Below are 57,671 nucleotides of genomic sequence, written 5' to 3'. Positions count from 1 at the left end.
TATTTTTCGGTGTCGCTGCGCGGCGCGACAAACGCAACGCTGAGGTTCGGTCGCTCTTTGCCCGGCTCCGGCAGCGCTTTCCGGTCGATTTTGCCGTTGGTAGTTAGCGGGAATTCGTCGATTTTCACGAACGCGGCGGGAATCATGTAATCCGGCAGCGATTGCCCCAAAAATGTGCGGATTTCTGAAATGTTCATCGCGGCTTTCGCGACAAAATAGCCCACCAACCGCTGTTCGCCGCTGTGCGGATGTTTGTTGGCAATCACCAGCGATTGGCTGATCGCCGGATGTTTGACCATCGCCGCCTCAATTTCGCCGAGCTCGATGCGGAATCCGCGGATTTTCACCTGAAAATCCATTCGCCCGAGATAATCGAGATCCCCGTCCGGCAGCCGTTTCGCCAGATCGCCGGAGCGATAAAGTTTTTCGCCGCTCCCCGGTTTTTGCGGATGCGGAATGAATCGCTCGTTAGTGAGCTGTTCGCGTTTCCAGTATCCACGCGCCACACCGCCGCCGCCAACGCAAATTTCGCCGGTTTCGCCATCCGGCACGGGCTGAAGATGTTCGTCGAGGAGCACGATTTCCAGATCGGGAATCGGCACGCCGATGAGGCTGGCTGCGTTGCTGCGCAAATCAGCTGCGCTAACCGGTCGATAGGTCACGTGCACGGTCGTTTCGGTGATGCCATACATGTTTATCAATTGCGGTTTGGCATCGCCGTAACGATCGAACCACGGTTTGAGCATCTGGAAATTGAGTGCTTCGCCGCCGAAAATGACGTATCGCAGCGCGAAATTTGCAGGTTTTGCGGATTGCAGATCCGCTGCAATCAACTGCTGGAACGCCGATGGCGTTTGGTTCAGCACGGTCACTTTTTCATCGACGAGCAATTTATGGAACGCCTCCGGCGAACGGGAAACCATATACGGCACGACGACAACGCAGCCGCCATAGAGCAGCGCGCCCCACATTTCCCAAACGGAAAAATCGAAAGCGTACGAGTGAAACATCGTCCAGACATCGGTTTCGTCAAAATGGAACCAGTGATCGGTGGCGGTGAACAGCCGCAAAACGTTGCGATGGGTGATCATTGCGCCTTTCGGCTGACCGGTGGAGCCGGAGGTGTAGAGCACGTAAACGAGCTGATTTTCGGTAATTTCAATTCCGGGATTGTCGCGGCGGTGATTGGCGATGGGCGAATCCGGCGCATCAACGATAACCGTTTGCAGCGCATCACCCGAAGGCACCTGCCCGATCAGCGATTGCTGGGTGATCAGCAACTGCACATCCGCATCGTTGAGCATAAACTCAATGCGATCTTTGGGATACGCCAAATCGAGTGGCACAAACGCGCAGCCGGCTTTCAGCACGCCCAAAATTGCGACGATCACTTCCGGCGTGCGTTCGAGGCAAATACCGATGAGTTGTTCCGGCACCACATTCTGCGCCAGCAGATGATGCGCCAGTTGATTGGCGCGTTCGTTCAGCTCCCGATAGGTGAGTTGCTGCCGCTCATATCGTACTGCGATGTTCTCCGGCGTACGTTCAACTTGCGCTTCAAACCGTTCGATGAGCTGTTTAAATTTACCGGAAAATTGTTGTAAGTCTTTCATTTACTAACCCTTATTCGTCGCCGCCTGAATCCAATTACATTCACTTATTTTCGGATGTGCTGCCCCAAACAATAGTGAAAGCGTGTGATTTCGCGATATAATTTTTGGGGAAATTTGAAAATCGATTGATGATTACCTGCTTTTGTGACATGTTAATTCGAGAAGTTTTTCCGAAGGATTTCACTGTCGCATGTGTTTCGCGGCAAAACTTATGCTATCGATTGGCGCTGTGCCTGCAGTTAATTTGTTGTCTGGAAAAATTGAATACTTTTGCTAATTCGTTGAAAATAATCGGTTTAAAGTTTTGCAGTGATGCGAAAGAACATGTTAGCTGTTGAACGGAAAGCATTAGACGAAGGTTGTTGTTCACCCGTTAATTGTTAACCCAAATCAGGCTCGAATTATAACACATTTTTGGCGAAAAATCACCTGCCGGAAATAGAATAGCAGAAATGCTACATTATAAACGCATTTATTTGCATCAATCTAACGGCTTGCTAAAACACCCGTCCAAATCATAGAAAACCGCATTCCCGCAACCATTTGCAGATATTTGCGTTTTGTCGGATATTACGAAAACAGTGCATTTAATTTCGAGGCGATGAATGAGCAATTCTGCGACGATTACCCCAAAACAAGAACCTGCAGTTGCCAACCAAAACACCTGGCTATTGATTGCCGGGCTTGCAGCCTTCAAGCTGCTGTTGCATTTGCTGACCAACACCAATTACGAATTTCATCGCGATGAGCTGCTATATTGGGCGCTCTCCAACCACCTCGATTGGGGCTATTTTTCCGTCCCGCCGGCGATTGCCGGATGGCTTGCGGCGCTGCGACCGCTGATCGGCGATTCGGTTTTTGCGGTGCGATTGTTACCCGCGCTGTTCGGTGCAGCGTCGGTTGTGATCATCGGTTTGCTGGTTCGCGAATTTGGCGGCAAAGCCTGGGCGATTGTGCTGGCGAGTGCTGCGTTTATTGTTTCTCCCGCATTTTTACGCACAAACACGATGTATCAGCCGGTGTTTTTCAACCAGTTGTACTGGTTGCTGAGCATGTTCCTTATGGTGAAATTGCTTAATTCCCGATCGCCGAAGTATCTGATTTTTATTGGGTTACTGTGGGGATGGGCATTCCTGAACAAATACTCAATCGTTTTTCTGGCGGCGGGATTGCTGGCAGGATTACTGCTCACACCGCAGCGCAATTTGCTCCGGCATCGCAACAGTATTTTTGCAGCAATTGCCGGACTTTTAATGATCTCGCCAAATATATTCTGGCAACATGCCAACGGTTGGCCGGTGTTCGCCCATTTCCAGATGTTGCAGGAGAGCCAGTTCGCGAATGTGCAAATCAGCGAATTTTTCCTGATGCAACTGTTGATGAACGCGCACGCGCTGCTGCTGTGGCTGGCAGGATTGGGTTTTCTGCTGTTCGCCAAATCCGGGAAAAAGTATCGCGCGATTGGTTTTGGCATCGTTGCGCTGTTTGCCATTTTGATCGCGATAAAAGGGAAAGCGTATTACACACTCGGCATTTATCCGGCACTTTTCGCGGCCGGTGGCGCTGCCGTTGAGCAATTTGCAACCCAAAAATGGCGGTGGGTGAATCCGTTGCTACTCGGTTTGATGCTGTTATCCGCACTCCCGTTGGTCCCGTTTGGGTTGCCGGTATTGGGACAAAACGCAATGATCAAACATGCCAAATGGAGCCAATTTATGGGCACCGCAGAGGCACTTCGCTGGGAAGATGGCAAAATGCACGATTTACCGCAGGATTATGCAGACATGATCGGTTGGCGGGAAATCGGCAATCTCGGCATCGCAGCGTGGCAAAAACTCACGCCCGCCGAACGCGATTCTGCTATCATTTATACCGAAAATTACGGGCAAGCCGGTGCGATCTGGTATTACGGTCGCCCTGAAAATTTGCCCCAACCCATCAGCTTCAGCGATAATTATTTGTTCTGGGTGCCGGAAAAAATTCAGTTCAATACTTTCATTTATGTGAATGACGAGCTTGGCGAAGATATTCAGCAAATGTTTGGAAATATTGAACTTGCCGGATCGCTCGACAATCCGCTGGCACGGGAAAACGGTGTGCAGGTTTACATCTGCCGCGATCCCAAACCGGAATTTCTGGAATATGCTGCAGGAATTGCCAAACGGATAAAACAATCGCTGCACCATTGATTGTTGATCGGGTTTTGGGGAAACCCGCGAAAATGTGTATATTTCATCCGCAAAAATGAATACAGTGTAAATCGAAACCGGTCAATCACTTTGACCGGTAAAATTTCACGGATGAACACGGACGAAACCGCCATTGAAATCACCGCAACAGTTTATCGATAACCTGCTGAAATTCAACGATTTCGGCGAAACAGAAAACGGGCAGATTGCCGTTGGCGACAGCAGCTATCCGCAGTTTGTCAACGAATTCTGGACATCGCGCCAGCGGCAGGCAAACGCGCTCCACGAAGTGGCCTATCGCGCCTGCTTTAAAGGGCAGTTGCCGCGATTTTTTATCGAACGGCTGACACAGGCCGGCGATGTGGTGTACGATCCGTTCAGCGGACGTGGCACAACCGCCATCGAAGCGGCGTTGCTCAATCGCAATGTGATCGCCAATGACATCAATCCGCTGAGTGCGTTGCTGGCTGAACCGCGATTATCGCCGCCGGAGTTGCCAGCATTGCTGCAGCGATTGGCGGAAATTCCCGTCGATTCGTCCGCAAAGTCAGATATCGATTTGTCGATGTTTTTTCACTCGCAAACCGAAGCGGAAATTGTTTCGCTGCGAAATTATCTGATCGTCCGCCGGGAAAACGGCAGCGAAGATGCGACGGATCGCTGGATAAAAATGGTGGCAACCAACCGCCTCACCGGGCATTCGCCGGGATTTTTTTCGGTGTACACGCTGCCACCCAATCAGGCGGTGACACCGGAAAGCCAGATCAAAATCAATCGAAAGCGCAATCAGTCGCCGGAATATCGCGATGTGAAACAACTGATTCTGCGCAAATCGAAAGCGCTGTGCAAAGATTTGTCGCCGGAATTACGGCTGCAACTGGCAAAAATCGCCGATTCAGCCAAATTTTTGACCGGTGACGCCCGCCAAACCCGCCAAATTCCCGACGAAACCGTGCAACTGACCGTCACCTCGCCGCCGTTTCTGGATGTGGTGCAATACGGCGCGGACAATTGGCTGCGCTGCTGGTTCAATGCGATCGACATTGCAGCAGTCGAGCAAAAAATGACCGTGACAAAATCGTTGCCGGAATGGGAAACTGTGATGGGCGCGGTATTTCGTGAGTTGCACCGCATCACCCGTCCGGGCGGATGGGTGGCGTTCGAGGTCGGAGAGGTACGCAACGGGCGCATCAAACTGGATGAAATCGTCGCTCCGCTCGGCGAAGCCGCCGGTTTTCGCTGTGCGGGCATCGTTATCAATCGCCAGCAGTTCACCAAAACCGCCAATATTTGGGGCGTGAAAAACAACGCGAAAGGCACGAATACCAACCGGATTGTGGTGTTCAATAAATAATGAAATTAGCAATGCACCCTAAGATTACAATCACCCCGGAAATGCTCGAAGAAGCCCAACGACTGATTCCCCAAACGCGGGTGAACCGCACCGTCGCATCGCCGGTGGATACACTAGCGGGACATTTGGGCGAGTTCGCATTTGCGGCATATTTTTTCGACGATTGGCGACGGCACAACGTCGGGCAAAACAAAGGAGATACGGATTTCGGCGATGTGGAGATCAAAACGTCGGCGTATCCGTTTACCGAAAAACTGCATTTGCTGGTGCGGGAAGATTACGCCAAAAAGCGCAAACCTGCCGCATATGTGCAGGTGATTATCGATTTGCCATCGCCTCAGGCGGCTGAAATTTTACCGGGAACGACGGCCATTTTGTGTGGTTTCGCCGATGCCGCAGCCGTGGACGCCGCGCCGAAAAAAGATTTCGGCTCCAAATTCGGCAGCGACGGCGGCTATTTGTGTCACTTCATCCGCATCGATCAACTACGACCGATGGCAGAATTAGCTGCTTTTCTCAAAACTTATCATTTGCAATCAACGCATAAATCAACAATCCAGCGCATCCGCAATGCGTTTCCCGCCAACCATCGCTAAAAAAACTCAAAAAAATTTGCAAGTTTGCGCAACCGCTGCTGTCCAACGCACAGCGTCCGGCAAAAAAATCGATCAATGTCACTCCGCTTCAGGCGCTCATTTCATGAAATGCGAGTTCGCGAAATACCCCAAACTGTTCAAAGGAGACTGTGGATATGAATGTCAAAAATGCAGATAATCGTATGATTTTATTAATATTAGCACTGCTTACGACAGCAGCGTTTTGTCAATCAGCCGGTGTTATCGATTTAAACAATCTCGAAAATTATGCCAATCAACCGGTCCCGAATTACATCAACAAAGACAACACGCCGCCAAATAATCAAATTAGTGATGCCGAAGCAACGCTAGGTCGCGTGCTGTTTTACGATAAAAAAATATCGGTGAACAACACTATTGCCTGCGCCAGTTGCCATCAACAGGCGTTTGCTTTTAGCGATACCGCAATGGCCAGCACGGGCGTGAACGGCACCACTGGACGCCACTCGATGCGGCTGATCAACGCGCGTTTTGCCAACGAAGCCAAGTTCTTTTGGGACGAACGCGCCGCATCGCTGGAAGCGCAAACCACCATGCCCATCCAGGATCACGCGGAAATGGGTTTTAGCGGCGAAAACGGCGATCCCGTGCTCGATTCGCTGCTCACCAAATTGATGAACATCGATTATTACAACGATCTGTTCACTTTTGCATACGGCGACAGTATCGTTACCGAGGCGCGGATGCAGCGGGCGATTGCCCAATTTATCCGCAGCATCCAGTCGTTCGATTCGAAATACGATGCCGGACGTTCGCAGGTGCCCAACGATCCAGCACCGTTCCCGAATTTCACGCTGCAGGAAAATCAGGGGAAACAATTGTTTCTCGCTCCGCCGGTGTTCGATCCGAACGGCAATCGGATTGCCGGTGGTGCCGGTTGCGCCGGTTGCCACGCTCCGCCGGAATTTGACATCGATCCGAATACCCGAAATAATGGGGAAGTCGCGAAAATCGGTGGTGGCACGGATTTCACCAATACCCGCACGCCCTCGCTGCGCGATATGGCCGACGAAAATGGCAGCGTCAACGGCGGGATGATGCACAACGCATCCAAAAATTCGCTGCTGGCGGTGGTGAATCATTACAATCAGATCCAGATTGTTGCGGGAAATAATTTGATCGATCCGCGATTGACACCGAACGGCAATCCGCAAAACCTCAACCTCTCCGAACAGGAAAAGCAGCAGCTCGTCGCGTTTATGCGAACGTTGACCGGCAGCGATGTTTACAGCAATCCCAAATGGTCGAACCCGTTTGATAGCGATGGCAATTTGACTGTCATTCTGCCGAACATCACCGCGATTGATCCTGTGAGCGACCAACTGCCTTCGCAAATAGAATTGGCGCAAAATTACCCCAATCCGTTCAATCCGACGACAACGATTCGATACGCGATTCCCGAATCTGCACCGGTGAAATTAACGGTTTTTGATGTGCGCGGAAAAATAGTCGCCGAATTGGTGAATGCATTCCAAAATGCGGGCGAATACGAAACCGTCTTCGATGCCGATTTTTTGGCGAGCGGCATTTATTTTTACCGGATTCAGGCGGGTAGCAGCGTTTCGACGGTCAAAAAAATGATGCTGGTGAAGTAGGGTTTTTATTATGCGCGATGAACACAAATGGTCATTCCTGCGAAGGCAGTAATCCCCAAATTCAACCAAACTCGCAGGTTTGCAATTGTTTTAACCGATGACAATGGCAAACCTGCAAGGTTTTTTCCCGCCGATTGATTATATTTCCGCTCAAAATGAAACTGAAATCACGACAGCCCAACTGGCGAATGTGGGCAATTTTGGGCGGTTTGCTGGTGCTGCAACCGCTGTTCGGGCAATCGCAGTGGTACGATTATTACGGCAACGCCCGGGAATCGATTGCGGATGCCAATTGGGCGGAAGCCGTCGCCCAACTCGATCGCGCCATCGAACTTCGGGACAGCCCGAAGCTGGAAGTGGAAACGTATTCGCTGCGATTCATCGATTACCTGCCCTATTTTTGGCGCGGCGTGGCGCAGTTTAATCTGGGAAATATTGCGGCGGCGCAAACCGATTTCGCCCGTTCGGAAGATTGGGGCGTGGTCAACAACAGCAGCTATCGCGACAGCTTTTTGCGATACCGCCAATTGATTCGGCAGGAAATCAGCCGGACAGATTCGCTGGCAACGTTGGTTCGCGATGTGCAAAACCGGCAATCGCAACTGGAAAATAATCTCGCCCAAAATCAATATTTACAGCAATTAAGTGATGCCCTTAGCCAGCAGCAACCCGCCGCAGCGCTGACGATTCTTGCGGACCTCGTTCGCGAAAATCCCGGCGAAACCCGTTTTGCAGAATGGCAGCAGCGCATTCGCCGCTGGCAAAATGAATCCGGCGATGCGGCAACCGAAGCGCAATTGTCCATCCAATTTGACGAGGCGCTGCAACAATATCTCGCCGGAAATTTCGCAGCCGCGCTTGCCATGTTTGCCCAAATCGAGCAGCAGCAACCGGGATTCCGGCAGGCAAATGATTGGCTCCGCAAAACGCGTTCGGAAATGACCCGTCTCGGGCAGAAACCGGACACACTGCTGCGAACGGTCATCGAACGCGACACGCTCGGTGTTGCGCCGGTGGTGGCTTTTCCGGCGGAATTTGTGGAAACGCGCGATGCGCAAATTCGCATCACCGGCGTCGTTCGCGATGATCAGGGGATTTCCCATTTGTCGGTTTCGCTGAACGGTTCGCCGATGCGTGATAATTCCGGATCGCCGTTGCAGATTGCGCCGCCGGATGTTCAGCAAAAACAAGGATTTCGCTTCGCTATCGATGTGCCACTGCTGATGGGTGAAAACCAGCTCACCGTCATCGCGACGGATGTGGATTCACCACCGAATCAGGCGGCTTTTCCGCTGACGATTTCCCGGAAGCAGCCAATTTATCGCGAGCCGATGGTGCTGTCGCTGGCGGCGTTGCTGCTGCTGTTCACTGCCGGCGGCGTTTTCGCGAACTGGTATTTTCGCCGGCGAATCGCTTTTGTCAGCAAATACAATCCGTATATTGCCGGTGCGCCGGTGCTCAACGAAAAAATGTTTTTCGGGCGGGAAAATCTGCTGAGACAAGTGCTGGCGGCGTTGCCGAACAACAGTTTGATGTTGCACGGTCCGCGCCGGATCGGCAAAACATCGCTGCTGCACCAACTTAAAAAACGGCTCGAACAGCAGCCAGACGCGGATTACGTTTACCTGCCGGTGTATATCGATTTGCAGGGCACGCCGGAAACGCGGTTTTTCGCGACGATGGCGCACGATATTGTGGAAGGCTGTGCGGAAAAATTGCCCGCAGATGTGGCGCTGCGCATCACTGAACAGCCGGAAAATTACAGCGCCCGCGATTTTAGCGCGGATGTTCGCGATATCCTCAAATCGCTGCAACCGCCGGCGGGCAAACCGCTGATTCTGGCGTTGCTCATCGACGAAGTGGACGAACTGAATCGCTATTCCGCACAAACCAATCAAAAATTGCGCAGTATTTTTATGAAAACCTTTGCGGAAAATCTCGTATCGGTGATGGCGGGCAGCCACATCCGCAAACGCTGGGAAAGCGAAGGCAGTCCGTGGTATAATTTTTTCTCGGAAATTCCGGTCGGGCAAATTGATCGCGCCGATGCTGAGCAACTCATCCGCGAACCGGTGAAAGGCATTTTCAGTTTCGATGAAACGGCGGTTTCCCGGATTCTGGAATTGAGCGACTGCGTGCCGTATCGCATCCAGAAAATTTGCGCCCGCTGCATTGCCCGAATCATCGAATCGCGCCGCCGCCGGGTGACTGTCGCGGATGTTGAAGCGGTTGCCGCTGCTGCTGAAGAAGGATAAAGTATAATTGATAAAGGATGAAGGATAAGTAGAGAAGGATAAAGGGTAAAGGATAAAGGATAAAATCCAAAACTCAAAACTCAAAAGCCAAAACTCGAAATTCAAAATTCATAACTAAAAAAATGCCCAATCGCAAAAATCCATTTATCGCCGGAAACTGGGTGCGCGGAGAAAATTTCTTCGGGCGCGATGACCGCGTTCGCGAAATACTGGACGGCAAATACCGCTATGTATGGATTGCCGGCACCCGGCGCATCGGCAAAACCTCGTTGCTGAAAGAATTGGAATTGCGCTGCGGCGATACGTATCTACCACTATTCTGGAATATGCAGGGCGCCAGCGATGCGGACGGGTTGGCAGAATTGCTGCTCGAAAGCGTGGAGGATGCCGAAGAGCGGTTCGCGGAATCCGGCGTCACAGTTGCCGAAATGGAATCACTGAGCCTGTTCGAGATGTTGCGATACCTCAAAAAATGCGCCCGTCAATCCGGGAAAACCCTGCTGCTGCTCTGTGATGAATGCGAGGAATTGCTGAACATCGAAACCGCCAATCCGGAAGTGCTGCCACGACTCCGGCGATTTTTCCAGCAGGGCGAAGGCGTGCTCACGGTGATCACCGCAACGCGGCGATTGCTGCAACTGGAAAGCGCATCGACCGCGAACACATCGCCGTTTTTGCACGGGTTCACACCGCCGGTTTTTCTGCGGGAACTCGACGAAACCGCCGCAACGGCGCTGGTGTCACGCGGTAATTTTGCGCCGGAAATCGTCCGGGAAATTTGCGAAACTTGCCACAATCACCCGTATTTGCTGCAGCAACTGTCGGCGCGGTTTTTCGAAAATGGAAACCTGCCAGAGAGCATCCGCGAAATGGCGCTGGATGCCACACTCGGACATTTTTTTGCGGTGGATTTTGCGATGCTCGACGACCGCGAAAAACAGGTGCTCCGCTACATTCTCGACGAAAGCGCGCTCAGCGAAGCCGAATTGGTCGCGAAAACTGCTCTGCGCTCGGAAAATGTAGCGGCGATTGTGCAGGGATTGCTGCAACTTGGCTTTGTCCGGCGGGACGGGCAACGGCTGCAGATCGCCAATTTATTTTTGGAGAAATGGCTGCAGCGCGAATCCGAATCGCTGTTTGCTGCGCCGCAGGTGTCGTCGTCCGGACATTCCGGCAGCGGATTGATCGGGCGAAAAATCGGGCATTACCGCATCGAAGCGGCAATCGGTCGCGGCGGGATGGGCAGCGTTTGGCGGGCAATCGACGAGCGGTTGCAGCGCACTGTCGCACTGAAAATTTTATCGCCGGTGCTGCTGAACGATCCGCAGGCGGAAGCGCGATTCCGGCAGGAGGCGCGTGCTGCTGCTGCGCTCAATCACCCCAACATCGCGCAAATTTTTGATATCGGCGTTGCCGATGAACTACCGTTTCTCGCGCTGGAATTTGTCGCTGGCGGAACGCTGGCGGATTGGCGCATCGCGCACGCGGATGATTTTTCCGCTAAGCTGGCAATCGCGCAGCAAATCGCGGACGGGCTGGCGCACGCGCATGCGCAGGGCGTGGTGCATCGCGATATCAAGCCGGAAAATATTTTGGTGACAGCCGCCGGACAGCCGAAAATCACCGATTTTGGTTTGGCCAAAATGCAGGACAACGCATCGCAGCTCACCCAAACCGGCGACAGCATGGGCACGCCCGCATACATGGCACCGGAGCAAGTTGCCGGTGTGGCAACCGATGCGCGAACGGATATTTACGCGCTCGGCGTGGTGCTGTTCGAGCTGTTTTGCAACGAACGCCCGTTTGCTGCGAATTCAAAAGCGTCGCTGGTGTATTCGATTATGCACGAATCACCGAAATCTGCCTGCGATATCGATGCATCGCTGCCGCAGGATTTGTGCGATTTGCTGGTGAAAATGCTCCAAAAATCACCGGACGATCGCCCCCAACGCCTAACCGATGTGCAAATTGTGCTTTCAACCTTCCGTTGATCACAAAAGCCATTGCAATAGCAGGTTTCAATCCTTATTTTCGTGGTTGCTAAATTTGATCATCGATAACAAAAAAGAGCGAATATGCGCTATTTCGTCACCGGTGGAACCGGTTTTGTGGGAAGTTGGGTTGCCAAACAGTTAACGGATGCGGGTGAAACCGTCGTTTGTCTGGTGCGGAAAACCAGCAATTTGCGCTGGCTGGAAGGGCTGCCGGTGGAATATTGTTACGGATCGCTGAACGATCCGGATTCGCTGCGCGAAGCGATTGCCAAATCGGATGTGGTTTTGCACATTGCAGGCGTCACCAAAGCGCTCACGCCGGATGAATTTTATCGCGGAAATGTGCAGGCGACTAAAAACCTGATGGAAGTGACGCTGGCGGAAAATCCCGGCATCAAAAAAGTGGTGTTTGTGGGCAGCCAGGCAGCTTGCGGGCCGTCCAAACCGGGCGAATCGAAAACGGAGGATGCACCGGCAAATCCGCTCACCGATTACGGCAAAAGCAAATTGCAGGCAGATGAAGTCGCGCAATCGTATGTCGGCAAATTGCCGGTCACCATTTTGCGCCCACCCACCGTTTACGGTCCCCGCGATACGGATGTGTTCGAAGTTTTCAAAAATGTGAAAGCCGGAGTGAATCTGAAAGTGGGCTCGCACGATCCGGTGGTGAGCATCATCCACGTGTTCGATTTGGCACGCGGCATCATCGCTGCGGCAAACGACGATCGCTCGACGGGAGAGATTTTCAACATCTGCAATCCGCAACCGTGCGAATGGTCGAATGTGATCGACATTCTCAAAACCGCGATGAACAAAAGCGTAATGAACATCCCCGTGCCGTACGCCGTAGCTTACGGATTTGCGGGAATTATGGAGCTCGGATCAAAAATTACCGGTAAACCGAGCATTCTCAATCGCCAAAAAATGATTGAAGTAAACGCCGGATATTGGGTATTTTCCGCAGAAAAAATCCGCGAAACATTGGGATTTGTCACAGAAATTTCGCTGGAAAAAGGATTAACAGAAACATACAGTTGGTATAAAGAACACGGTTGGCTGTAAACAGAATGTTAGGAGTTAACATTAAATCAATTGCCGCAGGGGTTCGCGGCGGAGGTGACCAATGGCGTTAACGCCGGAAGAAGAAAAGCAATTACGGGATCAGATTCGCGAAAAGCTGGAAAAACGGCTGGAGCGATCGCAGGAAAATCAGGATGACAGCAATGCAGCACGCCAGGCAAAACTGGAAGAACGGTTGCGTCAGCAGATCCGGGAAGAGGAAGAGGAAAAATTCTATTCCGATCGCGGTTATGTGAAATACACCAACCATCGCGGTGGCATCGAATGGCTGACGCCTGAAGAAGCGGAGCATCGCCGAAGCAAACGGCGGACAACCAAAGGCAGCTCCCGGCGGAAACTGCGCAAACGCCAGAAATGGGTGCGCTGGGCGGTAAATGCTGCGGCAATTGCCACCGCTTTTGCGGTTTTTGCGTATGTTTGGCGATACAACCCAAATCCGCAGGTTTCAGCGGGAACGTTGGTGATCGAATCCGAAGTGCCGGGTGCGCACGTTTTTATCAATGGTATTGAACGCCGCGACGAAATTACGCCGCTCACCCTGCCGGATATGAGCACAGGCTCTTATTTTATATCGATTTACAAAGAAGGATTTGCCGCATGGCCGCCAATGCAAAAAGTGGTGCTGGAAAATGGCAAAACCGCTGCCGTCAGTTTCGAGATGAAAAATGTCGGCAAAATGGGCATGTTGCAAATTGATGTGAATCAAACCGATGTGGATGTTTATGTGGATGGCATCAAAATGCCCGTTGCCGATCTCGCGGCGATGGAAATTCCGGTGGGACATCACATTATTTCAGTTGTGAAAAATGGCTATTTGGCAACGCCACAATACCACCGCGTGTTGGTGAATGAAAATGGTGTGACCAACGTGCAGTTTTCGATGGAAAAAAGTGATGTCGGTTATCTGAAAATCAGCAGCAACCGGGCATCCGGATTTGTGTATTTGAGCAACAAAATGACCGGCATAAAAGCGAACGGACAGGCGTTCCCGGTTGCCGAAGGCGTTTACGAAATCCGGATTGTGGAAAATAATTACATCAGTTTACCGGAAAAAGAACTGGTGCGAATTTCCGCCGGCGAAACGGTGGAATTGTCTTTCCATCTGCAGCAATCGCCAACGCTGGACACGTTGAATTTGCTTTCTGATCGTCCGGGTGACAACATTATTTTGAACGGCGAAGTGCTGCCGTATGTGACACCGATTAGCGATTTGGTGCTCAATGACGGTGTGAATTTCATCAACCTGATGCGCAACGGCCAGCTGCTCGCCGAAAAAGATGAAGCTGTGGATGTCGCCAATCTGAAAGACCGGCGGCTGCAACTTAATTTTTAGAAAAACCGTATCCCACCTGCCGCCTGTTCATCTAAACTACCGAATCGGATGCTGTAATTTATTGCCGCAGAGCCACAGAAATCGCGGAGAGAAACAAAGCACGCTTCATGTAATTTTCTGTTTTTATTTAATTTAAGTTTCTCAAGCCCTGTGCACTCCGTGCTCCGTGGCAAAATATTCACGACGTCATTCGAACAATGGATACCGGACGGATAGGCTGCCGCGCAATCCGCCATTTTGAAAATCAACAATTACACATACAGGAATCCACATGCAATTTCAACCGCTGAAACGCAGTGAAACACCCGATATATTTAACGATTATTTGCACAATCCCGAAAAAATCCGGGCGTTCTATCCCCATCACTTCACCGGAAATTGGGCGAAAGTGATTGACGAACGCAGCCATTTTACCATTCCGCGAGCGGAATTGGTTGCGGCTCTCCGCAGCCAGCACAGCCGCTGGAATACCGGAAAAGCAACCCTGCAACATATTGAAAAACTTGCAGATAGCAATACATTTGCCGTCGTGACCGGTCAGCAGGCGGGCGTTTTGGGCGGACCGCTGTACACGTTTTTCAAAACGATGACGGTGATCAACCTCGCTAAACAGTTGCAACAGCAATTCCCGGAAAAGCAATTTGTGCCAGTTTTTTGGCTGGAAGTGAACGACAGCGATTTTGCGGAAATCGCCAAAACGCATTATCTCACCAAAGAAAACGAGTTGAAAACGCTGCAACTGGACGAATCGCCGGACGAGGCGGACAAGCCAATTGCCGCCCGAAAAATCAGCGATGCAGTCGCCAAATGGCGGGAAATCGCCGACGCGGATTTTTTCGATACGGAATTCAAATCCGCAGCGCTGGATGCGTTTATCGGTTCGTACAAAAGCGGTCGCGGTTACGCGGATGCATTTGCGGATCTGCTGCTGACCTTTTTCGGGGAACACGGTTTGGTGCTGTTCGATCCCTCCGGCAGCGGTGTTTGCCGGTTGGCGCAGCCGTTGTTTGAAAAAGCGCTCACCAATGCAGATAAAATTTTAAATGTTGCCAACCAACGCAATAATGAGCTATCCGATGCCGGTTACGGCACCCAAATCCATTTCAATCCCAATCAAACCCTGTTGTTCCTGAACGACAAAAATGCCCGGCGCGTGCGGGTGGATATAGACGACAGCGGACAATTTCTGCTGAAATATCCCGATGGCCATCGTCCGGTTGCCCGCGAGGATTTGCTGAAAACCTGCTCGGATTCGCCGCAATATTTGTCGCCGAACGTGGCGCTGCGCCCGCTGATGCAGGATTCGCTGCTGCCGACCGTCGCATACGTTGGCGGACCGTCGGAAGTGGCTTATTTTGCCCAGGTTGCCGCGCTCTATTCGCATTTTGAAATTCCAATGCCGGTCATTTTTCCGCGCCACCGGTTGACCATCGTCGAGGGAAAAATCCAGAAACAGATCGACAAAAATGAACTCGATTTCGCGGAAATTCTGGAAAATCGCCCCGATTTTATCGACACCGTGATCCGCAACGGCGCCGGTCAGCAACTGTTCAACTCGGTGGAATCGACCAGCAAAACCATCAGCGATACATTGAACGCACTGCATTCCCAACTGGAAGCCGTTGACCCGACGCTGGTGAATTCACTGGAAAAAACCCGCGACAGTATCGAAGGCAATTTCGAAAAACTCAGCGGAAAAATTGTGCGATCGCTGGAACAGCGCAACGAAACGTTGGTTCGCCAGCTCGAAAAAATCCAGCTCAATTTGCTGCCCGGCGGTAATTATCAGGAGCGCGTGCTTTCGATGCTTTATTTCATTGTAAAATACGGTCCCGATTTTGTCGAAAACCTGCTCGAAAACCTGCCCGAAGACCCTTCCCCACACTATATCGTAAAATTGTAACATTGCACTGCGCGAAAATGCAGTATATTTTACCATTTCCAACGCGTGTCGTTAATGCGGCACGCGCTGCCGGAAATTGACCGAAATTGCCCAAAAGGAATGTTTATGAAAAAAATAATCGGGATTATTGCGGGCATTTTATTGCTCATTCTGGTTGCGCTGATTGCGCTGCCCATGATTTTTCGCGATGACATTATCGCGTGGATAAAAACGGATGTGAACAAAAATTTTACCGCGACGGTGGATTTTGCGGATGTGGACATCAGCCTGATTCGCAGTTTTCCCCAAATGAGCGTGGGATTGCGCGGATTGACGGTGGTGAATCACGAACCGTTTGCGGGCGATACGCTCGCCGCGATCGACAATCTGGAAATTGCGCTGCAACTGAGCAGCTTGTGGCAGGGCGGCGCGATGGTCATCAATTCCATTTTGGTGGAGCGCCCGCGAATTTCCGTGATGGTGAACTCGGATGGCGCGATGAACACGAACATCGTGAAGCCAAATCCGGAGCAGACGACCGCTGACGACGAATCCGCCGGCGGGGCAAGTTTTGAGCTGCGCGATTACCGGATTGTTGATGCGGATATCGAATACGCAGACGAATCCGGCGGCGTATTGCTCAAACTGGATGGCTTCAACCATCGCGGTAGCGGCGATTTTACCGCTTCGCAATTTGCGATGACAACGGAAACGAATATTGCAAACATCCGTTTTGACAACGGCGGCGCAACGCTGATTAACAACGCCAAATTAGATGCGACGGTGAACGTTGCGGTGGATCTGGCGACGAACAAATATACCCTGCAGCAGAACACCATCGCGCTGAATGCGTTGCAGCTCAACGCTTCCGGGTGGGTGCAGCAGGTTGGCGAAAATCTGGAAATGGACATCAAGTTCGATGCGCCGGAAGCGCAATTCAAAGATTTGCTCAGCATGATTCCATTTATTTACCGGAAAGATTTTGCCGATTTGCAGGCGGATGGCAGCTTTTTGCTGCGCGGCAGCGCGAACGGTTCGCTTACCGAAACGCAAATTCCCGCGTTCGAAATTGCGCTGGATGTGAAAAACGGCATGTTCCAATATCCCGATTTGCCGACGCCGGTGGAAAATGTGCAAATCCAGTTGCTCGCCAAAAATCCCGGCAAAACCGCAGACGCCACGGTCATCGATTTGCAGAAAATGCACATCGAAATTTTGAAAGAACCGCTGGATGCGAAACTGCTCGTAAAAACGCCGGTTTCCGATCCGTATCTCGAAACGAACATCGTCGGGCGACTGAATTTGGGCGAAGTGAAAAATATTTTCCCGCTCGGTGAAGGCGTGGAACTTGCCGGAAAAGTGCAGTCCGATTTCCAGTTAAAAGGCGCGCTTTCCGCGATACAAAACAATGACATCAGTAAATTTTCCACCGGCGGCACGCTCAAATTCAGCGAAGTGAAATACGCCGCGCCGGAATTGCCGGAAGCGATCGCGCTGCAAAGCGCGGACCTGCAATTTTCGCCGCAAAGAGCATCATTGCAAAACTTGCGGGCAACATTCGGGAACAGCGATCTGCAGGCTAACGGCGTGCTGGAAAATATTTTCGGCTACGTATTTCACGATCAAACCGTGAAAGGCACGCTGGCGCTGCAATCTAAATTGCTCGATTTGAATCCGTGGATCGCCGGTGAAAGCGAGCCGCTGCAAGCCATCGAACTGCCCGCCAAAGTAGAATTTCTGCTGGCTGCCGATTGCCAAAAAGTGCTGTTCGACAAGCTGGAAATGAAGAACGTAAAAGGCAATTTGCTGCTGAAAGATCAGAAGCTTAGCCTGCTGGATTTGAACGCCAACATGTTGCAGGGATCGCTGCGCACCAGCGGCGAATACAGCTATATTCCGCCAAAAAAACCGGAAATGTTTTTCGATGTGCTGATCGATAATTTCGCGATTCCCGAAACGTTCACCAGCTTTGTGACGGTGCAAAAATTTATGCCGCTTTCCGAAAAAATGGACGGAAAATTCAGCGGGCAACTCACACTGAATTCTGCGCTCGACCAAAATTTGCTGCCGGTGATGTCCGCTTTAACCAGCAAAGGCAGTTTGGTAGTGCCCAAAGTTAAAATCACAGACACGGATATTTTCAACAAATTATCCGAAAAATTGAGCCTGAGTGCCCTGCACAATCCGGCGCTGAGCGATGTGAACCCGACATATTCTATCAAAAACGGACGGTTTTATGTTGAGCCGTTTAAGTTCAATATTGACAAATATTTAATCGAGGCAACGGGTTCCAACGGCATCGACCAGTCGGTCGATTATGCGATGAAAGTGCACGTTCCCGCAGCGGAATTGCGCGATCAGGCGAATGCGGCAATCAGCCAGTTTATCAAAACGGATGCGAATATGCTCAGTTCCGGCACGGTTGTGGTGGATGTAAAAGTAGGCGGCACTTTCAAAAATCCGGTGCTGAATGTTTCCGGCGCGAATGTGCTGGAAGGCGCGACAGATCCGCTGAAAGCCGCCGCCGATGCGGAAGCAGCAAAACAGAAAGCCGAAGCCGAACGGAAAATGAAGGAAGAACTGGAAAAGAAGAAAAAAGAAGCTGAACAAAAATTGAAAGACAAGTTGAAAGGCATCTGGAAAAAGGATTGACGGCGAATGGCTGCGACAAAAAATAGTGAAAAAAAACCAAAACTACTCATCGGACGACGGGAGATTGTCGATTTTCCGGAGCTGGATTTGCACGGTATCGATGCAAAAATCGATACCGGCGCGTGGTCGTGTGCCATCCACTGCCACCACATTCACCCGGTAACCATCGATGGTGTGGAAAAAGTGCATTTCAATCTGCTCGATCCGTCGCATCCGGATTACGACGAAAAGGAATTTGTGCTGCCGATTTATCAACTTAAAACCGTTCGCAGTTCCTCCGGACATAGCGAGGATCGCTATTTTATCCAAACTATTTTGCGGATTTTTGATGAAAATTTAACCGTTATTCTCTCACTGACCGACCGTTCCGACATGAAATATCCCGTGTTGATCGGCAGAAAACTGCTGCAAAAACGGTTTGTGGTGGATGTTTCGCGGACCAATTTATCCGCCCGCGGAAAAATCATTCGTTGTGAGTTAAAAAGGAGTTCTTCCAAATGAAAATTGCTATTTTGTCGCGCAAACCGTCGCTCTATTCTACACAACGATTGGTGGAAGCCGGAAAAGAACGCGGTCACGATGTACGGGTGATCGATTATTTGCGCTGTTATATGGACATCACCGCACACAAACCGATGGTAATTTATCAATCCAAAAAGCTGGATGATTACGCGGCAATAATCCCGCGAATTGCATCGTCGTATACCTTTTACGGAACGGCTGTCGTTCGCCAATTTGAAATGATGGGTGTGTTTCCCACCAACGAATCCCAATCGATTACGCGATCGCGCGATAAATTGCGCTGTTTGCAATTGCTGGCACGGGAAGGCATCGGGTTGCCTGTGACCGGGTTTGCCCATTCCACAAAAGATATCGAAGGATTGTTAGAAACGGTGGGCAATGCGCCGGTTGTGATCAAATTATTGGAAGGCACCCAGGGCATCGGCGTGGTGTTGGCGGAAACGGATTCGGCGGCAAAATCGGTTATCGAGGCGTTTCGCGGGCTGGATGCCAATATTTTGGTGCAGGAATTTATCAAAGAAGCCGGCGGATCGGACATCCGCTGTTTTGTGGTTGGCGGAAAAGTGATTGCCGCAATGAAACGGCAGGGCGCCGAAGGCGAATTTCGCTCCAATTTGCATCGCGGCGGCACCGGATCAAAAATAAAATTGACGCCGGAAGAACGCAGCACCGCTGTTCGCGCCGCCAGAATTATGGGGCTTAACGTTGCGGGTGTTGATCTGCTCCGCTCCAATCACGGTCCGGTGGTGATGGAAGTGAATTCATCGCCGGGATTGGAGGGCATCGAAAAAACCACAGGCATCGATGTCGCCGGAAAAATCATCGAGTTTATCGAAAACAATTCGCACGATCGCAACAAAATCAAAGATAAAATAAAAGTGTAGTGACGATGGCGGTATCTGATCAGCGCAGTAAAGCTATAAAAAACAACGGCAAAGCGGATGCTGTTTGGAAATCAGTGGGAAGAAAATTAATCCCGGTGAGCAAACTGAGATTCATCTGAAAATTGCCAGGTTGCCAACCCATACGGTCATCAATTTGCCGGTTCTTGTGTATCGCGCAATTGTTCCGGGACCGACGCTGTTGCTCACTGCGGGGCTTCACGGCGATGAAATTAACGGAGTGGAAACATTGCGGCGGCTGATCAAATCGGGATTAATCCGCCCGGATGCCGGAACTGTGGTGGTGATTCCAGTGGTGAATATTCACGGATTTATCCAGAATTCCCGGCGTTTTCCCGACGGAAAAGACCTCAACCGCAGTTTTCCCGGACAAAAAGATGGCTCGCTGGCCGGGCGTTTCGCGTGGGTGCTGATGAACGATATTTTGCCGACAGTCGATTTCGGGATCGATTTTCACACCGGTGGAGCGCACAAAGCTAATTTTCCGCATTTACGCTGCAATCTGGATGACCCGGAAATCGCCAGTTTGGCGAAAGCTTTTGCACCACCGTTTATCGTGCATTCCAAACCACCGGATCATTCGTTTCGCAAAGCTGCGGCCATTCAGGGGAAATCTATTCTCACATTTGAAGCTGGCGAATCGCTGCGATTTGACGAACTGGCGATCACCGAAGGTATGAACGGCATTCACCGGTTGATGTTTGCAAAAGGTATGCGGCAACTGCCAGGTGTGCCGGGCAGCAGCAAAATTTTGCACAAAAGCTGGTGGAATCGCGCCAGCTATTCCGGGTTGTTCCGCGCGTTTGTGAAACCGGGCGACCAGATCCGGCGGCATCAGCAGATCGGCAGCATCAGCGATCCGTTTGGTGAGGTGGAATACCCCATCAAAGCCCGCGAAAAAGGGTTTGTTATCGGGCTGAACAACCTTTGCGTGGTCAACAAGGGCGAGGCGTTAATCCACATCGGCACAATGGATTCTGCCACAAAAAGTGATCAACCGGATTCGCAAAACCAAAAGAAGGGCTGATGTTGAAAGGCAAAAAAAAGGTAAAAATCCGGCGCTGGCGAAAGGAAGATATTCCGGCGATCATCGATTGCCACGAAATTGCCTATGGCGACTATCCGGATGATGTGGAATACGACCAACGGCTGCACGAACACATGCTGGAAGCCTTTCCCGAAGGTCAGATTATGGCGGAAATCGGCGGGAAAATTGTGGGTTACGCCACGTCGATCATCGTGCAATTGGATGACGAAACGCAATATTACACCTACAATGAAATCACCGGTTCCGGCACCTTCAGCACGCACGATCCCAGCGGCGATACGCTATACGGTGCGGATATCGCGGTTCACCCGGATTATCGCGGACACGGCATTGCCGGAAAGCTATATGTGTATCGCCGTAAGCTGATGAAAAGATACAACTTGCGGCGAATGGTCGCGTATGGCAGGTTACCCGGATATCAACATTATGCCGGAAAAATTACCGCTGACGAATATGTCAACCGTGTGCAATCCGGCGAGTTGAAAGACCCCGCGCTAACGGCGCATTTGAAAGCCGGATATTTGGTGAAACGGGTGCTTTACAAATTTTTCCGCGACGATTTCAGCATGAATTATTGCACGTTGCTTGAGATGCCCAACCCCGATTTTAGCGCAACCAAACGCAGGATAGCCGCATCGCCAATCCAACGACCGGTGCGGAAATTCCGGGTTTGTGTCGCCCAATATCACCTCCGCCGGATCGATACATGGGAAGAATTTGAGAACACCATCGAGTTTTTTGTGGATACCGCGTCGACGTATCACTGCCATTTTTTGGTGATGCCGGAATTGTTCACTGCCCAGTTATTTAGTACGTTTCCGCGCGATTGGGATGATCGCCGCTCGGTTGAGGAACTGGCGAATATGGCAGATCGATATCAGGAAGTATTCCGCCAAAAAGCCATGCAACACGGTATGTATATCATTGGCGGGTCGCACCCGATCCGCCGGAATGGAAAAATTTACAACGTTGCACACCTGTTTTCACCCGCCGGAAATATTTATACACAGGATAAACTGCATATCACTCCGTTTGAACGGCGCGTTTGGGGTATCGAACCCGGAGAAGGATTGCGGGTTTTTGATACGCCACTGGGGCGCATCGCTATTCAGGTGTGTTACGATATCGAATTTCCGGAAGTTACGCGATTGTTAACGTTAGCCGGTAGTGAAGTGATTTTTGTCCCATTCAGCACGGATGAAAAAAAATCCTATTTCCGGGTTCGATACGCTGCTCACGCCCGCGCAGTGGAAAATTATTTATATGTGATTTTAGCCGGCAACGTGGGCAATCTGCCGACGGTGCGATCATATTTGATCAATTACGGGCAATCGGCGGTGCTCACGCCGAGCGATTTTTCATTTCCGTTGCACGGTATTCAGGGTGAAGCAGAGCCGAATGTGGAAACCGTTGTGATCTCCGAGTTGGATTTATCGAGCCTTGCCCAACAGCGCGATACTGCCAGCGTTCGCCCGCTTTACGACCGTCGCCTCGATTTGTTTGAACTTCGCGCCAAACAAAAAATAGATGTCGTCCGGGTGGAATAGTTCAAAAAAAACGATAAAGTGTTGTTATCAAAAAGGTTATGTCGATTGTTGGCACAGTTATTCAGTAAAATTTTTGCAATAATAAAATGGTTGTTATTGCCATTCGGCGCGATCCATTTAGCGGTTGTCCGGCTCCGCAACAAACTCTACGATTTGAAATGGTTAACTATCCGGCTATTGCCGGTGCCCGTGATTTCTGTTGGAAACATCCAAATGGGCGGCTCCGGAAAAACACCGATGGTGCTAAATCTTGTGGCTTTGTTGCAAGAAAAAGGATTTAGCGTTGGCATTTTGACGCGCGGATATGCTCGAAAATCCGGCAGAATTCGTATTTTACACGGCGGCGAAATTGCCACAGTCGCGGAAATTGGTGATGAACCCGCGATGATGTTGCGGGTTTTGAGCAGCAACAGTTGGTTGGGGATTGGTGCAAATCGCTATCTAACGGGATTGGCGCTGTTGGCAAAAAAGCGGGTGGATGTGCTGATTTTGGACGATGGGATGCAACATCGCAAACTGCACCGCGATCTGGATATTTGTTTGATTGATGTTTCCCGCTGGCACAATCATCCATTTTTATACCCCTTCAGTTATTTGCGGGATGCCAAAGTCTCGCTGAAACGCGCCGGGTTTATTTTGCTCACAAAATCAGAAAACGCCACTAAAATGGGCGAAAAATTGCATTCACAACTGTCTGAACGATTTGGGGGTGCTGTTCTGAAAGCGCATTTTCAATTTGGCGAATTTGAGGTGCTGGTTGATGGCAGCGCCATTCAATTGGCGAAAAACACACCGGTCGTTTCGCTGTGCGGGATAGCTAATCCGCAACATTTTCAACATACCCTTCGGCAATCCGGGGCGGACATTAAATTGAATATATTATTTCCGGACCATCACAATTATACGCATGGCGAAATGGCTGAATGTGCGGAGCAAGCCCGGCTTGCCGGCGCAGAATACATTATAACTACCGAAAAAGATGCGGTAAAAATCCGGGAATTGTTGCAGCCGGAAAACTCGAAGTGGTCAGATAATATATTAGTGCTGCCGGTAGTTGTAAACTTGGAAAATCCCGAAGTTGTTGAAAAACAGATAGATAACTTGCTAAATAATCGATCACTTTAACTGGCCAAAAAAAGAAATAATAAGTTGACAAACTTGCATCCCCAACATATATTTGATGCTCAATTGATCGCGGGGTGGAGCAGCTTGGTAGCTCGTCGGGCTCATAACCCGAAGGTCGCAGGTTCAAATCCTGTCCCCGCCACAAAAAAATGTCCCGGTGAGAGTCGGGACATTTTAAACATAAGGCGGCATAGCTCAGTTGGTTAGAGCAGCGGAATCATAATCCGCGTGTCCGGGGTTCGAATCCCTGTGCCGCCACTTAAGTAAGCCTCGTAAAAATAATAATTTACGAGGCTTCGTTTTTTACGCCTCAAAATCCCACCCGAAAAAAATTCAAAAAATATCGTTTTTTACATCGTTTTGGTTTTATGACTGTTTGAAATTAATTTTCAAAACAGATCAAATAATCGGAGAACGTTATGGATGGAAAAATATGGCTGGATCAAATAATTGTTCAGTTCCGAAAATACAAAATCTACAGCGAGAGAGCTGCCGAACAGGTTGCGGACGACGATTTTTTTTCGTCGATGGGCGGCAATCCGCAAAGCGTTGCCACGCTGATGAAACATGTTGGCGGAAATCATCGCTCGCGCTGGCGGGATTTTCTCACCACTGACGGCGAAAAAAGCGACCGGAACCGCGAATCCGAATTTTCTGTGGATGGTGAAACGCGCCAATCGATTTACCAAAAATGGGAAGACGGCTGGCAAATTGCGTTCGATTCGCTCGAAAAATTGACAGCGGCGGATCTCGAAAAGACCATCACTATCCGGGGTGAACCGATGGGAGTGACCGATGCGATTCAACGCAACTTGAACCACGTTGCCTATCACACCGGACAAATTGTTCACCTCGCCCGGCAGCTTGTCGGCGAAAAGTGGCAAACGTTGAGTATTGCGGTTGGAAAATCGGATGAATTCAACCGGAAAATGCAAAGCAAATTTGGCGATTGGTGGTCAAAAGAAAAGCAATAACGGCATTCGAGCGGTGAATGCTGCATGATTTTTTAACGGGGTTTCGCCAAAACCGCGAGAATTTCGCGAATAAAATCCGGTGTAGTGCCGCAACAACCGCCGATAAAATTAGCACCGGCATCGATAAGCGGCGGCACAAATTTGCAAAAATCCTGCGGCGTAGTCGAATATTGTACCTGACCGTGAACAAGCTCCGGTAATCCGGCGTTTGGCTTAATCCAGATGGGCAACTCTGTAGCTTTTCGCAATCGCGCGCAAATCGGGATAAATCCTTCAATGCCCTGACCGCAATTTGCGCCGATGACATCCGCACCGGCGGCAGCCAAAACTTCCGCAGCTTGCTCGGGCGTTACGCCCATCATCGTGCGATCTTTCCCGATTCCGGAATCGTAAACCATGCTGGCCACAACCGGCAACCCGGTTTTTTTGGCTGCGGAAATAGCTGTTTTTGCTTCAGTTAAATCGGACATTGTTTCGAGCACAATGCCCATTGCTCCGGCATTCGCCAACGCTTTTGCCTGCTCGGAAAACGCCGCAAATAACTCCGATTCCGTGATTTCCCCGGTCAACAGCATTTTGCCGCTGGGACCAATCGAGGCAAAAACAACCGCATTTTTACCTGCTGCACGCAGGAAATTTCCACGCCTGAGCGATTAATTTCTGCGGTTTTTTCCGCAAATCCGTAATCCGCCAACGCAATCCGGTTGGCGCGAAAGGTGTTTGTCAAAATAATCTGGCTGCCCGCTGCAACATATGCTCCGGCAACTTTTTCAACCCGTTCCGGATGGGTCAGGTTGAACAAATCGCCGCAATCGCCGGTGGGCAAACCCAACGCCTGCAACTGCGTTCCCCATGCGCCGTCGGTCACAACCGGACCGTTTTTCAACAATTTTTGGATCGTTTCATTCATGTTGCACCGCCAATTATGTTGATTTTTCTAAAATGATTTTTGCACCCATAATGCCGCTGGTCGATTTTTCGGGGATCATGATATCGCCCTCGGTCAATCGCACGCCGATGTGTTCTTCCGGCGACAGCAGCGAAAAATGATCCGCTGATCGCTCACCGCCAATCGCCGTATCCGGGGAAAATCGCTGATATCGCGCCGGAGTTTTGGCATCCCCGAACCGGTCGTTCACCCACAAATTCAGGTCGAAAGCAACCATTTCCGCAGCGCCGCCGCCGATGCCGTTCAGCAAATATGCATCAAAAACGTCTCCGTCGGACATCAATAATTTTACTGTTTCATCAATCCTGGACCGATGGTAACGAGGTAAAGAACCATCGCCAAATCGTTGGAAACATTTTGTTTACGACATTATTCGTTTCAGATTTTATCCCGGAATGCAGGTTGGTTTCCGGGTCGAACGGCGCAGAAAAAAGTCCGCCAGTTTCCGGCTGTGAAAAATAGTGTCGGTAAATTTTATCGCGATATCGTTTTTCCCGATGATGGCATCGAACGCCAGCAGCATGCTTTCGGGCAGATTTTCGGCAAGTGAGATTCCAGCAGCATCAGCAAGCGGTTGCGCAATTCTGTGCCGGAATGGCGTTTGGAGAGCGGGCTAAATTTGAGCGCAGCGCCCATTTCTTTGAAAAAATAGTGATAATTTTCCAACTCACTCAAAAACCGTGTTGCGGTTTGGCGAAATTGGTGTTCCGGTACATCCGTTTCGCGCCAGCGTTGCAACAAATGTTGGTATTCGCAAAGCTGCGATTTACCAAATTGATAGGCTGCCGCATCATTTTCAGCGCAAAAAATCTGCTCGCGAAATTGCCGGATATCGCGAAACAGATCCGGATTGTTGACCACCGCCTGCACCAATGGGATGTAATCCGCCGGATCAATTTTGTAGATAAACGGATCGAATGTCACAGGAGAATTGTTGGTGTGTTCGGTAGATTGCATTTGTCCGGCTGATGTTTGAGTTGCAAATGTTTGATGACTTAACCGCTTGATAATCTGAAATTTATGAAACGTTAGCCAGTATCTTTTTAACCAGCGGAACCGCCTCGGCTGCGTTCCGGGAAAATCCGGCAGCCTGGATTTCATCCGCAAATTTTTGGTTGACCGCCGCACCGCCGACAATCACCGGATTTGCCAATCCGGCAGTGCGCAGCGCGTTGATGGTAACGCGCATATTTTCCATCGTTGTGGTCAGCAGAGCCGAAAGCCCGATCACCGCGTGCGGATGCTCCTTCGCCACTGCGACAAATTTTTCCGGTGCGGCGTTTGTGCCCAAATCGATCACTTCAAAACCGCCGCCTTCGAGCATCATTCCCACCAGATTTTTGCCGATGTCGTGCAAATCACCGCGAACGGTTCCCAAAATCACCGTGCCATTAGTTGCTGTTTTTTCTCCAATTAGCAGCGGTTCCAGCATTTTTAAACCGGCTTTCATCGCTTGCGCGGAAAGCAGCATTTCCGGCACAAAATATTCACCGGCAGAAAATTTTTGCCCGACAATTTCCATTCCGGCAATCAGCCCGTCTTTGAGGATGGCGTTCACGGGAATATTTTCATCCAGCGCCTGCTGTAGCAATTCTTTCACGCCGGGTTTTCCGGCCATTCCGGGCGGATAAGCGGCTGCGGCGTCCAAATGCCCGGCGACAACGTTGGCTTTCAGTTGATTCAAAAGGTCCATTTTTTTATCCGGTTGTTGCAATTACTCAATAAAATTGACGTTTTCGTGAAACGCTTTTTCACAATATACGCTTTTGAAATATTTGCATGCAAATGGTAGATGCTGAAAAGATGGTTTGCGTTTTGCGATAGAATTGAATGGTTTTTATATTCCGATAAGTTCGGGTTCAAAAATGAACCGCCCGGATGTTACCTTTCGCGAATCGGAGATGTCATGAAAAAGTTCACCTTTTTGGGCTGTATTTTTATCCTTTTAACGTTGGCTGGCAGTCCTGCGCGGTCGCAAATCAGCGGATGTGATTTTGATGCAGATATCGAGCTGCTGATGAGCCGGATTTCGGCGGACAGCATCGCGATGCACGTCCAGAATCTGGCGAACGCCGGCGGAAACAAATCCCGCATTTCGTACACGCCCGGAAATGAGTGGGCAGCGGCGTATATCAAACAGGTGTTCGATCGTTATCCCGGGCTCACCGAGGTGCATTTTGATACATTTTATGCGCCGAACGCGATTCCGCCCTATCACCAAACGCCGATGGTCAACGTGGTTGCGACGTTGCGCGGGAACAGCTTGCCGAACCGATACTACCTCGTTGGCGGACATTTTGATGCAACGGCAAACCTCGATCCGAACCTGTCGTGGCCATCCGATTGGGCGACTGCGCACGCCGCGGGAGCAGACGATAACGCCAGCGGTGTTGCCGCAATTCTGGAAATTGCGCGGGTGCTAAGCGATCCGGGCAACAGATTTGCTTTTCTCTACAACATCAAATTTGTGGCGTTTGGCGCGGAGGAACGCCACCCGATTTATAACAATGACAATCACCTCGGCAGTGGTCATTACGCGAGCAGCGCATCACAAAACGGTGATCAGATTTTGGGCGCGTATATTGTTGATATGATTGGGTTTAACGCAACGGGGCATCAGCATTTCAACATCGTTTCCAACGATGTTTCGCAGGTGTTGGGCGAACGGATGCTGGCGGTAAATGATGCATATCAGATCGGTTTGCACAGCAACAGCGCGCCGTTTGTTTACGCCACCTATTCCGATCACGAACGTTTTTGGGCGTATGATTACAAATCGATTTTGCTGATCGAACATGCGCCGCCGTGGGAAAATTTTCCGCCGTGGTACACGGCAAATCCGTTTTATCACCGGGAAAGCGATGTATCCGGCACGGTGAATATTCCGCAGGTTGAGAAAATCGCCAAACTGACTTTGGGAACAATTACCTGTATGTCCGGCGGAATTGTCGGGATCGCCGAAGCAGTGCCGGCGGGATTGGCTGAGGAGTTTCGGTTGGCGCAAAATTATCCCAATCCGTTTAACGGCGGCACGGAAATCCGCTATCAAATATTCTCCGGTGGTGCGGTAAAATTGCGGATTTTTGATATCGCCGGGCAAATCGTTGCCACGCTGGTGGATCGAAATCTGGCCGTCGGCGACTATCGGCTAAACTGGGATGGTCTCAGCGATCGCGGTGAGCAACTGCCAAGCGGGCTCTATTTTCTGGCACTAACGATGAACGGGCAGCTCAACGTGCGGAAATTGACGCTGTTAAAATAGTGATGGAATTTTGTTGTCACCGGAAACGTTGGATTCAATATTTCCCCAATTCCTCGGCGAGCGATGTCAGCAGTTCGATGTTCTCCGGCGGTGTGTTTGGCGCAACGGAACATGCGGTGCTCAAAATGTAACCGCCGCCGGTTTTTCCGATGCGGATGCGCTCCGCCACTGCTTCCCGAACGGTTTCCAAGTTGCCGTAAAGCATTGTATTTACAGGATCTAAATTTCCTTTGATAAACGCTTTTCCCGTAAGCAATTGTTTGGCATCCGCCAGTTCAACGGTTCCGAGCGGCGGCGGATCGAGTGTATCAACACCGCATGTTTTGGTGGCGAGCATCAGGTCCAGCCGGTCGCCGATACTGCCGCAAGTGTGCGTATAAACCGGAATTTTCAGCTCAGTTGTGATGGTTTCTGCAATCCGCTTTTCATACGGGAAAACAAATTCGCGGTAGTGATCGCGGGAAATCAGCCCCGCCCCGGCAAACGCCGATGACAGTAAAATGGCATCGACACCGCATTCAGCCTGCCGTCGTGCCAAATCAATCGCACCCGCCGTTAACCGCTCCAGACAAGCTTTGGCTTTCTCGGGGGACATGATGATCGCCATCAGCGCATTTTCATAATTCAATAATTCGAGAAATTGCGACCACGGCGAAAAAATTTCCGAGTGAATCGACAGCGAATCGCCAACCTGTTTGGTAACCTGTTTGATCGTGTCCAAATGATATTCCGGGAAAAAATCGTCGAACGGGCGCGGTTTTTCGTCGAATCCCCAGGTGAACGGATAGGTGATATCGGTGATGTCCCACGGATCGATGTAAAATAATTCATCGGGATCAACCGCATCAAATTCCGGAAAAAAACGTGAGCCATCTTGTTGATAATAATGTGGGTTATCGTCGTTTGGGAAAATGGTGTAATTACCGTTTTTCCAATTGATTTTTTTCTCGCCGTGCATTTCGCCGATCGATTGGATGTGTTTGGCAAAATCCGGCTCCCGTCCGGGCAGATTTACCAAAATCCCGTCAAATCGATAGCGGTTGCAGAGCCGGATGAGCGCTTCGGCAAAACCTTCGGATGTGTACCAAATCGCCATCGGATCGACGCCGGAATGTAAAAAATAATGTCCGAGCGATAGTTGGCACATCACCGGCACGCGATCCGGTTGTTGCAAATTCATGGCAAGGCGCATGCGTTCTTTGGATGTCATTTTTTCCTCATTTGCAGATAAAATTTATTAAACATCTTAACAGCACTCCGCTACTAAGTTACTAAAATTTATTTGATATTTCCTGTTTTTCCCTTACTTTTGGCGACGGTATTCTTTTGTCTCCGAATAATTTTTATTGTGCGATAAATACAGTGTGAACAATGTGTTACCAACTCAAAATACCTGCCAGAATTAACCTGCTCGGAAATCCCGGTGATGCCAACGAAGGCGATTTTGCCGTATTGGGAATGGCGGTTGACATTTACGCCAGTGCCACGATTGCGGCTGCTGATGATATCTGTTTCGAAGGATATGAATCGGGAACCGCACAAACGCCATTTGCAACATATCGATATCCGGTTTCGGAAATCCCGTTGCCATACGGCGGAGAATTGGATTTGATCGCCGGTGCAATCAATCGGTTGCACAGCTACAGTGCCGAATTCCGCGAGAAAATTCGGCAGGGCGGATTCAACATTGCCATCCGTTCGGATGTGCCCCGGCAAAGCGGATTGGGCGGATCGTCGCTGTTTATCCAACTGACGTTAGCCGGGCTTCGGGCTTTCTACCAATTGAATCCATTAAAGCACAACGACTACATTTTAGCGGAACTCACGCAGCAGGTGGAATCGCTTGAATTGGGAATCGCATGCGGATTTGCGGATCGCTATCTGCCAATATTTGGCGGCATAGCGTATATGGATTTTCGCGGAAAAGCATTTCATCACGGATTAAACAACGAGCCACTGGCAACCATCGAAAACCTCACACCGTTTGTGGAATCCATTCCGCTGGTGGCGGTTTCCAGCGGGATTTTGCACAACTCCGGTTCCGTTCACGGCGTAATGCGCCCGAAATATCTGCAGGAATACAATCAATGGATGCAATCCGGCGGGGAAATGCCACCGATGGTTCGCTTTATGAGTGCGGCGTGGGAAACAGCGTGGAAAGGCAAATACGCATTATTGCAGGACGATTTGCCAACTGTCGGTCAGCAAATGGTTCGCAACCACCAAATTGTGGATGAAATGATGACCTACTGCGGATTTTCCGACGGCGCCGGTTGGGCTAATAATTTGCTGATCGACACGGCGATGCAAAACGGTGCGCTCGGTGCCAAATTGACCGGTGCAGGCGGCGGTGGTTCTGTATTTGCACTCACCCATCCCGGCGAAGAGGAGCGCGTCATGGACGCATGGCAAAACATTGCCAGGATTCACGATTTGACGAATGCAACGATTTACCAGCCGCGCGTTTCCAGCGGATTGACGGTTGAACAGATCTGATGAATCGATCGTTACGGATCGCAATTCTGCTTTGGTCCGGTGAAAATTAGGCTTAAATTGGTCGGTGTGCTGGAAAAATAACAGAGCGATTGCTCACATTTGTGCTCAAATGTTGTCATTCCTGCGAATGCAGGAATCTCCGGGCTTTCAGTAAACAAATTCTGTCAGCTACAAAAGTAGAAATAAGGCACTGTCATTTTTGGTGTTTCGGAATTCAGAAATTTCCCGGCTCAATTTTCAATTGCAAAAGTAAGTATTTGATAATATTTAAATTGCAGCTTTTTGCTGCCCGACTTTTACCCCACCTTGTCCAATGAATAAATCCCTGAAATATGCGTTTTTGAATTTTGTGCAGGAACACCGGTTGATTTCGTCCGGTGACCGGCTGCTCGTTGCGATCAGCGGCGGGATGGATTCGGTGGTTTTGCTGCATTTGCTGCTGGAATGGCAGCAATATTTCAGAATCGAAATCGGGGTTGCGCATTTCAACCACCAATTGCGCGGTGCAGCCGCAGATGGCGATGAACAATTTGTCCGGGATTTGGCAGAAAAAAACAATCTCCCGTTTTTTTGCGATCGCGGCGATGTCCAAAATTTTGCGACAAACAATCGGCTTTCGCTGGAAGCGGCAGCCCGGAACCTTCGCGAAAATTTTCTCCAAAACTGTGCAAAAACAGAGGGTTACGATGTCATAGCAACGGCGCATCATCTGAACGATCAGGCGGAAACAATGCTCATGCGGATGATTCAGGGCAGCGGCGTTTCGGGATTGGCTGGCATTCGCCTTCGGCGAAAAAATATTATCCGGCCGCTGTTATTTGCCCATCGCCGGGAGATCGAAGCGTATGCAACCGAACATCAGCTAACGTTTCGGACAGATGCCACAAATGATGATGAACGCTTTTTGCGCAACCGGATTCGCCGGCAATTGCTGCCCGTTATTCAGGATCAATTTCAGCTCGGTGAATTGACGCCATTTTTGCGCCAATCGTTAATTTTGCAGGATTGGCTCGCGGAAATCAATCGCCAGGTGGAAAATGCCGCCAAAAACCATCTGATTAAATTTTCCGAAAATAAAATTGCGCTTGAATTGACAACGTACAAAGGGTATTTTTCTGGAATTCAGATTAATCTCATTGAAATGATCATTGAATGGTTAGAAAAAGAGAAATCTGAGATATCATATAACCAATTTCTGGGGCTGAATCGCTGGTTGGAAAGTCCGTCAAACGGAAGTTCTTTCGCGCTAACTTCCCAAATTGCGGTGTTTCGGGACAAGAAATATCTGTGTTTCGAAAAATCAGCATTCGCCTCGCCGGTATTTGCGGTACTCGTTCCCGGTGAACTGTTAACGTTGCCGGATCACGATTTTACGATAAGAATGGATTGGGTTGACAAAAATGATGGTATCAAAAATCCCGATCCGCATATTGAATTTCTGGATGCGTCCCGGTTTTCTTTTCCGGTGATCATCCGCAATTGGCAGCCCGGCGATCGTTTCCGGCCGTTGGGATTGGCAGGCAGCAAAAAAATAAAGGATTTTCTGACGGATAGCAACATTCGTTCAGCTCAAAAAAAAAGAACGTTGGTAATGGATAATCAGGGGGAAATCGCAGTCGTTTTGGGTGTCCGTATCAGCGAATTATATAAAATAACAGATGCTTCTCACACTTTTTTAAAAATCGAGATTCGGAAAATATGAATGCACCGCAACAAATACAGGTCGATGACCTGGTTTTCGAAGTTTTAATTTCTGCAGAAGAATTGCAAAATCGGATAAAAGCCATAGCCGCGTCTATCTCACGCGATTACGCGGGAAAAGTGCCAATTATGGTCGGTGTACTGAACGGTGCCGCGTTATTACTTTCGGATCTGATCCGATATCTGGATATCGATTGCGAAATCGATTTTATCAAAATTTCCAGTTATGGCAATCAGCGGGTGTCTTCCGGTGAAATTACGATGATCAAGGATTTCAGTGCGGATCTGCACGGCCGGGACATTATTATTGTGGAAGATATCGTCGATTCCGGGCTTTCGGTGCAATATCTGAAACGCCGCATCAAAAACATGAAACCGGCATCGCTGAAAGTGGTTTCTCTGTTAACCAAAAAAGAAGCGTTCAAAGTTGATTTAACCATTGATTATGTTGGATTTGAAATCGATAACCGGTTTGTTATCGGCTACGGATTAGATTATAAGCAAGTTAAGCGGAACGTAAACGCAATTTACCAGTTAGTTGAATAGATAAACCAGGCTGAATATGAGCACAGCCGTTGCAGAATTTCTGCTGCAAACGGCAATGGAAGCTGACCAAAAAGAATCGGTGGAAATAATTTATGAACATGTTTAAAGATAATCCAAATGATCGAAATCGGGGTAAACGGTCGCCGCAGGGGCAAAACAATCGTGACGATTTCCAGTGGAAACGCGGATCTCGTTCGGTGTTGTTTTGGGTAATCCTGTTTTCCGGCATCCTGTTGTTTGCCATGATTTTTCAGAATAGCGGCAAAAACCCGGTGGAAATCGATTATTCTGAATACCTGAAATTTCTTGAGCAAAACCGCATCAAAAAAGCGGAAGTTGTGGTAAAAGAAGGCGCGAATGATTTTGTAGGTACCTTAGATGAACCTGAGGAAGAACGGCTACCCAACGGCAAAGTCCGGTCGTACGATCAGTTCAAAACCACTTTGCCATACATGGACAAAGAAATGGTTCAGGCCTGGCAGGATAAAGGTATCGACGTAAAATTTATGCAGCTTTCAACCGAATGGCTGGATGTTATCGGCAATTTTTTACCGTGGGTATTGTTGCTGGGTTTCTGGATTTTTCTGTTCCGCAGAATGCAGGGCGGCGGTGCCGGCAAAAATATTTTCTCATTCGGGAAAAGCAAGGCACGCATGCTGATGGAAAACGAAACCCGGGTAACATTTGACGATGTTGCCGGTTGTCAGGAAGCCAAAGAAGAACTTAAGGAAATTATTGAATTTCTCAAAAATCCCTCCAAATTCAGCAAATTGGGCGGAAAAATTCCCAAAGGCGCATTGTTGTTAGGACCTCCCGGAACCGGCAAAACATTGCTGGCCAGAGCTGTTGCCGGTGAAGCCGGTGTGCCGTTTTTCTCGATGAGCGGAGCGGATTTTGTGGAAATGTTTGTGGGTGTCGGTGCCAGCCGTGTTCGCGATTTGTTCGAACAGGGTCGTAAAAGCGCACCATGTATTATTTTTATTGATGAAATGGATGCTGTTGGTCGTCAGCGTGGCGCCGGTTTGGGCGGTGGTCACGACGAGCGCGAACAAACCCTCAACGCACTATTGGTGGAAATGGATGGTTTCGATACCACCGAAGGTGTGATTATCATCGCTGCAACCAACCGCCCGGATGTGCTGGATACGGCATTGCTGCGTCCCGGTCGTTTCGATCGCCAGATCGTTGTGGATCGCCCGGATGTTCGCGGTCGCGAAGGCATTCTGAAGGTGCATACCAAAAAAATTCCGCTGTCCGCAGATGTGGATATGGAAGTGATTGCCAAAGGCACGCCCGGTTTGGCAGGTGCGGATTTGGCCAATCTTGTGAACGAAGCAGCGCTTTTTGCCGCCCGTCTCGATCGCAATCGCGTGACGATGGAAGATTTTGAAATGGCAAAAGACAAAATCATGATGGGTATCGAACGCAAAAGCATGCTGATTAATGATGAAGAAAAGCGCACCACGGCGTATCACGAAGCCGGTCATGCACTGGTTGCGCGATTAATTCCGGGTGCGGATCCGGTGCATAAAGTGACCATTATTCCGCGTGGACGGGCACTCGGGGTTACTCATTTTCTGCCGATCGATGAAAATCATACCTATTCCAAAGATTATCTGGAAACCCGGTTGTGCACCCTGCTCGGCGGCCGCGTTGCCGAAAAACTGATTTTCAACCATTTTACCACCGGTGCCGGAAACGACATCGAGCGCGCAACAGAAATTGCCCGCAAAATGGTAACGGAATGGGGCATGAGCGAAAAACTGGGTCCGTTGGCATTCGGCAAAAAAGACGAGGAAATTTTCCTCGGACGGGAAATTGCCACCCATCGCGATTACAGCGAAAAAACAGCTCAGGAAATTGATACGGAAATTCGGCGCATTGTCCGGGAAGCGGAAGAACGTACGCATAAATTGCTCAGTGCAAATATGGAAACGCTTCACAAGCTCAGCGAAGCATTGCTGGAACGCGAAATTCTGGATGCCAGCGAAATTCAGTTGATAATGGAAGACAAGCCGCTGCCTGATAAAGCGCTCGGACGCCATTACGCTCAACTGAAAACCCAGAAAAACGGTTCAACGGCAACCAAAGAAGCAGAAGCCAAAGAAGCTAAAGATGCAAAAGAAGAGAAGAAATCGCAGCCAAAACCGGACAGTAAAAAACCACCGGAGCAAGAATCCGACGAAAATGCATAACACATGTATCCATTAGAACATCTATTGGAAACGGATAAAAATTCGAATATATAAATACCGGATATACTTGCTTTATCCGGTATTTTTTTGATCCGGCAATATTGGGTTGTATTTCCAAACCGCAGATCGTTTGCAACTGGTGGTTTTGCATCGGTTGCACATACATATTAATGTAAAGAATAAAAACCTGCAAAAAATGTGAAATCAATCCGGTTCGATTGCGCCTGAAAAAAATGAATAATATTTCAAATATCACAAGTTAAAATGTTTAACGACATTATTTTGTAATGGTAGAGGCACCTCATGGATAAAGCAAAAATCATGGAAGGCGTACGGCTGATTCTGGAAGGTATCGGCGAAAATCTGGCGCGCGAAGGGCTGCAAAAAACGCCGGATCGCGTTGCGGAAATGTGCGAAGAAATTTTTGGCGGCTATGCCGAAACTGGCAAATTATCTGCCGGATTTCCGGAGGACGCCGGAAACAACGTGGTGCTGATTAAAGACATCGCATTCTATTCCATGTGTGAGCATCATTTTTTACCGTTTTTTGGCAAGGTACACATTTTATATGTGCCGCAAAACAACCGGATGGCCGGCTTTTCCAGCATGGCCAAAATTGTGGATGCGTTTTCGCGGCGATTGCAAATTCAGGAGCGATTGGGCGCACAAATTGCCGATGCAATTGTGGACGCGCTGGCGCCGGAAGGTGTGATGGTCACCATCGAAGCGACGCAACTGTGCGCATCCATGCGCGGACGGCACAAAAAGGAAATGACCACAGTAACGCAAGTGGTTCGGGGCAAGCTGCCTGCCGAACGCATTCAACACCTGCGTAATAATTTTTGAATGGCGGAGAAAAGGGAATGTTTGATTTTTTGACCGGCAATGTGCCCGGCGGATTCGGTCTTTACCTGCTGTTTATCATCGTTGTGTTTTTGGTGCTGCGCGGCATGTCGCGCCAAAATGAGCTGTTCACGCCGCGTTTATTCCGCATCTGGTTTTTCGCAATTTGGGGATTGGCAACGTTGGTTTACGGATTTCTGTGGCTCAGCGATCCGCCGCCGCAAGCGTTTTCGCGATACAGCGTTCAATTTTACGCGGAAAATCCGGCGGATAAGTGGTTGGCATATTATTTCCGCGATGAGATGGAACGATCTGTTGAATCGCAGCGTAACCCAACCAACTACTATTACGACCAGCGCTGGAATTATCTCGCCGGTGCGGATTGCGCCACATTTGAGGCATCGCAATGCGCGACCATCGCCGAGCAAATGCCTGTGGACGAGCTGGTTACCGGCACCATTCGCCGCGAAAACGGCAATTATCAACTGGCATTAACTTTCAGGACATTCCCGGGAAACCGGATAAAATCGCAAAAAAACTTGCCCTTTCCCGCTGGCGAACCGGAAAAGGCTATCGCTGCGATTCAACAATGGATTGGCGAGGTGTTACCGTTAAAAGAGAAATTGCCGCAACCGCTGCTGGCGGATAGCCTTTTTGTGCTGGCAAGAGACCATTTTTGGCGCAATGACTACCAAAAAAGTCTTAATTTGTGCAGACAGGCATTGAATTTACACCCGGACAATGCCTATATTAAACACTTACTACTTTATAACCGGATCCGCATCGCGAACGACCTCAGCCTGAAACACCCGGTAAAAAATCCTTACGAAACGAAACTGAACGAATGGCAGCGCATGCTCGTGGAAGCACGGCAGGTGCTGATTCCTGCTGCGCAAGCCAATTACGATGCGGGTTTGGAAGACCCGTTGCTCAGCAACATGATTGCCGAATCATTTATGCCCGATCAACAATTTGGCGATGCCGAAGCGTTTTTGAAAATCGCCTTTGGCGAAGATCCGCTGAATCTGGAAGTGCTCAAAAATTTGCTGGCGTTGCATCCGTCGCGGTATCACGATTTGCCGTTCGAGAGTGACGGTGAGCTGATGGCGCGGATTCTGAATATCTGCCCGTTTGATGCGGAAACCCTGCGCCGCTATATCGAAAATTTGCTGGTCAATTTGCAGGTGGATAACCAGCCCGCAGCGGAAATCCGCTACCGGTTGGATCGCGCGTTGGCGCTGGCGCCGGATAATTACACCGCGCTGCTGCTAAAAGGAAAATTTCATCTGACGCTGTTTGAATATGAACCCGCGATTGCTGCATTTGAACATGCGGATCGCGTGATGCCGGATCGATCGGTGACGCATTACAATTTGGGCATCGCATATTATTTGCAAAAGCAGCCGGATCGCGCCGAAACGCATTTCCAGAAAGCTGTTGATCTGGATGATTATCTGGATGCGCATTTGTATCTGGGCGTGATTTTTCAGGAACGCGGTGAGTTTGAAAAAGCGTTGGCGCAGTTTCGCTATCGCGTTGCCCACAAAACCGGCAGCGAAGATTATTACGCCATTCAGGCGATGAAAGGCATTCGCGAATGCCTCAAAGCCTTAAATATTCCCATTCCGGGGCAAGCCGAAGGTTCAAACTGATCATGTTTTTGCGACTGCTGATACATCTGAACGCTGCGGATTGGCAGGAAGAATTAGAAAAATCCGGCGTTTCAGATAAAAAAAATGCTATTTCGAAATCCGATCTGACTGCTGAAACCGTAGTTTTAAAGATAACGGATGCAGATACGGCGACGTTATCGCAAATCCGGGAATGGCTGACCGTGCTGGCACCGGATGCTGTTTTCGGAAATGCAGATTGCGCAATATTCCTCCGTATGGGAAATCCGCCGGCAAAATATTTATCGCAAATTGCCGGATCGCTGCCCGAAACTGCGGATTTGTTTCGAAAGGAAATTACGCAACTCGCAACGGATTTCGAGAAAAAAAAATGGGAATTTACACTGCCGCATGGCAAAACGCTGATGATCGATCGTCCGCTGATTATGGGGATTCTCAACGTTACCCCGGATTCTTTCAGCGATGGCGGTCAGCACAATTCCGGTGAAACGGCGTATCGGCGTGCCCGCCAAATGCTGGACGAAGGTGCGGACATCATCGATATCGGCGGCGAATCCACCCGTCCCGGTGCCGGAGCTGTTTCTGTGGCGGATGAGTGGCAGCGCATCGGTCCGGTAATTCAGCAATTGGCAAAGCTGCCCGGGTGCATCATTTCTGTGGATACTTACAAAAGCGATGTCGCCAAATGGGCACTGGAAAACGGCGCGCATATTATTAATGATATCAGCGGTGCGCGGTTCGATCCGGCAATCGCAGATGTTGCCGCCGCGTTTAACGCACCGATGGCATTGATGCACATTCAGGGTGAACCGCGAACGATGCAGCAGCAACCCAATTATCATTTGTTGATGGAAGATATTTGTCGCGAGCTGAAAAAAAGTTGCGAATTTGTTCGCAGTCGCGGGGTGATGCAAATTTTGCTCGATCCGGGAATCGGCTTCGGCAAAACTGTCGAACACAATCTGGAAATTTTGCGACGGCTCCGCGAATTCGGGATTTTCGGGCATCCGGTTTTGCTGGGCACATCGCGTAAGTCATTTATTGGCAGAGTGTTGGACGCACCGGTTGAAGATCGCCTAACCGGCACGATTATCTCGAATGTGGTTGGCATCAATAATAACGCTGCGGTATTGCGTGTGCACGATGTGCACCAACATCGTCATGCGTTGCAATTGATACATGAGATTAAGATTAGAAAATGCCCGTAAGCCTTATAAAACAACACTTTTTCTAATGTTCAATAATTTTATACCGATATAAAATAACTCAATGATTTTAGTAATCCGGAATCGTCTATGTTTCTAAAATTTGGTTTTTTGACGATCAGCTTAGTGGATGTTTTTGATATAGCCCTGATATCGGTTTTGTTTTTCCGGATTTATCAATTTATCAGGGGCAGCGTTGCCGCACGAATGATGCTGGGATTGTTACTCATTTTACTGTTCTCGATACTCGCGGATTTGGTCAACCTGAGCGGCATTTCATGGATTTTTTCGAACTTGAAGACAGTTTGGGTTATCGCATTTGTAATTATTTTTCAACCGGAGTTTCGAAGAATGTTATTAAATCTTGGGCAAAACCCCATTGTTCAGCGGCTGGTTAAAGTGGAAGCACCCATGTTTATCGAAGAAGTGGTTGGTGCGATGCTGGAACTTGCACAGAAAAATTTTGGCGCGCTAATTGTGTTGCCGCGTGAAACCGGTGTTCGCAGTGTTGTGGAAACCGGTACGGAAGTCAACGCGCGGGTCAGTAAACCGTTATTGCTCTCCATATTTAACCCCCGTTCACCGTTGCATGATGGCGCAGTGGTTATCCAAAGCGACCAGATTTTGGCTGCCAAATGCCAGTTGCCGCTTACGCAAAGCCCGCGGCTCGATCCGTCTTTGGGCATGCGGCACCGTGCAGCGCTCGGTTTATCTGAACAAACGGATACCATGATTCTGGTTGTCAGCGAAGAAACCGGCACAATTTCGATTGCCGAAAACGGCGTGCTCACCCGTGGATTAAACGAGGAAAGTCTGCGCCGCCGGCTAAACGATGCATTTGTGCAAAACAAACCACAGAAAAAAAGAAATTTTTTAAAGGAATTGTTACAGGCAAATTAATAAAAAACAAGAATGTTGAGGGACATTTAATTCAAAACATTAGGAGTAAGGGAATGATGAAAAATAGTTACCGTTTAGCAGCTATTTTGTATGTGTTGCTGTTTTCGGCAGCACTATTCGCCAGGGAGGCGCAATTAGCAACCATTGAGGTGCAAAATCCGGAGCAGGTTTACCGGAATGGGGATGTGATTGAATTAACAGGAGCTAACTTCGAACGCAGCGAATCGATTGATAAAGCAGCCATCTGGTTGTATGATGAAAATCGAGAATTGTTAGGCGTTAAAGAGTTAGATCACAACAACCTGACGGTTGAAAATAATACACTCTATGGTTCCATCCTGTTAAGCGACATTCCGAAAAGTGTTTCCTTTGTGAACGTGCTGCTTACTGCAGAGTTTAGCTATGTTCGAGGGACAGGTTTGTTGCCGGTTGTTGGTGATAACTTTTCGGAACCACTAAGCCCGCTCGGTGTTAATGGTTCATTGACTGTTTCGGATCAGTCTGGAGATGGAATTGCTTCCATTTTTGAGAACCTTAACTTAACAGGATCAATGAGTGGAACAGCGATCTCAAATGTAGCAATTAATGAATACAGCGATGCTTCCGGAACAACACAAATAAATTCTGCTGCACCATCTTCAACTAGTATTACATTTGGTAGCGGAACAGTTGGTGGAAGTGTGCAAAATTTTGCAGCTTATTCAGGTGCTACAGCTGTTATTAGGGTCGTATTGATTTCTAATGTATTTGATTTCGCATTGTCAAACACACTTGATAAACCAGACACACAAGCTCCAAATATGGTTACGGCAGTAGCCACTTCAACAACAAACATTCGTGTTACCTTTTCAGAGGATGTGCAAGCTGATGGGGATCCAACCGCCCGTTTTGGGCTTTCCGGTGCTGACGCAGGTGGCAGATCAATATCGGCTGTGAATGCCGTTGGTGGTTCACCTTCTGATACGTGGGATTTAACAGTCAGTTCAGCTTTAGCGAATCTTAACCCCGTTCTCACTTTAGATTATGTAAATAGTGGTGTAAACTCAAACTCATTAGAAGACGCTGCAGGTAATGAAGTGATCACAGGAAATGAATCTGTGACAGACCAAATTGCACCGTCAGCACCAACTCTTGCTGAGCCTGCCGGGGATGCAATTTATAATCCTAATGTTCCTCTGGAAGTAAATGCAGATCTCTCAACCAGTTCTGTGACCTTCCAAGGTAGCGCAAATGGATCTAGCTGGAGCAATTTGAGCGTTTCAATAACCAATAACGGAAGTGGGAATTTTACAGCTACATTTGATGCATCTTCAAATAAATACGCTTATTACCGGGTGGTTGCCAGCGATCCTTCTGCAAACTCGACGAATTCGAGCAGTTCCGTTCAGTTGACGGATGCTTACAGAATTGCAATTACTTCTACAGAGACACCTGTGCTGGTAAACGAAACATCTCAATTTGGTATTGAAATTGAAGACAACTATGGTGATGCAACGCCTTATTTCTTCAATTTGGGATCAACTTACAGTCTTTCAAGTGACGGTGGCGGCACCTTTACCAGTGATGACGCAGGCATTAACACTATCAGCCAGGTTTCCATTTCCGGTGGAAACACGACAGCCGCATTTTACTACAAACAAGCCACAGCCGGAAACCCGACCATTACGGTCACAGAACAGGCAAGCAACCTGCCGGTAGATAACGCAACACAGCAAATTGAAATACAAGGTGTAACGGTTACAGGATTTGATTTGGTTGTAAATGGTGGTTCAGCGGTTACAGCCGGTTCAGCGTTTAACATAACTGTAACTGCGAAAAATGGCGGTGTGACCCAAGAGAACTATACTGGTAATCATACAATTACCATAACCGGTCCGGCTGCAGATTCCCCGGATGGAACATCGCCGGTTTTACCGAGTAATCAATCGGTTTCTTTTACTCGGTGTTTAGTACCGTCACTGGTGTGACTTTGTATAATTCGAGCGAAACACCGACACTAACTGCTGCTGATGAACTTTCTACAACCGGAACTTCTGCAAACGTGACAGTGAATGATGCCTCAGCAGTTGAGGTTCTTGTAAAGTCCTCCGCTGATGGCGAAGGTGATTATGCAAACAATATTTTTGGTAGTGCTACTTATCAGGGGGCAACTCAATCTGATCCTGATGAATCAGTGCAGTTGTTTGCTGCTGTTTATGATCAATATGGTAACCTTACCACCGCATCAACGTATTCGTGGACAGGCACCGGCGATTTAACGGAACCTGCAGCAATTTCGTTTAATGCAAACAATGTATTTAATCCAACTGTAACTTTTACAGGAACCAGTAATACCACATTTACCGGAACCGTTCAAGTTACAGTAAATTCCGCATTCTCGGATGCTACCGGCACAATTACAGTGGATAACGGAATACCGGGGCAAGTTACCAGTTTCGATGCATCAAATTCAAATAATGACGAATTTGTTGTGTTTGAGTGGAATGGCAGCAGCTCCGGTGACGACGGAGCAAGCGGTGATATCACTAATTTCCAAATCCGCTGGGCTGATGAAGCTGATGGGCAAATTGATAATGAAGCAAAATGGGATGCTGCCTCATCTGCTTATTCAGGAAATGCTTCGAATTTCAGTGTTGGTATTCGAAATGTAGATTTATCGGGTTTGCCCGCCGGCAACAAATACTTTGCCATACGCTCATTTGATGATGTCGGTAATGCATCGCCGATTTCATTCACCACATCAACCGACTACTCACTGCCGGTATCGCTCACATCCTTCCAGGCTGTTGCCGGATTTGGCAAAATCACATTGAAATGGGAAACCGCCAGCGAACTGAACAACGAAGGATTTTTCATCTATCGTTCCAGTGAAGAAAACGGCGCGTTTGATGAGCCGGTAAATCAGCAAATTATCAGCGGTCAGGGCAACACCAACACCGCAACCACCTACGAGTTTGTGGATGAAAACGTCGAAGAAGGCGAAACCTACTATTACAAACTCATTTCCCGCGATTTCGACGGAACCATTCACGAAAGCACACTGAAGGCCTCTGCGCTGGTACTGACGCTGCCGACAGCTTTTGCGCTGGAACAAAATTATCCGAACCCGTTTAACCCGAGCACCAGCTTCAACTTTACCATTGCGCAAAGCAGCACGGTAAACCTGGAAGTGTATAACATTCTGGGACAAAAAGTGCGCACGCTGATCGCCGGCGAAGTGCTGGAACCGGGCGTTTACGACGGCAACTATCGGTGGGATGCAACCGATGACAACGGCAACACCGTTAGCGGCGGCATTTATTATTATGTTTTCTCCGTCCGCGAAAACGGTTTCCGCCAGGTTCGTAAAATGGTGTTTCTGAAATAAGAATTGAAGTTATGTGATATGCCCGGCAGTCTTTCGGTTGCCGGGCATATTATCTTTGTTAAAAAGATTGATCTAACTGGAATTATCTCATATATTTGCCCCTTCAAAATGGAATGAGGGTTCCTTAATCAGGGAAGTAACTTCCCATATCGATCGTTCAACAGGTGACATGAGCAACAGGTTAATCGTTTACATCATTACGACGGTTTTGATGGGAATTTCCACTATTGTGTTTTCCCAGCAACACTATCGCATCCTTTCTCAAAACGAGAACGGCATTGAGCTTCAATTTGAATTCCCGGATCTGGATCAGCAGCACTTCCGTTCCACAGCCACCCGAATTGAAATCGCAGGATTATCGCAAAACTATATGCCCGGTAAGCCGTTATTGCCGGTTTTAGCAATGCCGTTTGCCCTGCCGGATTGCCGTCCGGTGTTGCAAATTGTGCCAGAAACGGTGGAAAATTATCCCGATGTGTTCCCGGCAATTTTTTATGATGAACCGAATCAGCCGGATGTACAATCGCAAAACAGCCCGGTAATGTCCCAAAAACCTGACCCGTCGCTGGAACTGGCGAAAGAAATTTTTCCCGCTGAAATTGCCGCACTAAATGAAATGGGCATTTTCCGCGATTACCAATTGACCCGCTTGCGGGTTTATCCGGTTCAGGTAACGCCCGGCGGAATCCGTTTTTACAAAAAATTCCGGGTTAAAATAAATTATCAAAATGGTCAGCCGACAGCCCGGATGGTGCCAGCCGGAGAAGCGGAACTGCTCAAAGGCGTAATCGTGAACGGCGAACAGTTGCATATAGCAAATATGCAAACGCCGCCGGTTTCGGTTCAGGGCAATTTGTCGAGTTTGACAACCGCTGCCACCGGAACGCGTGTCAAAATCAGCGTCGACAAAAAAGGGATTTACAAAATTACCGGCGAAGATTTGCTGGATGCGAACATCAACACCAGCGATATCGACCCGAAAACGTTGCGATTGACCAACAAAGGCAAAGATATCGCCATTTCTGTGCAGGGCGATCAGGACGGTGTTTTCGACGACATCGATTTTTTTGAATTTTGGGGGGAGCGCAACGAAAAAACATTCACCGATATTTACCCCGATTTATACACCGATCCGTTTTCGGACCGAAATGTGTATTGGCTATCCTGGGGCAGCGGTTCCGGTGCCCGGATGGTGGAAGAAAACGGCAGTATCGTTACCACCCGCAACGGCCAGTTTAACCCTTCGCTGTTTTTTTCGCACACCGAACACATCGAACGCGATGCACATTTCGACCGGTTCGGGCAAGCTAATCAGGAGCAGCTATCGTATAAACGCGATCACTGGTTTTTTGATGGCGGCATCAAAGCGATCGGCAAAAAACAATATCCGTTCGAACTGATTTATCCGGAAGAAACATCGTTCCGTCCAGTGAATGTCCGCGTGATGATGTCCGGGCTTTCTTTCGGACAAACGTTGGGCAATTTGCAACAACCGCACGATGCAATGATTTGGTTGAACAACGCATTTGTCGGCAAATCGCGCCCGGACTGGTTTGGGCAGGATACCGCGTCGATCAACAATTTTGGCAATTCCAGCGTTCGTGCATCGGATCTGGTACATGGTGAAAATGCATTGGAAGTGCAGTTACCAACGCTACCGGATGTCGGCGATCCCAACAACCCCGCTAAAGGCACCGATATTGTGCTGCTCAACTGGTTCGAAGTCACTTACGATCGCCAATATAAAGCGAACGAAAATTACATCGAATTCAAACGCCCGGCGTTTATTCCTTTCCCGAATGTCGATTTGTTTCAATTTGAAATTGATAATTTTACCAGCCCCGAAATTGATATTTACAAAATCGGTGTCAGTAAAATCATCAACTTCAAGATCGATTTTGAAAACGTTCAAGGTCAGATAAATTATAAACTTACCTTCCAGGATAACGTGCCGGGAGATAACACCGCATACGTTGCGCTGACAGACGCGCAAAAGCTGAAGCCGTTGAAAATTGAAGTCGATCGTCCGTTCGATCCGGAAGCGCCGGAGCGATTGTTGAAAAGCCCATCCAACGCTGCGGAATATGTGATTATCACTCACGGAAATTTGATCGAAAGCGCCGGAGATTTGGCAGATTATCGCCGCAGCCAGGGCGTTTCGGTTGAATTGATCGATGTTCAGGACATTTACGATGAATTTAATTACGGCATCAAATCGCCGTTGGCGATACAAGATTTTCTGCGATACGCATTTTTCAACTGGAGCCGCAGCGACCGGCTGAAATATGTGCTGTTCCTCGGTGCCGCAAATCTCAATTACAAAGCCACCAGCGCAGCAGCGGAAGATCTGGTGCCCACATTTTTTTATCAGACCGAAAAATTTGGCGCAGTGGCAACGGATTTTCCATATGCGTTGATTGCCGGCAGCGATGAAATCCCGGATTTGTTCATCGGCAGATTGCCGGTAAACACTGCCGCAGGCGTTACCGGCGTCACAGCCAAAATTATGGAATATGAACAAAGTTCGCCGAAAACCGCGTGGCGCAGTCAGGCGTTGTTCATCAGCGGAAATGATCGCGGAACGTATGAATTGCAAAGCCAGTTCGGCACACGATATCCGGCGTTTCGCTCGCAGAATTCCCGGGTGATCGAGTCGATTCTTCCCAACAAACACAGCGCATTCCGGCTGAACACCGTTCCGGATACCACCGGCGGATTCGATCCAAATTTCGGCAGTACAACCGACCTCATCGACAGGTGGGATAACGGATTGTTTTTAATCAACTTCATGGGTCATGGCGGCGGCTACATCTGGGCGGATGAGGGCTTGATGCAATTGCCGGATGTCGATCGTTTGAACAACAAAGGCATGTATCCGTTTATCACCAGCATGACCTGTTTCACCGGCGCATTCGAAAATCCGCAGCGCCCGGGGCTTTCGCAAAAACTCGTGTTAACGCCGGACAAAGGCGCAATTGCCGCCATCGCATCTTCCGGGCTTGGCTATTTGCACAACGATTATTCGATGCTTTGGCACACCGGATTATTCATTTTCGATCAAAATCGTCGCGTTGGCGAAATCGTTACATTGGGAAAAATTCTCTATTTTGACAATGGCGGCGAATACAATTTTAACGGCGATGTGTTGGCAACTCAGGGCTTTGGCACAGTGAAGCATGAGATGGTTTACCAATACAATTTAATCGGCGATCCGTATGTGAAATTGCAATATGCCACGGAAGATCTGCCGATCGAACTGAACTCAAACACACCGTTGCCCGGCGAAACGCTGGAAGTGAGCATAAACACTACGTTAAGCAATGCAGACGGTTATGTGGAATTGGTGAACAGTAAATTTGATGTTGTGGATCGCGTGCCGCTGTTCGGCGTTTCGCAAAGCACAACCGTTTTGCTGCCCATCGATGCCGATTTTCCGAACGGAACCGGATTGGTCCGGGCATATTTGAGTGATGGCACGGAAGATCGCAGCGGATCGGTGCGCATCGGCGTGAACCATGCAGCCGTTACCGATATCAATTTTCTGCCGGCTGAACCGGATGTTGACGATACGGTGCAAGTGAATATGCGTATCGTGGATGGCAATGGCATCCAAAAAGTGTATCTATTCCGCGAAGGCGTAAAAACGGATACGATTTTCGCGGTCCAAAATACAGCCGATCCGGAAATTTTTGTCGCAAAACTGGATCCGACATTCGAGTTAAAGTCAGTATTTTCAATGTTTATGTGCAAAACAGCTTGGGCAATACCAGTATCATTCCCAACCTGAGTTACAATGTAACGGATATTCGCCCGGACATTCAATTGATCAACGGCACGCTCGCTTTTGGCGGCAGCCGGAATGTCCAGTTGCGCATCGGTGTGGAAAATGTTGCCGGTGCGGGCAGCGATGGTAACTTGAAAATCCGGGTGCATTTTGCAGACGGATTGCAGAATTTGCGCAACGCAAATTATTTTGCAACCGCTGAAGGCGAGATCGGTGCGGCAGACAGCACAACCCTGCAAACGCGTTTTCCACTGGATTTGAACCGGGATATTTTTAATATTTACGCATTGGCAGAAGTGGATCCCGCAGAAGATGTCGCAGATTTTAACACTGCAAATGATACGTTACAAAGCCTTCTCCGAACGGAAGTATTCAATATTGCGCCAACCGCTAACGATACGTTGACAATTGCCAATATTTATCGCGTGTTTTTTCCATCCGGGAGTGTAAGCGATTCTGTTGCTGTGCGCGTCCGGACTGTTGCATTCGACGCTCCGCAGGATCAAACCGGGCTTTTGCCGGTTGCTTTGCGAAGCGCTGGCAATTTTGACGCGCTGGAAATCAGTTCTTTGCAATCGGGCGCCAGCTTTAACATTCCGTATGAAGTTCGCGTGATCCTCGATACATCGCTCATCGATTTGTCGCGATATAATGTGCCAGATGTAACACTTTACGAAAAAAACAGCCCGACACAACCGTGGGTTTCAACGCAGTTTTCCGGAGATGCGGTCAATCGCGAGATCGTTGCGCAGGTTCAGAGAAACGCGTTGTTTTCGCCGTTTATCAGCAACGATAATCGTGCGCCGCAGGTTGAGCTTTCCGTTGATGGACGTCCGTTGCGGGAAAGTGGGTTGGTATCCAACAATCCATCGCTGTATTTGCTGATTCAGGACGAAAGCGGCATCAATCTCCAGCGCGAAAAAGTGCAGGTGAATCTGAACGGCATCCCGGTTTCGGATGATAAACTGATTTTCCCGGATTCGCTGCAAACCAACAGCATTTTGGGGTTGACAGTTTTTCCGGAATTAGCGCAGGGTAGGCATAATTTGTCGGTCGTTTCCGAAGATGTGAACGGAAATCGCACCACCGCAGAGTTCGAACTGGTGGTTGCAGATGGCTTCGATATCATTGTTTACGGCAATTATCCTAACCCGTTTTCCGATCAAACGATTTTTTCTTATTTCGTTAATCTGAATGATGATCTAGATGAATTTGAAATTCGCATTTATACCATCAGCGGTCGGTTAATCCGGCGAATAGATTCGGATATAAATAACGATCCGTTAGACCCTGACGGCGGTGCACGCCGGAAAGGCTACAACGAATTGATCTGGGATGGCACCGACAAAGACGGTATTGAGGTTGCAAATGGTGTATATTTTGCACTTTTACGGGGTTCATACGATGGCGAAACCCTCGAAAAAATATTGAAAGTGGTTAAGTTGAGATAGATCAAATGAAAATTCAAATGTTTTTTTATTCATTAGTGTGCATATTTTTATTAGCGTTTGGTCAATTGTCCGCCCAGGATACCCGTTACGGCGGTGCTTTTCTGGAATTGGGCGTTGGTGCCCGTGGGCTGGCAATGGGCGAGGCATATGTGTCCGTTGCGGATGACGGTAGCTCGTTTTACTGGAATCCCGCCGGAATTGCAAATATGCAACGGGCTGAAGCATCTGGTATGTATGCATCACTGTTTAAGGGGTTGGTTCGGCATTTTCATTTGGGATTTACCAGACCATTGTATAACGGGGCAGCAGTATCGGTAAACTGGATTCGCTTGTCTGTGCCGAATATACCGCAATTCGATTCACCATTGCTTAACGACCCGAATTCGTCGTACGATACAAGAGTCGCAAACGCCGGAGAAGACCCGTATGGCTTTTGGAATGAGTTTGCGCTAACACAGGCGGAATTGGGATTATCAAACAGCAATGAAGACGCATTTTTTATCACGTTGTCAAAGCAAAATAAGATAAACGTGGATTTCGGTTGGCAGTATTTTGTGATGCCAGTAACAATTCCGATAGGGCTAAATGTTAAATTGCTGCGTCAAAACCTTTTTGATAAACAGGGATCTGCCATCGGTTTCGACTTTGGCACGATGCTTAAATTTGGACTGGATGATTTGTTGAACGACAACCGGTTTGGCAGAATCAGTTTGGGATTGGCAATAAAAGATATTTTTAATACAAAAATAAATTGGAATACAGATTCGCGTCACAGCGATAAAATTGAGCGGAGTTGGCACTTGGGGAGTTCGTATATGCAGCCGTTAACCGGCATTAACGGAAAATTACTTTTTGCATATTCTTATCAGACCCAGTTTGTTTCGCCTCATAATATTGGCTTCGAATATACTTATTACGATCGCTTGGCGCTTCGCTTCGGATTAACTGATGATAAATTTACCGCAGGCGTTGGCTTGCAAATATCGCCTTTCCGGATTGACTACGCATTTCGGAGTCACGAACTGGGCGGCAGTCACCGGATAAATACAGCAATACAATTGTAAAAATGAAAAAAACGTTCTATTACATGTTTATTCTTTTCTTTGCAAACCTGGTTTTTTACGGATGCAGTGATAGCACCGAACCTAAAAATCAGGAACCGCAAAAAGTTCGTTTTGTCCCAAAATCGGCAGATGTTGACGCAGTTGAAACGGGCATAGATGCTGTCGCAGTGCCGGGAAGCCCTAACCAAAACTCGATTTTTTTACAATGGTATTCGACCGGCGATGATGATATTGAATCATACCAGATTTTCCGGCGTACTGGCACAAGCCTGAGTGATTCTGTGGGGACCTTCGTTAAAATTGCAGAGGTTGTGCAACCTTTCAACAGTAAGGATACATCCTATATTGATGAGTCTGCAGGTGAAGATACCCTTTATTTCTACTATGTTATTGCAAAAGATGAAGATGGGTTGACTGGTAAACCATCTGCAAAAGAATTTTACAGACTTTTACCAGCACCGACAATCCTTTCTCCTGTAAGCGGGCAAAATTTTAGCGGGCAGTTTGAATGGTTATTTTCATATATTCCGCAGAATTTTTACTTCAGGCTGGAAAGACGAATTGGGGTATCCGAATTTGAAGTTGTAGGAATTAACCTGCTTGATAACATCGCAAGTGTTGAACCACAACAAAGCCGTAATCTCAATGAAGTTGGTTTTTCATCTTTGCCATCTGGCTTTTATCAATGGCGGATAGAAATTAGTAACAATATTGGAATTAGTGATAAGCGTGCAGGTTGTGAGTCAACCTGGGGCAGTTTTCAGGTTAATTGAGATATAACAGCACGTCCGGACGGATAAAATGTTTAAAAACGTTAAAAATATACAGTTTTTAACTAAACTTAATGGTTTAAACGTCGATAAATAGTTAGAAAACAACTTATTCATAACATTTATTACAGCTCATCAATGCGATGAAAGCAAAGGAATGTTTCAAGGCGCTACGGAAAAGCTGCCACGGTTGTTATGAGCCCTGTATAAAGACGCGAATTGGATTTGGAAACTGGATGAAACATTTAATAGTTGCTTTGCTTTTGTTGGTTAGTTCTTTTTCGTATGCACAGGATCAATCGTATTCCGGTGGTGATCGTGCAGCGCAATATATTCTCGGGGATTCGGATGTTCTGCTGATATCCGTAAATTTGTGGGGAAATGTTCTGAAACCCGGGATTTATAGTGTTCCAAGCGCATTCAATATAATAGATTTGTTGTCATCCGCAGGTGGTCCAACACGTTCTGCAAGATTAAACGATGTCCGGATTGTACGTAAAAATCAGGAAGTAATTACGGTAGATATCGAAAAATACGTAAAAACCGGTAATCAAGATCTACTCGTACCGCTCCAGCCGGGCGATGTCATCATAGTTTCTGGAAGTATTTCCGATATTTTTGGAAGAGTGGTCGGTTTTATGCGTGATCTTGCAATAATTGTTAATGTTGTGCTATTAGCTTCTCGAATATAAATACGGTTAGCAAGAAATATAAAAAGGAAAGAGTCGAGACAATGAAAAAATTTACAGAATCCTTAAAAGAAGGCCGGAGGTTATCTATGGCACTTGTTTATTTGCTGTTGCTGGCAATGCTAACAGCATTCCCCGAAACTGCCATCGCACAGGACGCTGGCGGAAGTAAAAGTTTATTGCGGATTCAAACCGCCTCGACACTTCAGCCGCGTCGGTTAGATCTCCGCACTAACACTCGTTTTTTCACCAAATTAGGTGATTTTATTGGAAACACACGCCCTGCCAATTTTTCAGCAGTGAATTTCTGGTCTGTTCAAGGGAATGCGCTGTTAACTTATGGTATCACTGAGCATTTTGATGCAACGGTAAACGTTCGCGTCTATCAGGATACCCATAAAGAAAACGAAGCGAACACGCCCAGTGATATCAGTCTGGACTTGAAAGGTGGCGGTTTTCAGCTTGGTAATAACAAAATGCAGGTTGGTGGTGTTTTCGGATTGATTTTACCGACGGGTGAAAAGCACAACTATCCTTTTGAAGAATATGCACCCGATGCAGTGCAATTCCGTTTGACAGGATTATTGTCTTACTATAACGATCCGTTTTTGCCAGATCGCGATTACAGCTTCCACGCAAATATTGGCTGGCATTATTATAATGACGCAGGAAAAGCATTATTTGATACAACAGACGTGATTGGTTTAACAGCACCAATTACCGCAGGTAGCAACTCCTCGGCATTAAAATATGGACTTGGTTTTTCCTATCCGACTGAATTGTTTGATCTGAATTTAGAATTTTGGGGCAGCGCGTTTGTTAGCGAGCCGGATACTTTTGCATTCAGCCGCGAAAGTTATGCATACATCACACCATCTCTACGTTTCAAGCCGCGTTGGTGGATTAATTTTGATCTTGGTTTGGATCTCCGGGTTTCAAATGATACCGATACGAGTGTGCCGCCGGCAACATTCTCCGGTGGAAATCTTGATCTGCCAAATTATGCTGCTTGGCGTATGACCATGGGATTGAACCTCGTACTCAACGGCGGTGAATATCGCTACAAAAGCGGTGGTGCAGGTGCAGAAGATGTCCGTGACCGCGTAAACTTCTACGATCGTTTACTCAAAGAGCGCGAAAAAGCCCGTTCGATCGAAGAAGAATTACGTCGTCTGAAGCGCGAACGCGAACAAGCTGAACGTGAATTGGAAGAGCTGCGCCAATTGCTCGAAGAAGAAAAATAGAATTAAACAACATTTTCAACTTAAGTTTAAAACAAAAATCCCTCATCCTCCAGTGAGGGATTTTTGTTTTGGTCGATCTTCAGCAAAAATACTTGTGCTGCCCGCCCCAATCACTTACATTTCTCGTCCACAAAACCAAAGAAATATGATGACAAAGAACGATATCTTAGAAAAGCTTCAACAAACAAGGCAGCAGGCTCTGGCGAAATATTCCGGTTTTCATGTTGCCGCGCTATTGGAAACTACAACCGGTGAGTTTTTCAATGGATTTAATATTGAAAGCAGCTCCTATGGATTAACAATTTGTGCCGAACGTGTAGCACTTTTCAAGGCGCTTACTGAAGGACACCGCACTTTTCAACGAATTTATATTTTGGCAGATGGCAAAGAGTTGTGTCCGCCCTGTGGTGCTTGTCGGCAGGTTTTAATGGATTATGCGCCAGATATCGAAGTAATCATGCTTTCTGAAACCGGTGTTGAACAACGAATGAACATAAATCAATTATTACCACTGGCTTTTCGTGATGACCGGTTGAAGTAATTTTTAAATTCGAGCATTCATTTAAGTTAATGTTTATATTATCATTTTATAAAAAACTAACACTACATTTTTTTCTGCATAAGAGGATTTTTTGATATGGCCAAAAAGGCTCGCACAGCAATAGTTCCGACACGGGAAGACAATTATCCGGAATGGTATCAACAGGTGATTCGTGCAGCGGACCTGGCAGAAGTTTCCCCGGTTCGGGGATGTATGGTTATCAAGCCATGGGGATATAGCATTTGGGAAAATATCCAGCAAGGGCTGGATAAAATGTTTAAAGACACCGGGCACAAAAATGCATATTTTCCGCTATTTATCCCCAAAAGTTTTCTGGAAAAAGAAGCTGCGCACGTCGAAGGGTTTGCCAAAGAATGTGCGGTAGTTACCCACCATCGACTGGAAGCCGATGGTAAGGGCGGTCTAAAACCTGCTGGTGAACTGGAAGAACCGCTGATTGTCCGACCGACCTCCGAAACGATAATCGGTGAAATGTTTGCCAAATGGGTGCAGTCATATCGCGATTTACCGTTGCTGATCAATCAATGGGCAAATGTGGTTCGATGGGAATTGCGGACACGTTTATTTTTGCGTACCACAGAATTTTTGTGGCAGGAAGGTCACACTGCCCACTCTACCGCTGAAGAAGCGGAAGCGGAAACCCGGCAAATGTTGGATATCTACGCCGAATTTGCCGAGAATTTTATGGCAATTCCTGTAATTAAAGGCGAAAAAACGGAATCCGAACGTTTTCCTGGGGCAATTCGCACATATTGTATTGAAGCGATGATGCAGGATAAAAAAGCGCTTCAAGCTGGAACCTCTCATTTTCTGGGGCAGAATTTTGCCAAAGCTTCAAATATCAAATTTTTAGATGAAACCGGCACGGAACAATTTGCGTGGACAACCTCCTGGGGAGTATCAACCCGGTTGATAGGCGCAATAATTATGGCGCATAGTGATGATGACGGATTGATTATTCCGCCTAAATTGGCACCTGCTCATGTCGTAATTCTGCCTGTGGTACATGATGAAGATTCCAAATCCGATGTTATGGCTTATTGTGAATCCTTGAAAAAGGAAATCGAGGATAAGTATTATTCCCGAAGACCTCTCGTTGTTGAATTGGACACCAGAGACGGACGTGGTGGCGCAAAAGTGTGGGATTGGGTTAAGAAAGGCATTCCGATCCGGTTGGAAGTTGGCAAGCGTGAGGTTGAAGAAAACACTGTTTTTATGGGACGCCGAGATTTAGCATATAAAGAACGTTATGCAATTAACAGATCAGAATTTTTAGTAAATTTAACGGACACATTGGACGAAATTCAACGTAACATTTATCAACGGGCAAATGAGTTTCGCACACTCAACACCGTTAAAATAGACAATAAGAAAGATTTTTATGATTTCTTTACTCCTCAAAACCGTAACCAACCAGAGATTCATGGTGGATTTGCATTGGCACACTGGAATGGCAGTGAAGCGGTTGAAGCGCAAATCAAACAAGATTTAGGTGTTACAATCCGCTGTATTCCGTTTGATGAGGCGGAGGAGCCCGGAAGATGCATTATCACAGGTGAAGAAAGTAAACGCCGGGTTTTATTCGCTAAAGCATATTAATCTGACAGAATCCATATTAAACGATCGTGTTTGATAATTAAAATGAAGACTATTCTCAAATTAAGGATACAACTATGTATGCGCGCTATGGCTCTAGTTCTATAACGCCTGGAGTAAAAAACCTCATTCTTTCAACAATTGCCGTATTTTTGATTCAGCAGTTTATTGCTGGTCGGGAATTTTTGGAAATTTTTGGTTTAGTCCCGCTTTATATTGTGGACAGGCTCTATGTTTGGCAAGTGTTTACCTATATTTTCCTCCACGGCGATTTGATGCATATTGCCATGAATATGTTCTTTTTATGGATGTTCGGCTGTGAACTGGAACGTGAATGGGGCACAAAAGAGTTTGTAAAATATTATCTGTTAACGGGCACAATAGCCGGTATAACCATTTTTTTATGGAATTTTAATTCATTTGGATTTACAATCGGCGCATCGGGTGCGGTGTTTGCTATTCTTGTTGCGTACGCCCTTTTTTATCCGGATCGGGAGATCATGTTATTACTTTTTCCGGTTCCCATTAAAGTCAAATATTTTGTGTTGATAATTGGACTGTTGGAGTTTATCATGTTGCCGCGACAGGATGGTATTTCGCATATTGGTCATCTTGGCGGGCTTGTTGCCGGGTTTCTTTATTTGCGCCATCGTTACGCGCGTTATGGAATTGGTAATAATATTTTCAAGGACTTGTTTAAAAAAAAAGGCCCTTTTTAAGTAGTAATCTGAAAAAGAAGACGAATGATGAATTCAACGAGGAAGATGAAAAAAATTATCAGGCAGTGCTTGATGAACTATTAGACAAAATAAATCGGATGGGATTTGATAGTTTAACGCCTCGTGAGAAAGAAATGCTCGAAGAGGCTTCGCGTAATCTAAACGCTCAAAAAAAACGATTAAATTCTGAATCTGACGATGAGTAATATAAAAAATCCCGGCTGAATAATTATTCGCCGGGATTTTTTGTTCATTCTTAATGAAATTGTTTTTTACAATTCCGAATCTTTTTCTTCCTGTTCAGCTTCAATTTCACCGCTTTTTGTTACTTCTGCAAAAGTTAACTCATTACGGTTTTTCATTTTGATTTTGATTGATGAACCTTCAGCAAATTTACCTTTTAGAATTTCATCTGCAAGCGGATCTTCGATGTATTTTTGTATAGCCCTTTTGAGCGGACGTGCACCGTAAACCGGATCATAACCGCTTTGAACGATGAAATCTTTTGCACCATCAGTCAACTCGATCGTGATATTGTGTTCCAGCAAACGTCCTGTCATTTCATTAACCATCAATTCGATGATTTTGGCAACTTCTTTCTTTTTCAGTCGGCGGAAATAAATCAACTCGTCCAAACGATTGATAAATTCCGGATTAAACAGGCGTTTCATTTCCTGTAAAATCTTATCACGCATAACATTATGCTCTTCGTCATCCTTACCTTGCGTAAAGCCCATGGATATGTTCTTTTTGATGTCTCTCGCGCCAACGTTGCTGGTAAGGATTAGAATTGTGTTCCTGAAATCAACTTTTCTGCCAAGGCTGTCTGTAAGCTGCCCTTCATCGAGGACTTGCAACAGAATATTAAATACATCCGGGTGTGCTTTTTCAATTTCATCAAAAAGAATCACAGCATATGGGTGCCTGCGAACTTTCTCCGTTAACTGCCCGCCTTCTTCATAACCAACATATCCGGGAGGAGAGCCAACCAGTCGAGATACCGAGAATTTCTCCATATATTCGGACATGTCGATACGAATTAGTGCATCTTTCCGTTCAAAGAGATATTCAGCAAGAACTTTGGCAAGGTGAGTTTTCCCAATCCCGGTTGGTCCGAGAAACATGAACGAGCCAATCGGGCGGTTTGGGTCTTTCAATCCTGCCCGTGTTCTGCGAATTGCGCGTGTGATGGTTTCGATGGCATCATCCTGCCCGATAACCCGCTTTTTCAACTCATCTTCCATACCCAACAGTTTTTTTGTTTCACTTTGGGCGACTCGTTGAACCGGAATGCTGGTCATCATCGCTACTACTTCAGCAATATCGTCTTCATGTACTTCAGCGATTTGACTTTCTTCTTCGCGTTCCCATTTGTTCCTTTCGAACATCAGCTCGTCCTGAAGTCTTCTTTCGACATCGCGAAGTTTTGCAGCCCGTTCAAAATCTTGCTGTTTGGCAAATTGTTCTTTTTCCTGGCGAATTTTTTCAATCCGCTGTTCCAGATCCAGAATTTCTTTCGGAACAATTATGCTTGAAATGTGGACACGTGAACCTGTTTCGTCCAGCACGTCGATCGCTTTGTCCGGGAAAAATTTATCGCTGATATAGCGTTCGCATAAGCGAACCGTTGCCAAAAGCGCCTCATCAGAATAGATAACGCGATGGTGCTCTTCATATTTTCCTTTGATAAATCGGAGAATTTCTAATGTTTCTTCTGGTGATGTCGGTTCAATCATCACTTTCTGGAAACGTCTTTCCAAAGCACCGTCTTTTTCGATATACATGCGATACTCATCGAGAGTGGTCGCACCAATACACTGTAGTTCACCGCGGGCAAGAGCCGGCTTGAACATATTGGATGCGTCCAAGGAGCCAGATGCGCCACCTGCTCCAACGATGGTATGCAATTCATCAATAAATAAAATGACATTGTCAGCTTTTTCCAATTCGCTCATTATGGCTTTCATCCGCTCTTCGAACTGCCCGCGATATTTAGT

Annotated in this window: 44 protein-coding genes and 2 tRNA genes (2 of these 46 only partly in view); 38 read left to right on the top strand and 8 right to left on the bottom strand. The window is 48.0% G+C overall.

Annotated features, from left to right (window positions below):
• Nucleotides 1-1,613 carry the 5' portion of an amino acid adenylation domain-containing protein gene (locus H6629_03870; GenBank protein ID MCB9066930.1) on the bottom strand. The gene continues 7,675 nt to the left of window position 1, outside the view, so only the first 1,613 of its 9,288 coding nucleotides appear in the window; the start codon lies at nt 1,611-1,613; its stop codon lies beyond the left edge, outside the window.
• A gap of 605 nt (nt 1,614-2,218) precedes the next feature.
• On the opposite strand from H6629_03870, the gene H6629_03865 reads away from it, so the two are divergent.
• The 18 genes from H6629_03865 to H6629_03780 all read left to right on the top strand — a co-directional run bounded on the left by H6629_03865 (nt 2,219) and on the right by H6629_03780 (nt 24,700).
• Nucleotides 2,219-3,802 carry a glycosyltransferase family 39 protein gene (locus H6629_03865; protein MCB9066929.1) on the top strand — a complete coding sequence of 528 codons (1,584 nt, stop codon included), beginning with the start codon at nt 2,219-2,221 and terminating at the stop codon, nt 3,800-3,802.
• A gap of 133 nt (nt 3,803-3,935) precedes the next feature.
• Nucleotides 3,936-5,156 carry a site-specific DNA-methyltransferase gene (locus tag H6629_03860; GenBank protein ID MCB9066928.1) on the top strand — a complete coding sequence of 407 codons (1,221 nt, stop codon included), beginning with the start codon at nt 3,936-3,938 and terminating at the stop codon, nt 5,154-5,156.
• An 11-nt stretch (nt 5,157-5,167) separates the two neighbouring features.
• Entirely contained in the window at nt 5,168-5,752 is a 585-nt protein-coding gene (locus tag H6629_03855; protein MCB9066927.1) for a hypothetical protein, read from the top strand.
• A gap of 155 nt (nt 5,753-5,907) precedes the next feature.
• The gene (locus H6629_03850) at nt 5,908-7,386 is read left to right on the top strand and encodes a T9SS type A sorting domain-containing protein (GenBank protein ID MCB9066926.1); all 1,479 of its coding nucleotides are present in this window, start codon (nt 5,908-5,910) and stop codon (nt 7,384-7,386) included.
• A 155-nt stretch (nt 7,387-7,541) separates the two neighbouring features.
• Entirely contained in the window at nt 7,542-9,641 is a 2,100-nt protein-coding gene (locus H6629_03845; protein MCB9066925.1) for an AAA family ATPase, read from the top strand.
• A 122-nt stretch (nt 9,642-9,763) separates the two neighbouring features.
• Nucleotides 9,764-11,632 carry a serine/threonine protein kinase gene (locus H6629_03840; GenBank protein ID MCB9066924.1) on the top strand — a complete coding sequence of 623 codons (1,869 nt, stop codon included), beginning with the start codon at nt 9,764-9,766 and terminating at the stop codon, nt 11,630-11,632.
• A gap of 84 nt (nt 11,633-11,716) precedes the next feature.
• Nucleotides 11,717-12,697: an NAD-dependent epimerase/dehydratase family protein gene (locus H6629_03835; protein MCB9066923.1), complete on the top strand. Its 981-nt coding sequence runs from the start codon at nt 11,717-11,719 to the stop codon at nt 12,695-12,697.
• Between the two features lie 61 nt (nt 12,698-12,758).
• Nucleotides 12,759-14,048 carry a PEGA domain-containing protein gene (locus H6629_03830; protein ID MCB9066922.1) on the top strand — a complete coding sequence of 430 codons (1,290 nt, stop codon included), beginning with the start codon at nt 12,759-12,761 and terminating at the stop codon, nt 14,046-14,048.
• A gap of 271 nt (nt 14,049-14,319) precedes the next feature.
• Entirely contained in the window at nt 14,320-15,951 is a 1,632-nt protein-coding gene (gene bshC / locus H6629_03825) for a bacillithiol biosynthesis cysteine-adding enzyme BshC (protein MCB9066921.1), read from the top strand.
• A 105-nt stretch (nt 15,952-16,056) separates the two neighbouring features.
• A complete protein-coding gene (locus tag H6629_03820; GenBank protein ID MCB9066920.1) occupies nt 16,057-18,582 on the top strand; it encodes an AsmA family protein in 2,526 nt (841 codons plus the stop codon).
• Nucleotides 18,583-18,588: 6 nt separating this feature from the next.
• On the top strand, nt 18,589-19,083 hold the full coding sequence (locus H6629_03815; GenBank protein MCB9066919.1) for an ATP-dependent zinc protease: 495 nt from the start codon (nt 18,589-18,591) through the stop codon (nt 19,081-19,083).
• Nucleotides 19,080-19,988 (top strand): 30S ribosomal protein S6--L-glutamate ligase, encoded by a 909-nt coding sequence (gene rimK / locus H6629_03810; GenBank protein MCB9066918.1) that lies wholly within the window; start codon nt 19,080-19,082, stop codon nt 19,986-19,988. The genes H6629_03815 and rimK overlap by 4 nt, the downstream gene beginning before the upstream one ends.
• 64 nt (nt 19,989-20,052) lie before the next feature.
• Nucleotides 20,053-21,033, top strand: a complete 981-nt coding sequence (locus H6629_03805; protein ID MCB9066917.1) for a succinylglutamate desuccinylase/aspartoacylase family protein — start codon at nt 20,053-20,055, stop codon at nt 21,031-21,033.
• Nucleotides 21,033-22,601 (top strand): bifunctional GNAT family N-acetyltransferase/carbon-nitrogen hydrolase family protein, encoded by a 1,569-nt coding sequence (locus H6629_03800; protein ID MCB9066916.1) that lies wholly within the window; start codon nt 21,033-21,035, stop codon nt 22,599-22,601. The genes H6629_03805 and H6629_03800 overlap by 1 nt, the downstream gene beginning before the upstream one ends.
• A 96-nt stretch (nt 22,602-22,697) precedes the next feature.
• Complete coding sequence (gene lpxK, locus H6629_03795; GenBank protein ID MCB9066915.1) at nt 22,698-23,726, top strand: tetraacyldisaccharide 4'-kinase; 1,029 nt, start codon at nt 22,698-22,700, stop codon at nt 23,724-23,726.
• Between the two features lie 68 nt (nt 23,727-23,794).
• Nucleotides 23,795-23,868 (top strand) — tRNA-Met (locus H6629_03790).
• A gap of 42 nt (nt 23,869-23,910) precedes the next feature.
• Nucleotides 23,911-23,984, top strand: a tRNA-Met gene (locus H6629_03785).
• 161 nt (nt 23,985-24,145) lie between these two features.
• The gene (locus H6629_03780; protein ID MCB9066914.1) at nt 24,146-24,700 is read left to right on the top strand and encodes a DUF1572 family protein; all 555 of its coding nucleotides are present in this window, start codon (nt 24,146-24,148) and stop codon (nt 24,698-24,700) included.
• A gap of 32 nt (nt 24,701-24,732) precedes the next feature.
• On the opposite strand, the gene H6629_03775 is transcribed toward H6629_03780, so the two are convergent.
• From H6629_03775 to H6629_03755, 5 genes are all read right to left on the bottom strand, one after another.
• A complete protein-coding gene (locus tag H6629_03775; GenBank protein MCB9066913.1) occupies nt 24,733-25,332 on the bottom strand; it encodes a homocysteine S-methyltransferase family protein in 600 nt (199 codons plus the stop codon).
• Complete coding sequence (locus H6629_03770) at nt 25,266-25,610, bottom strand: homocysteine S-methyltransferase family protein (protein ID MCB9066912.1); 345 nt, start codon at nt 25,608-25,610, stop codon at nt 25,266-25,268. The genes H6629_03775 and H6629_03770 overlap by 67 nt, the downstream gene beginning before the upstream one ends.
• 13 nt (nt 25,611-25,623) lie before the next feature.
• Nucleotides 25,624-25,929 (bottom strand): hypothetical protein, encoded by a 306-nt coding sequence (locus tag H6629_03765; protein ID MCB9066911.1) that lies wholly within the window; start codon nt 25,927-25,929, stop codon nt 25,624-25,626.
• 194 nt (nt 25,930-26,123) lie between these two features.
• Complete coding sequence (locus H6629_03760) at nt 26,124-26,606, bottom strand: hypothetical protein (GenBank protein MCB9066910.1); 483 nt, start codon at nt 26,604-26,606, stop codon at nt 26,124-26,126.
• A gap of 61 nt (nt 26,607-26,667) precedes the next feature.
• On the bottom strand, nt 26,668-27,267 hold the full coding sequence (locus tag H6629_03755; GenBank protein MCB9066909.1) for a corrinoid protein: 600 nt from the start codon (nt 27,265-27,267) through the stop codon (nt 26,668-26,670).
• 288 nt (nt 27,268-27,555) lie between these two features.
• Between H6629_03755 and H6629_03750 the strand changes: the two genes are divergently transcribed.
• Nucleotides 27,556-28,911, top strand: coding sequence for a M20/M25/M40 family metallo-hydrolase (locus H6629_03750; GenBank protein ID MCB9066908.1), 1,356 nt, complete (start codon nt 27,556-27,558; stop codon nt 28,909-28,911).
• A 34-nt stretch (nt 28,912-28,945) separates the two neighbouring features.
• On the opposite strand, the gene H6629_03745 is transcribed toward H6629_03750, so the two are convergent.
• Complete coding sequence (locus H6629_03745; protein MCB9066907.1) at nt 28,946-30,121, bottom strand: hypothetical protein; 1,176 nt, start codon at nt 30,119-30,121, stop codon at nt 28,946-28,948.
• Nucleotides 30,122-30,282: 161 nt separating this feature from the next.
• Here H6629_03745 and H6629_03740 point away from each other — a divergent pair, with 161 nt between their 5' ends.
• From H6629_03740 to H6629_03650, 19 genes are all read left to right on the top strand, one after another.
• Nucleotides 30,283-31,407 carry a hypothetical protein gene (locus H6629_03740; GenBank protein MCB9066906.1) on the top strand — a complete coding sequence of 375 codons (1,125 nt, stop codon included), beginning with the start codon at nt 30,283-30,285 and terminating at the stop codon, nt 31,405-31,407.
• 313 nt (nt 31,408-31,720) lie between these two features.
• A complete protein-coding gene (tilS, locus tag H6629_03735; protein ID MCB9066905.1) occupies nt 31,721-33,109 on the top strand; it encodes a tRNA lysidine(34) synthetase TilS in 1,389 nt (462 codons plus the stop codon).
• Nucleotides 33,106-33,654, top strand: coding sequence for a hypoxanthine phosphoribosyltransferase (gene hpt, locus H6629_03730; GenBank protein ID MCB9066904.1), 549 nt, complete (start codon nt 33,106-33,108; stop codon nt 33,652-33,654). The genes tilS and hpt overlap by 4 nt, the downstream gene beginning before the upstream one ends.
• A 98-nt stretch (nt 33,655-33,752) precedes the next feature.
• Entirely contained in the window at nt 33,753-35,849 is a 2,097-nt protein-coding gene (locus tag H6629_03725) for an ATP-dependent metallopeptidase FtsH/Yme1/Tma family protein (protein MCB9066903.1), read from the top strand.
• A 303-nt stretch (nt 35,850-36,152) separates the two neighbouring features.
• Nucleotides 36,153-36,695 (top strand): GTP cyclohydrolase I, encoded by a 543-nt coding sequence (locus H6629_03720; protein ID MCB9066902.1) that lies wholly within the window; start codon nt 36,153-36,155, stop codon nt 36,693-36,695.
• A 17-nt stretch (nt 36,696-36,712) separates the two neighbouring features.
• Nucleotides 36,713-38,344, top strand: coding sequence for a tetratricopeptide repeat protein (locus H6629_03715; GenBank protein MCB9066901.1), 1,632 nt, complete (start codon nt 36,713-36,715; stop codon nt 38,342-38,344).
• A 236-nt stretch (nt 38,345-38,580) separates the two neighbouring features.
• Nucleotides 38,581-39,531, top strand: coding sequence for a dihydropteroate synthase (gene folP, locus H6629_03710; protein ID MCB9066900.1), 951 nt, complete (start codon nt 38,581-38,583; stop codon nt 39,529-39,531).
• 87 nt (nt 39,532-39,618) lie between these two features.
• Complete coding sequence (locus H6629_03705; protein ID MCB9066899.1) at nt 39,619-40,428, top strand: TIGR00159 family protein; 810 nt, start codon at nt 39,619-39,621, stop codon at nt 40,426-40,428.
• 53 nt (nt 40,429-40,481) lie between these two features.
• Nucleotides 40,482-42,395 carry a hypothetical protein gene (locus H6629_03700; protein MCB9066898.1) on the top strand — a complete coding sequence of 638 codons (1,914 nt, stop codon included), beginning with the start codon at nt 40,482-40,484 and terminating at the stop codon, nt 42,393-42,395.
• Nucleotides 42,396-42,397: 2 nt separating this feature from the next.
• Nucleotides 42,398-43,795 (top strand): hypothetical protein, encoded by a 1,398-nt coding sequence (locus H6629_03695; protein ID MCB9066897.1) that lies wholly within the window; start codon nt 42,398-42,400, stop codon nt 43,793-43,795.
• A gap of 169 nt (nt 43,796-43,964) precedes the next feature.
• Nucleotides 43,965-47,582, top strand: coding sequence for a hypothetical protein (locus tag H6629_03690; protein ID MCB9066896.1), 3,618 nt, complete (start codon nt 43,965-43,967; stop codon nt 47,580-47,582).
• Nucleotides 47,552-49,030 carry a hypothetical protein gene (locus tag H6629_03685; GenBank protein ID MCB9066895.1) on the top strand — a complete coding sequence of 493 codons (1,479 nt, stop codon included), beginning with the start codon at nt 47,552-47,554 and terminating at the stop codon, nt 49,028-49,030. The genes H6629_03690 and H6629_03685 overlap by 31 nt, the downstream gene beginning before the upstream one ends.
• A 5-nt stretch (nt 49,031-49,035) precedes the next feature.
• Nucleotides 49,036-50,094 carry a hypothetical protein gene (locus H6629_03680; protein ID MCB9066894.1) on the top strand — a complete coding sequence of 353 codons (1,059 nt, stop codon included), beginning with the start codon at nt 49,036-49,038 and terminating at the stop codon, nt 50,092-50,094.
• A gap of 2 nt (nt 50,095-50,096) precedes the next feature.
• Nucleotides 50,097-50,867, top strand: a complete 771-nt coding sequence (locus H6629_03675; protein MCB9066893.1) for a hypothetical protein — start codon at nt 50,097-50,099, stop codon at nt 50,865-50,867.
• A gap of 233 nt (nt 50,868-51,100) precedes the next feature.
• Nucleotides 51,101-51,556, top strand: coding sequence for an SLBB domain-containing protein (locus H6629_03670; GenBank protein MCB9066892.1), 456 nt, complete (start codon nt 51,101-51,103; stop codon nt 51,554-51,556).
• 41 nt (nt 51,557-51,597) lie between these two features.
• Nucleotides 51,598-52,797 (top strand): hypothetical protein, encoded by a 1,200-nt coding sequence (locus H6629_03665; protein MCB9066891.1) that lies wholly within the window; start codon nt 51,598-51,600, stop codon nt 52,795-52,797.
• Nucleotides 52,798-52,945: 148 nt separating this feature from the next.
• Nucleotides 52,946-53,338, top strand: coding sequence for a cytidine deaminase (gene cdd / locus H6629_03660; protein ID MCB9066890.1), 393 nt, complete (start codon nt 52,946-52,948; stop codon nt 53,336-53,338).
• A gap of 96 nt (nt 53,339-53,434) precedes the next feature.
• A complete protein-coding gene (locus tag H6629_03655; GenBank protein ID MCB9066889.1) occupies nt 53,435-54,958 on the top strand; it encodes a proline--tRNA ligase in 1,524 nt (507 codons plus the stop codon).
• A 74-nt stretch (nt 54,959-55,032) separates the two neighbouring features.
• The gene (locus H6629_03650) at nt 55,033-55,674 is read left to right on the top strand and encodes a rhomboid family intramembrane serine protease (protein MCB9066888.1); all 642 of its coding nucleotides are present in this window, start codon (nt 55,033-55,035) and stop codon (nt 55,672-55,674) included.
• A gap of 272 nt (nt 55,675-55,946) precedes the next feature.
• Here H6629_03650 and H6629_03645 read toward each other — a convergent pair whose 3' ends face one another.
• Nucleotides 55,947-57,671 carry the 3' portion of an ATP-dependent Clp protease ATP-binding subunit gene (locus H6629_03645; protein MCB9066887.1) on the bottom strand. The gene runs 756 nt beyond the window's last position, so the window shows 1,725 of its 2,481 coding nt (coding positions 757-2,481); its start codon lies beyond the right edge, outside the window; its stop codon occupies nt 55,947-55,949.

The sequence above is a fragment of the Calditrichia bacterium genome, from assembly GCA_020634975.1.
GTDB lineage: Bacteria > Calditrichota > Calditrichia > RBG-13-44-9 > J075 > JACKAQ01.
The sequence above is the reverse complement of the archived record's forward strand: the minus strand, read 5'-3'. Positions and strand labels throughout refer to the sequence as shown.

Coding starts and splice junctions, on each gene's coding strand:
- H6629_03765 (MCB9066911.1), bottom strand. CDS start 25,929: ATGTCCGACGGAGACGTTTTTGATGCATATTTGCTGAACGGCATCGGC.
- hpt (MCB9066904.1), top strand. CDS start 33,106: ATGAATGCACCGCAACAAATACAGGTCGATGACCTGGTTTTCGAAGTT.
- H6629_03830 (MCB9066922.1), top strand. CDS start 12,759: ATGGCGTTAACGCCGGAAGAAGAAAAGCAATTACGGGATCAGATTCGC.
- H6629_03690 (MCB9066896.1), top strand. CDS start 43,965: ATGAGCAACAGGTTAATCGTTTACATCATTACGACGGTTTTGATGGGA.
- H6629_03840 (MCB9066924.1), top strand. CDS start 9,764: ATGCCCAATCGCAAAAATCCATTTATCGCCGGAAACTGGGTGCGCGGA.
- H6629_03720 (MCB9066902.1), top strand. CDS start 36,153: ATGGATAAAGCAAAAATCATGGAAGGCGTACGGCTGATTCTGGAAGGT.
- H6629_03665 (MCB9066891.1), top strand. CDS start 51,598: ATGAAAAAATTTACAGAATCCTTAAAAGAAGGCCGGAGGTTATCTATG.
- H6629_03815 (MCB9066919.1), top strand. CDS start 18,589: ATGGCTGCGACAAAAAATAGTGAAAAAAAACCAAAACTACTCATCGGA.
- H6629_03755 (MCB9066909.1), bottom strand. CDS start 27,267: ATGGCCGGAAAACCCGGCGTGAAAGAATTGCTACAGCAGGCGCTGGAT.
- H6629_03745 (MCB9066907.1), bottom strand. CDS start 30,121: ATGACATCCAAAGAACGCATGCGCCTTGCCATGAATTTGCAACAACCG.
- H6629_03655 (MCB9066889.1), top strand. CDS start 53,435: ATGGCCAAAAAGGCTCGCACAGCAATAGTTCCGACACGGGAAGACAAT.
- H6629_03770 (MCB9066912.1), bottom strand. CDS start 25,610: ATGAATGAAACGATCCAAAAATTGTTGAAAAACGGTCCGGTTGTGACC.
- H6629_03680 (MCB9066894.1), top strand. CDS start 49,036: ATGAAAATTCAAATGTTTTTTTATTCATTAGTGTGCATATTTTTATTA.
- H6629_03700 (MCB9066898.1), top strand. CDS start 40,482: ATGATGAAAAATAGTTACCGTTTAGCAGCTATTTTGTATGTGTTGCTG.
- H6629_03780 (MCB9066914.1), top strand. CDS start 24,146: ATGGATGGAAAAATATGGCTGGATCAAATAATTGTTCAGTTCCGAAAA.
- cdd (MCB9066890.1), top strand. CDS start 52,946: ATGACAAAGAACGATATCTTAGAAAAGCTTCAACAAACAAGGCAGCAG.
- H6629_03845 (MCB9066925.1), top strand. CDS start 7,542: ATGAAACTGAAATCACGACAGCCCAACTGGCGAATGTGGGCAATTTTG.
- H6629_03800 (MCB9066916.1), top strand. CDS start 21,033: ATGTTGAAAGGCAAAAAAAAGGTAAAAATCCGGCGCTGGCGAAAGGAA.
- H6629_03705 (MCB9066899.1), top strand. CDS start 39,619: ATGTTTCTAAAATTTGGTTTTTTGACGATCAGCTTAGTGGATGTTTTT.
- H6629_03650 (MCB9066888.1), top strand. CDS start 55,033: ATGTATGCGCGCTATGGCTCTAGTTCTATAACGCCTGGAGTAAAAAAC.
- H6629_03835 (MCB9066923.1), top strand. CDS start 11,717: ATGCGCTATTTCGTCACCGGTGGAACCGGTTTTGTGGGAAGTTGGGTT.
- rimK (MCB9066918.1), top strand. CDS start 19,080: ATGAAAATTGCTATTTTGTCGCGCAAACCGTCGCTCTATTCTACACAA.
- H6629_03855 (MCB9066927.1), top strand. CDS start 5,168: ATGCACCCTAAGATTACAATCACCCCGGAAATGCTCGAAGAAGCCCAA.
- H6629_03670 (MCB9066892.1), top strand. CDS start 51,101: ATGAAACATTTAATAGTTGCTTTGCTTTTGTTGGTTAGTTCTTTTTCG.
- H6629_03725 (MCB9066903.1), top strand. CDS start 33,753: ATGTTTAAAGATAATCCAAATGATCGAAATCGGGGTAAACGGTCGCCG.
- H6629_03820 (MCB9066920.1), top strand. CDS start 16,057: ATGAAAAAAATAATCGGGATTATTGCGGGCATTTTATTGCTCATTCTG.
- H6629_03865 (MCB9066929.1), top strand. CDS start 2,219: ATGAGCAATTCTGCGACGATTACCCCAAAACAAGAACCTGCAGTTGCC.
- H6629_03850 (MCB9066926.1), top strand. CDS start 5,908: ATGAATGTCAAAAATGCAGATAATCGTATGATTTTATTAATATTAGCA.
- tilS (MCB9066905.1), top strand. CDS start 31,721: ATGAATAAATCCCTGAAATATGCGTTTTTGAATTTTGTGCAGGAACAC.
- H6629_03715 (MCB9066901.1), top strand. CDS start 36,713: ATGTTTGATTTTTTGACCGGCAATGTGCCCGGCGGATTCGGTCTTTAC.
- bshC (MCB9066921.1), top strand. CDS start 14,320: ATGCAATTTCAACCGCTGAAACGCAGTGAAACACCCGATATATTTAAC.
- H6629_03760 (MCB9066910.1), bottom strand. CDS start 26,606: ATGCAATCTACCGAACACACCAACAATTCTCCTGTGACATTCGATCCG.
- folP (MCB9066900.1), top strand. CDS start 38,581: ATGGGAAATCCGCCGGCAAAATATTTATCGCAAATTGCCGGATCGCTG.
- H6629_03750 (MCB9066908.1), top strand. CDS start 27,556: ATGAAAAAGTTCACCTTTTTGGGCTGTATTTTTATCCTTTTAACGTTG.
- H6629_03675 (MCB9066893.1), top strand. CDS start 50,097: ATGAAAAAAACGTTCTATTACATGTTTATTCTTTTCTTTGCAAACCTG.
- H6629_03740 (MCB9066906.1), top strand. CDS start 30,283: ATGTGTTACCAACTCAAAATACCTGCCAGAATTAACCTGCTCGGAAAT.